Origin of the sequence: Stenotrophomonas lacuserhaii, from assembly GCF_014836545.1 — a bacterium.
Classification (GTDB): domain Bacteria; phylum Pseudomonadota; class Gammaproteobacteria; order Xanthomonadales; family Xanthomonadaceae; genus Stenotrophomonas; species Stenotrophomonas lacuserhaii.
On record NZ_JACSQS010000020.1, the window covers coordinates 1 to 56937 of the forward strand.

A 56937-nucleotide genomic window follows, 5' to 3' on the forward strand; every position below is an offset into this window, starting at 1 on the left:
GGTCAGAGTCCTTTCGCTACGCGAAAGGACTCTGACCCCTGCCTTTATTTTTTTCATACGCGGGTGGCGGCGACCGGAACCTGTCAGGGGGCCGGGCGGGGGGGCTGGGCGGGGGCGTTGAGCGCCATGGATGGCGCGAAACGAGCGCTACATGGACGTACTTGTGCGCGTCCCCCGCGCAGCCCCACCGCCCGGCCCGGCCCGAGCTCCGGCTTCGCAGCAGCCAGCCGCGAGGGGGTTTCCACCCGTTCGACCACCCAGACCAACAGGAAAAGTTGAGCAGGGGTTGCGCAGCGCAGCAGAATGCTGCATAATTCCGCTTCTGGTGCGGGGTGGAGCAGTCTGGCAGCTCGTCGGGCTCATAACCCGAAGGTCGCAGGTTCAAATCCTGCCCCCGCTACCAACTAAGCATCAGACGAGAGCGATTCCGGAAACGGAGTCGCTTTTCTCGTTTCAGGGGCTTCAAAGGTGCGCGCAGCTTGCACCAACCCGGTGCAAGGTCTATCATCGGCGGGCTGGCGGTATATCTGATGGTTGGCTCTGCATCGAGCGCGATCATCCCGCCACCGGCTTCGACCAGAAGCTGGGCTTCGCAGGGGATCGCGTCAGCGCGCCCTGCGGCCGGAATCCAATGACCGGATTTCACCGGACAAAGGGCCCAGCGGGCCCTTTTGCATTTCCGGAACGGGCCCACTGCGGTCCGGATATCTTCCACATTCAACAACAAGGCAGGCTGTGAGCGACAAGGCAACCGAAATCGCGAATCTGCTCGGCCCCACCGTCGATGCGCTGGGCCTGGAACTGCTGGGCGTCGAGTATCTGCCCGCACCCGGCGGCGCTACGCTGCGTCTGTACATCGACGTGCTGATCGCCGAGCAGGACGAGCGCACCATCAACGTCGAGGACTGCGAGCGCGTCAGTCGCGAAGTGTCCGCGCAGATGGACGTCGAAGACCCGATCAGCGGCAATTACACGCTGGAAGTGTCTTCGCCGGGCGTGGACCGCCCGCTGTTCAACCTGGCGCAGTTCGGCCAGCACCTGGGCCAGAACGCCAAGGTGCAGCTGAAGCTGCCGCAGGACAACCGTCGCCGCCTGCAGGGCCGGATCGATTCGGTCGATGCCGAGCAGGGCACGATCAGCTTCACCGTCGACAAAACCACCCTGGTGGTGTCGGCCGACAACATCGACAAGGCACGCATCATGCCCGACTGGGTGGCGCTGGGGCTGGCCCCGAGCAAGCCGACCGGTCCGGCCAAGCGTCCGAAGCCGACCAAAAATCCATCCAACGAGCCTGCGGCCAAGAAGCCGCGCGCGGAGTGAGCCAATGAGCAAGGAACTTCTGCTGGTAGTTGACGCGGTCGCCAATGAAAAAGGCGTGCCGCGTGAAGTGATCTTCGACGCGATCGAGGCCGCCCTGGCTTCGGCGGCGAAGAAGCGCTACCCCGATGAGGAAGTGCTGGCGCGCGTGGTCATCGACCACAAGGACGGCACCTACCAGACCTTCCGCCGCTGGGAAGTGGTGGCAGACGACGTGGTCATGGAGTCCCCGGACCGCCAGATCCGCCTGATGGACGCCATCGACGAAGCCGAAGGCGTCGACGTTGGTGACTACGTCGAAGAACAGATTGAAAACCCGGACTTCGGCCGTATCGCCGCCCAGGCCGCCAAGCAGGTCATCGTGCAGCGTGTGCGCGAAGCCGAGCGGCAGCAGGTCGTCGATGCCTGGAAGGATCGCGTTGGCGAGCTGATCACCGGTGTGGTCAAGCGCGCCGAGCGCGGCAACATCTTCGTCGACCTGGGCGGCAACGCCGAGGGCTTCATCCCGAAGGACAAGGGCATCCCGCGCGACGTGCTGCGTGCCGGTGACCGCGTGCGCGGCTACCTGGCCGAAGTGCGCTCCGAACCGCGTGGCCCGCAGCTGTTCATCAGCCGCGCTGCGCCGGAGTTCATGATCGAGCTGTTCAAGCTGGAAGTGCCGGAAGTCGGCCAGGGCCTGGTGGAAATCATGGCCTGCGCACGTGATCCGGGCGACCGCGCCAAGATCGCCGTGCTGGCCCACGACACCCGTACCGATCCGATCGGTGCGTGCATCGGCATGCGCGGTTCGCGCGTGCAGGCGGTGTCCAACGAGCTCAATGGCGAGCGCGTGGACATCGTGCTGTGGAACGAGAACCCGGCCAACTTCGTCATCAATGCGATGGCGCCGGCCGAAGTGCAGTCGATCATCGTCGATGAAGACAAGCACTCGATGGACCTGGCTGTCGCCGAAGACCGGCTGGCCCAGGCGATCGGCAAGGGCGGGCAGAACGTGCGCCTGGCCAGCCGCCTGACCGGTTGGCAGTTGAACGTGATGACCCAGGACCAGGTCACCGCCAAGTCCGAAGCCGAGCAGACCTCGGCCCGCCAGCTGTTCATGGACAAGCTGGAAGTGGACGAGGAAATCGCTGGCATCCTGGTCAGCGAAGGCTTCGGTACCGTGGAAGAAATCGCTTATGTACCCGTCGGCGAACTGCTGGCGGTGGAAGGCTTCGACGAGGACATCGTCGAAGAACTGCGCGCACGTGCCCGTGACGCGCTGCTCAACGAGGCGCTGGCCGTTGAAGAAGGCCTGGAAGACGGCGTTCCTGCCGACGACCTGCTCGCCCTGGAAGGCATGGACGAGGTTACCGCCTACGCCCTGGCCAGCCATGGCGTGCGCACCGGTGAGGACCTGTCGGACCTGGCTGCCGACGAGGTGGTTGAATTCGGCATCGAGGGGCTGGACCAGGAGCGCGCCGCGGCGCTGATCCTGTCCGCCCGTGCCGAGGAGATCGCCCGACTGGAACGCGGCGAATGAGCCGGCAATGAACAGGGCCCTGAGCCGATCAGGGCGTAGAATCCGCGCTACCTCCACAAACGGGGGGGCGCCCTCAAGATCATAGGATCCGAATGTCGCAGCAAACCACCATCCGCAAGCTTGCCGAACTGGTCAATACACCGGTTGAAAAACTGCTGGAACAGCTGGCGGGTGCCGGCATGAAGTTCAGCGGTCCCGAACAGGTCGTGACCAGCACCGAGAAAGTGAAGCTCCTGGGCTTCCTTCGTCGTGCCCACGGCAAGCCCGAGCAGGCCGTCGAAGAAGCCACCGAGGCTTCCAAGAAGATCACCCTGAACCGCCGCAAGCACCAGGAAGTGACGGTGAACGCGGGTCGCAGCAAGACCACCGTGAACGTGGAAGTGCGCCAGAAGCGCACCTACGACAAGGCGGCCGCGCGCATGACCCCGGATGAGGAGCGCGCCGACATCCTGCGCAAGCTGGAGGAATCCCGCCAGCGCAATCTTGATGAACAGGCAGCGTTGGCGGAGAAGGACCGCCTGCGCGATGAAGCCATCGTGCGCAAGCGCGAGGAAGAAGTTGCCGCCAAGGAACGTGCCGAGGCCGAGAAGAAGGCGGCTGAAGAAGCTGCCATCGCCGCCAAGGCCGCCGAAGCCGCTGCCGCCAGCCGTCCGGCTGCTGCGCGCCCGGCTGCCGATGCCGCGCCGGCCGCCCCGCGCGCCGCACGTCCGCCGGCCGGTGGCCCGTCCGCGCCGCCGCGTGGTGCCGCACCGCCGCGTTCGGATGACCGCAACAACCGCGGCCCGGCCCGTACCGATCGCCCGGGTGGTGATCGTTTCGCCGGCCAGATGCATCTGTCCGCCGCCGACCGTGCGCGCCGTGGCAACAGCAACAGCAACAACCGTGGCCGTCCGGGCAGCCGCCCGCAGCCGGGCCGTCGCGACATGCGCGGCAGCCAGAACAGTGGTCCGCACGCGTTCGAGCGGCCGACGGCTCCGGTCGTGCGTGAAGTGGCGATTGGCGACAGCATCACCGTCGCCGACCTGGCGCAGAAGCTGGCCCTGAAGGGCGGCGAAGTGGTCAAGGCCCTGTTCAAGATGGGCGTCATGGCGACCATCACCATGAGCATCGACCACGACACCGCGGCACTGGTGACCGAAGAACTCGGCCACGTGGTGGTCCGCGCCGGCAATGACGACGTCGAAGAGGCACTGCTGGCCGCTACCGGTGAAGAGCGCGGCGAAGCCGTCTCGCGTCCGCCGGTGGTCACCATCATGGGCCACGTCGACCACGGCAAGACCTCGCTGCTGGATTACATCCGCCGCACCAAGGTCGCCACCGGCGAAGCGGGTGGCATCACCCAGCATATCGGTGCGTACCACGTGGAAACGCCGAAGGGCGTGATCAGCTTCCTGGATACCCCGGGCCATGCCGCCTTCACCTCCATGCGTGCCCGCGGCGCCAAGCTGACCGACATCGTGGTGCTGGTGGTGGCTGCCGATGACGGCGTCATGCCGCAGACCAAGGAAGCGATCCAGCACGCGCGTTCGGCGAACGTGCCGCTGATCGTGGCGATCAACAAGATCGACAAGTCCGGTGCCGACCCGATGCGCGTGAAGAACGAGCTGCTCACCGAGCAGGTCGTATCCGAAGACTTCGGTGGTGACATCCAGATGGTGGAGATCTCGGCCAAGGCCGGTCTCGGCATCGACGACCTGCTGGAAGCCATTTCCGTGCAGGCCGAACTGCTGGAACTGAAGGCCGTGGCCGACGGCCGCGCCAGCGGCGTGGTCATCGAATCCTCGCTGGACAAGGGCCGTGGCCCGGTCGCGACGGTGCTGGTGCAGCAGGGTTCGCTGAAGAAGGGCGACTACCTGGTGTGCGGCATCCAGTACGGCCGCGTGCGTGCCCTGTTCGACGAAACCGGCAAGCAGCCTGACCAGGCCGGTCCGTCGATCCCGGTGCAGGTGCTGGGTCTGTCCGGCGTGCCGGAAGCGGGCGATGATTTCGTGGTGGTCGAAGACGAGCGTCTGGCCAAGGACGTGGCGCAGCAGCGCGAAACCAAGCGCCGTGAATCGCGCCTGGTGCAGTCCGCCGGCAGCCGCATGGAAGACATCATGGCCACGCTCGGCAAGGGCGAGGGCCAGCAGGTGCTCAACCTGGTCATCAAGGCCGACGTGCAGGGTTCGGTGCAGGCACTCAGCCAGGCGCTGGTGGGTCTGTCCAACGACGACATCCGCATCAACGTGATCCACTCCGGCGTGGGCGGCATCACCGAATCGGACGCCAACTCGGCGGTCGCTTCGAAGGCTACCGTGATCGGCTTCAACGTGCGTGCGGATGCTTCGGCCCGTCGCATCATTGAATCCAACGGCGTCGACCTGCGTTACTTCTCGATCATCTATGACGTGATCGACCAGGTGAAGCAGGTGGCTTCCGGTCTGCTGGGCGTGGAGATCCGCGAAGAGATCATCGGTATCGCCGATGTCCGCGACGTCTTCCGCAGCTCGAAGTTCGGCGCTGTCGCCGGCTGCATGATCGTGGAAGGCATCGTCAAGCGGAACAAGCCGATCCGCGTGCTCCGCGACAGTGTCGTGGTGTTCGAGGGCGAGCTGGAATCGCTGCGTCGCTTCAAGGAAAACGTCGACGAAGTCCGCAATGGTACCGAGTGCGGTATCGGCGTGAAGGCGTACAACGACGTCAAGCCGGGTGACCAGATCGAGTGCTTCGAGCGTATCGAAGTGCCGCGCACCCTGTAATGCTGCAAGGGACCGGGCCGAAAGGCCCGGTCCTGCTTCAAGGCATCACCGTTCATCGTGTCACCCCCCAAATAAAAGAGCCCTGCCGCGTGCCCAAGACTTTCCATCGAACCGACCGTGTTTCCGCCCAGATCCGCCGCGAACTTGGCACCCTGGTGCACAACGCCGTGCGCGAACACGGGCTGCCCTCGGTCAGCGTGTCCGATGTGGAAATCACCCGCGACATGTCCCATGCCAAGATCTTCGTGACCGCGCTGATGGCCGAGCGCTCCGAAGAGGCGATGAAGGGCCTGAAGGAACTGGCCTGGCACCTGCGCATGGAACTGGCGCGTGCGATGAAGCTGCGCCACGTGCCCGAGCTGCATTTCCATTACGACGATTCGGTCGATCGCGGCGAGCGCATCGACAACCTGCTGCGTGAGCTGCCCGACACGGTCGCGGCGGAAAAGAAGCGCGAAGGCAACGAAGAGTAAGGATCCGCTGACGCCGGATGAAGCCCGGCGACTGCCTGCATCACGGATCCTGCCCGCCGGGGAGTGCCCGGCGCTACGATGAACATCCATGACACGTATCCAATTCCGTCGCCTGGACGGCATCCTGCTGCTCGACAAGTCCAGCGGCATGAGCTCCAACGCGGCCCTGCAGGTCGCCCGGCGCCTGTTCCGTGCAGAGAAGGGCGGCCACACCGGCAGCCTGGATCCGCTGGCCACCGGCCTGCTGCCGCTGTGCTTCGGCGAGGCCACCAAGATCGCCGGCCTGCTGCTCGGCTCGGCCAAGGCCTACGATGCGGAAGTCGTGCTCGGCCAGACCACCGATACCGATGATGCCGAAGGGCAGGTGCTGCTGCAGCGCCCGGTGCCGGAGATCAGTGCCGATGCCCTGCAGGCTGCACTTGCGGCGCTGACCGGCCACATCCGCCAGCGTGCCCCGATCTATTCCGCGCTCAAGCAGGGTGGGGAACCGCTGTATGTGAAGGCCCGTCGTGGCGATGCCATCGAGGCGCCCGAACGCGACGTCGAAGTGCGCTCCATCGAGGTGCTCGAGCAGCAGCCGGACCGCCTGCGCCTGCGCGTCACCTGCGGCTCGGGCACCTATATCCGCAGCATCGCCCGCGACCTTGGTGAGGCGCTGGGGTGCGGGGCGCACATCAGCGCGCTGCGCCGCTTGTGGGTGGAGCCGTTCGCCGAACCGGCGATGGTCACCCTCGACCAGCTGCGCAGCATGGCCGATTCCGGTGATGAAACCGGCATGGAAGCCCTGTTGTTGCCGCTTTCGGCCGGGCTGGTGGATTACCCCCGGGTCGACCTGGATGAACAGCAGGCGGCCCGCTTCTGCCTGGGCCAGCGTCAACGCGACACCCGCTGGCCGCAAGGCCTAGTGGTGGTCCATGGCGCTGACGGCGCTGCCTGCGGGCTGGGGCAGGTCGATGAAAGCGGGCTGCTGGCGTCCCAGCGGCGCTTCAATCGGTGACATCCGCCGGGGCCATTCAGCCCCGGACCTTGTTCCGGGAGGGCGCTCCCGTTACAATTTTGCGGCCCTTTCACGGGCACCCTGCGTCGTGCAGGATCATCATCAGCCTACGGCGAGCCAAGCGGTGCGTGAACACGTTCCTGCTGGCCCCGCATCAGAAGAGAAAAGAAAATGTCGATCGACACCCAGAAGGTTATTGAAGACAACAAGCGCAGCGCCGCCGACACCGGTTCCCCGGAAGTCCAGGTTGCCCTGCTGACCGCCCGCATCGAACTGCTGACCGGCCACTTCAAGACCCACAAGAAGGATCACCACAGCCGTCGTGGCCTGCTGCAGATGGTCAACCGCCGCCGCAGCCTGCTCGACTACCTGAAGAAGAAAGACGTGACCCGTTACAAGGGTCTGATCGAAAAGCTTGGCCTGCGTCGCTAAGCAACGAATCCTCCGCGGCGCAGCGATGCGCCGCGGTTTTGTTTTGTAGCACCGTAATACCCATCGCATTCAGACCGGAACGACCGGTCACCCGCAGGCGGCACGGGTCGCCGACGGTCCATTCGCAGACAGCATCCCAAGGACACCCTCCGTGGCAAAAATCACCAAAACCTTCCAGTACGGCAAACACACCGTCACGCTTGAGACCGGCGAAATCGCCCGCCAGGCCGGCGGTGCCGTCATCGTCAAGTTCGACGATACCGTGCTGCTGGTCTCCGCCGTTGCCGCAAAGAGCGCGCGTGAGGGCCAGGACTTCTTCCCCCTGACCTGTGACTATCAGGAGAAGTTCTACGCCGGTGGCCGTATCCCGGGCGGCTTCTTCAAGCGTGAAGGCCGTGCGACCGAGAAAGAGACGCTGATTTCGCGCCTGATCGATCGCCCGATCCGTCCGCTGTTCCCGGAAGACTACAAGAACGAAGTGCAGATCATCGCCACGGTGATGTCGCTGAACCCGGACATCGACGGCGACATCGCCGCGCTGATCGGTGCCTCGGCCGCGCTGTCGCTGGCCGGCACCCCGTTCAAGGGTCCGATCGCCGCTGCCAAGGTCGGCTACAAGAACGGTGAGTACATCCTCAACCCGACCGTGACCGAGCTGAAGGACTCGGAGCTGGAACTGGTTGTCGCCGGTACCTCCAACGCCGTGCTGATGGTCGAATCCGAAGCCGCGCTGCTGTCCGAAGACGTGATGCTGGGCGCCGTGACCTTCGGTCACCGCGAAATGCAGAAGGTCATCAACGCGATCAACGAGCTGACCGTGGAAGCCGGCACCAAGCCGTCGACCTGGACCGCCCCGGCCAAGAACGACGTGCTGATCAGCGCCCTGCAGGAAGCCATCGGCCCGCGCCTGGGCGAAGCCTTCCAGGTGCGCGACAAGCTGCAGCGCCGTGACGCCATCTCGGCGATCAAGAAGGACGTGTTCGAGTCGCTGGCTGGCCGCGTGGCCGCGGAAGGCTGGAATCCGGCCGAGCTGTCCAAGGAGTTCGGCGAGCTGGAATACAGCACCATGCGCAACTCGGTGCTGGACACCAAGGTCCGCATCGATGGCCGTGCGCTGGACACCGTCCGCCCGATCGCCGTGAAGACCGGCATCCTGCCGCGTACCCATGGCTCCTCGCTGTTCACCCGCGGTGAAACGCAGGCCATCGTGACCATCACGCTGGGCACCGCCCGCGACGGTCAGGTGATCGACGCTGTGTCCGGTGAGTACAAGGACAACTTCCTGTTCCATTACAACTTCCCCCCGTACTCGGTGGGTGAGACCGGCCGCATGATGGGCCCGAAGCGTCGCGAAATCGGCCACGGCCGCCTCGCCAAGCGCGGCGTACTCGCCGTGATGCCGTCGCTGGAAGCCTTCCCGTACACCATCCGCGTGGTGTCGGAAATCACCGAATCCAACGGCTCCTCGTCGATGGCCTCGGTGTGCGGTTCCTCGCTGGCCCTGATGGACGCCGGCGTGCCGGTCAAGTCGCCGGTGGCCGGTATCGCCATGGGTCTGGTCAAGGAAGGCGAGCGTTTCGTCGTCCTGTCCGACATCCTGGGTGACGAAGATCACCTGGGCGACATGGACTTCAAGGTGGCCGGTACCGCTGAGGGCATCTCCGCCCTGCAGATGGACATCAAGATCGAAGGCATCACCGAAGAGATCATGAAGCAGGCACTGCAGCAGGCCAAGGCTGGCCGTCTGCACATCCTGGGCGAGATGGCCCACGGCCTGACGGCACCGCGCCAGGAGCTGTCGGACTACGCGCCGCGCCTGCTGACCATCAAGATCCATCCGGACAAGATCCGCGAAGTGATCGGCAAGGGCGGTTCCACCATCCAGGCCATCACCAAGGAAACCGGCACCCAGATCGACATCCAGGATGACGGCACCATCATCATCGCGTCGGTCAATGCCATCGCTGCGCAGGCCGCAAAGGCCCGCATCGAGCAGATCACCTCGGACGTCGAGCCGGGTCGCATCTACGAAGGCAAGGTCGCCAAGATCATGGACTTCGGTGCCTTCGTCACCATCCTGCCGGGCAAGGATGGTCTGGTGCACGTGTCGCAGATCTCCAGCGACCGCGTCGAGAAGGTCGGCGACGTGCTGAAGGAAGGCGATGTGGTCAAGGTCAAGGTGCTGGAAGTCGACAAGCAGGGCCGTATCCGCCTGTCGATGAAGGCCGTCGAAGAAGGCGAGGGTGTGTCTGCCGAGTAATCGGTCGCCGCACCTCTGCTGGAATGAAAAAGCGGGCTTCGGCCCGCTTTTTCTTTGCCTGTGGTTCCCGCACGGAACGGGGCACCGAAGGCACGCCGAGGCGCGCCATCGGCATAGACGGCTGCGTCCCGGACAGCCGGATGAGGGGCAGCTGCGATGCAGGGTGCTGTACGTGGCAGGCGATGCACCGGGGATGTGCGGGGTCGACCCTGGCTGACCAACAGTGGGCACGCCGGCACCATCGTGATTCTTCCGGGCAAGGACCTGGTCCGCGTCGTGGAGAATCCCTCTGGTGTTGGCGCATCCACGCAGAAGTCAGAGAGGTCCACGCCGATGTCGTCAGAATTCCGTAATTCCCATCTCCGTAACTCGGTCGCTCCGATCGAGGATCCCGGCAGGCGCCGCCTGATGCAGTCCGCGCTGGCCGGTTCAGCCTGCCTGGTAGCGGCACCGTTGCTGGCCCACCAAGGCTTGGTGGATTCATGGGGTGAACCCATTGGCAGGGTTGGCAATGCCAGCGCCGATGACGATGCGCTCACGGTCCTGCGCGAGTCACTGCTGGCAGGGCTGAATCTGGTGCCGGTAGTGGGCGGCTTCCTTTCCTACCTGGGCGCGCTGTTCATTCCTGCCGTCGGAAACTCCGCCGAGCAGCTGTGGCGTGAGGTTGTCGACGCGCGGATTTCCGAGGCGCTGTTGCAATTGGTGAAGGCTGATCTCTTTGGCCTCACCGGAGTAGTACAGCTGTACGCCGATGCGGTGCGCTCCGGGGACATGGTCGCGATCAGCACGCAGAGCATTGCCGCCAATACCCAGTTCGTGGGCGCTGTGCCCCGCTTCGCCCAGGCGGGACAGGAAGTATCCTTGCTTCCCCTTTATGTCATTGCCGCCTCGCTGCATCTTGCTTTGCTGCGCGACATGGCATTGAAGGCGATCGACCTGGGTTACACCCCGGCCTATCGCAGCACGCTGGAAGCACAGGCCAAGGACTGCATTGCCCGTTACACCGCGCATGTTGACCGATACGTCGCCGCCGCCATCCAGGCGGCCAGGGTGAACAATCCCTACGACTGGCGCAAGGAGGATTATTACGAGAGCAACAAGCCGTTGACGCAGATGCTGCAGGTAAAGGCGGCACTGCAGATCGCCGTCATCGACATGCGCGATACCTGGTATGCGTTCGATCCGGTACGCTTCCCCGCGCCGGTCACGGTCCGGCTGAATCGTGAAGTTTTCTCTCCAATCATCGGCAAGTGGGACAGGAGGAATATTTCGCCAGACGCCCTGCCGACATGGCAGCCGCCGGCGTCTCGGATAAGCGAGCTGGGATTGAGCAGAGTCGGCTCACCCGGAGGTGCGTTCTGGCTCCAGGGAATCCATGTCGTGTACCAGGATGGATCCGAGCTGGAAACCGGATTTCGCGGGGGCCAAGGCAAGCGATTGCTCCTGCGGAACACGTCGTACCATTTGAGCGAGGTCAGGGCGAGATACCTGCAGGGCATTGCGCGTCTGGAAGTCGACCATAACAACGGAACGTTCTGGCAGGGTGGCGGTCCCAACTCCGGCGCCAAGACGGCCTCCATCAGCTACACGGGGCATCGCGTGTCATCCATCAGGTCGGAGGGTCATGGCCGGGCGCCCGCACTGCTTTCAGTGGGCAGCCTAATCGTGGGCTTTCAGTTGCTCAACCAGGAGGCCGTCCCGATCAGTCTGAAAACCTACGACCGGCTGGCGCCCAACATGGCGCCGCAGTTGCTCAGGTGGATCGCGGACTGAACCCTTGTGGTCTCGCCTGTCGGGCAAGGATGTCTGCTTGAGCAACGGCCACTGAAGACCCCTTCATCGCAAGCAGCCGATGCGCCAGCAGTGGGCTGCTGGAAGAGAAAGTGGGCGTAACGCCCGCTTTCTCCCGGCGGACCATGCTGTGGAGTTCGCTGTCAGTCCACCGGTCTGCGTATCCAATCGATCAGGTGGGGGGCAATGACGGGGACAATCCGTGCGTCGGTTTCCGGGTGGATGCGCATGACGCTGGGTTGTTCCAAGCCAAAGCCGTAGACGAGGCCGCTGATCGCGTCATGCGCTGCACCACTGGCGCGGCCCTTGCCAACGCTGCGGATTGATTGAAGCCTGTGCCTCGCGTATCCGCTGCTCACCTTCGACTCGTTGCCCTGAAGCTCGCGACCCACGGCCACGAACCCGCCACGATTCGTGGTTAGGCCGATCTGGGCGACTCCGGCAGTGTACGACGTCTCTACGTGTTTAATCCAAGTTTCATTGATTACAAAGTCACGACGATCCCCAATGATTTCGCCGGTCTGCAATGTCTCGTCCGTCTGGTCGTAGTACAGCTTTACTGCAGACAACCACCGGGTGTTCCACTGCGCACGAACCCAGAATTCCATCCGGTTGATGCGTGTCCCAGGGGTCTTCCAGTCCGGAATTTCGTCGGGTGCGCGTGAATCCAGGTCCCACCATCCCGCGATAGGGGAAAATATCTCACGCAGCAGCGTTACGCGTTTCTTGTCCGGATACTTTGTCGCGTCAAAGGCAAACCAGGTGTCACGCTGATCAATTGCTTCAAGCTGCAGCCGCGCCTTCTCGGCCAGCATCGCGGATAGTGGCTGGTTGCGTCGGGCGGGCGTGCCGTCGTTTGGGTTATCCCCGCGTGCCTTGGCGATGGCCGCCTCCACTGTATCGTCCACGTGACGCGTGTAGGCCTCGATCCGGTTGGTGAGCTCGTTTTTGTAGTTCTGCACCGATTCGGCGTTGAAATCGATCTCCAGTCCGGTCAGGGCGATATCCCTCAGCAGCGCCAGGTGCAGGGTCGCAGCGACGACGAAGAGAGGTAGCAACTCTATCCGCTCAGCCTGCAGCTGGAAGCGTGGAATGAGCGTTGAGAATTGGGCATTGCTCGCTATGCTCTGCGAATGGATTGTCCGACGGTCCTGCGCAGTTACTGCATCCCGGTAACTTCTTGAGACGCTGGTCAATCCTTCAAGATCGGCCTTCACCAGATTGAACACGGTTTCAGAAATGCGCTTGTCGGTGTATTCGCGCCACATCACCTCAGGCTTTTCGCCTTGTTTGGGAAGAAACAGAGCTCCCACGTAGGAGAGCAGCCCACCCACCACGGGCGTTTGATTAAGGGCGCCAAGCGTTGACGCGCGCATCAGGTCGTAGAGCTCGCCGGTTGGCTCGTTGGGCGCGGTGATGGTGGGTAGCCGGGAATCGATCTGGAGCGTCGTCTGCCGGGTTGGCGAGGCCTGCAGGGAGCCGGCTGCTAGAGACGTGCATCCAAGTGCAGCGGCGGCCATCAGTCTTCTGCGGACGGGGTCGCGGGGGACCGCCTGAGCCGTGTCGGTGGTGGGAAAATCATGAAGCTTCATTGGCTGACCTCGCTTTGACGGACCGGTTGGTGCGTCAAGCTTCAGCTCACGAGCTCGCTGGCGGCAGCGGAAAATGCACCAGGAAAGGGCGGGGTGAAAGCGCAATGATGGCTAGGGCATTACCGGTAGCGCGTGGGCAATGTCGATAGCACGCGACGGGTCCATCCGTGCCTGGCGCCTGCGCTTGCAGTGGATGATCCCGCGCATGCGTTGATCGTCAGTCCGCCCACACGCTGTGCGGATCGCCATGCCGGGCCCGTCGCGTCGTCGCACGCGCCAGCACCGCAAACCCCACCGCCATGGCCAGCGCCACCGCATCCACCCAGAACAACGCCCAGTGGCCATGGCCTGCGCTGGTCCACCACCACCATCCACTCAGCGCGCCGTGCGCCAGCGGTACCAGTGCGGTTACCACGGCGGCGGCCCACAGCAGTTCACGCGCGGCTTGGGCCGGGCGACGCAGTGCGGCCCACAGTGCGCACGCGCCCCAGGTCAGGAAACATACCCAGCCAATACCGGCATCCACCGCATGCGGTGCCACGCGCTCCAGCACTTGCGCGGCGACGAAGGCGGCCGAGATCGCCACCACCAGCCCAATGCAGACCCCGACCGTGGCGCGCGCCATGTTGACCTGCGCGCGGCCTTGCTCGACCTGTCGCCGCTTGCGCCGCGACTCGATCCACAGCAGGTTGCCGGAGTAGAACAGGAAGGCGCCGCCCAGGCCCAGCAGGAAATACAGCCAGGCCACCACGCCATTGCCGAACTCGCCGAAGTGCAGGGCATATGCCGCACTCAGGGTGGCATGGTTGGCATCGCGGCGGCCCGGCAACTGGCTGGCCAGCAGGCGCCCGCTGGCGACGTCGAAGGCGACCGCGCCGGCCGGACCGAGCGTGCCTTCGGACTCGCCGGTGATCTCGATGGTGGCGGCGGCGTCGCCAGCGTTGGCCAGCTTCAGGTAGGCCGGTTCGAAGCCCTGCACGCCCTGATCGCGGGCTACCTGCAGCGAACGCGCATGCAGGTCGGCCAGGTTGACCGCCTCGCCGGCGGTGCCGCTGGCTGCCCGGACCGGCGCGGTATCCATCGCCGACGGTACCGCCTGCATCAGCTTGCCGTCGTAGATCAGTGGGTTGAGCAGGGCCATCTGCAGGAACACCAGGCACAGCAGTGCCCCGGTGACGGCGAACATCAGGTGGAAGGGCAGGCTGAGCACGCCGATGATGTTGTGCGCGTCCTGCCAGAACTGTTTCAGGTTGCGGCCCGGGCGCAGCGCGAACAGGTCGCCGGCCAGCTTCGGCAGGTGGATCACCAGCCCGCTGAGCACCGCCACGCCGTACAGCAGGCTGACGATGCCCATCAGGTAGATGCCGGCCACCGGCAGGCCCAGCGTGTAGTGCAGTTCATTGACCAGTTCGGCCAGGCCGGTCTGCGGCGGGGTGAGGCTGCCGTCGTAGTGGTCCAGCCAGGCGTATTGCCAGGTTCCCTTGGCATCCTGCCAGTAGGCGATTGGCTGCGGATGGTCGCCGCCAGGGAAGGTCATGCCCATGTGCGCGCGCGCGGCCGGGTGGCGTTCCAGCACGCTGTCCAACAGGCGTTGCGCGTCGGCCAGGGTGGCGGCGGGCTGGTCCACCGATGCCGGCGTCTGCCACAGCGGGATGTCATGGTGGAACACCGTCAGCGCGCCGGCGTAGAACGCCACGAACAGCGCGAAGCCGGCCACCAGGCCGACCCAGGTATGCAGCGTGGTGAAGGTGCGCAGGGTCTGCGAGCTGAACTTCATTGGATCATTCTCATTGCACTACGCCGGACAGGCGCAGCAGCCACAGCAGGAGGAAGCCACCGATAGCACAGGCGCCCATTACGCCCCATGCGCGCGCCCCGCTGCGGAAGCTGAAGGCCCACACCGCCGCCAGCATCCACAGCGGGATGAAGGCGATCAGGCTGGGCACCAACGCGAAGGCCCAGGGGCCGGGCGGCAACCATGCGGCCAGTCCGGTGATCGCGGCGGCCACGAACAGGCCCGCAATGAGGCCAGCAAAGGCGCGCGGCCACATCAGCGCGGCTTCCTGGCCGGCAGCGCGGCCGGACGGTGCCAGGCTGCCAGCGTGGGCAGCAGCATGGCGATCGCCATCCACACGCACAGGGCGATCACCAGGCCGGCGCCGACACCCAGGTCGGCCATCCACAGCCACAGGCCGGCAACGGCGGCCACGGTGCCGATCTCCCGGCCCAGCCGGCCGGCGCGATGAAGCCGTGGCCAGCGGCAGTGAGGCGAAGCGGCATAGAACGCCAGTGCGGACAGTGCGGTGGCCAGCATCGCCAGCGAGCAGAAGCCCAGCGAGGACAATCCGATGGTGGGCACCTGCATCAGCGTGGAAGTCCCGCCAGGTACAACGAGGGGCGACGATCAGGAAGCGGGGTCATCGGGGATCCGGAGGGTAGAAGGTGCAGCGACACACGCGTATGGTAATCATTGACTTTTGCGCGATCCAGTATCCGCTATTCAGGCGACTGCGGCCGATGCGCTTGGGCTTTGTGCCGCGCTGGTTTAAGATCAACCACAGCCCTCCCACTGGATCCAGGTGGCCCGCGCCAAGCGCCGGCCGAGCGTGTGACATGAGCACTACCATCGCCCACTGCTGACCTGCACCCGAAGGCTCCCATCCAGGCGCCCTCGCGGCGCTTTTTTATTGCCCGGGCCTTGCCCGGATCCGCATGCCAGCCCGCCGCGCGGGCACAGCAAGAAGCCATTTCGATGATCACGATCACTCTTCCCGACGGCAGCCGCCGCGAATTCGAACATCCCGTCAGCGTCATGGAGGTGGCCCAGTCGATCGGTGCCGGCCTGGCCAAGGCCACCATCGCCGGTTCGGTCGATGGCGTGCTGGTCGATGCCAGCGATATGATCGCCAAGGACGCGACCCTGCGCATCATCACCGCCAAGGACGAGGAGGGCGTGGAGATCATCCGCCACTCCAGCGCGCACCTGGTCGGTCATGCAGTCAAGCAGCTGTACCCGGACGCCAAGATGGTGATCGGTCCGGTCATCGCCGAAGGGTTCTACTACGACATCCAGTCCGAGCGTCCGTTCACCCCGGATGACCTGGCGGCGATCGAAAAGCGCATGGGCGAGTTGATCGCCCAGGACTACGACGTGGTCAAGAAGGTGACCCCGCGCGCTGAAGTCGTGGAAATTTTCAGGGCGCGTGGCGAGGACTACAAGCTGCGCCTGATCGAGGACATGTCGCCGGACATCCAGGCCATGGGCATGTATTACCACCAGGAATACGTGGACATGTGCCGCGGCCCGCACGTGCCCAACACGCGCTTCCTGAAGGCCTTCAAGCTGACCCGCATTTCCGGTGCGTACTGGCGCGGTGATGCGCAGAACGAGCAGCTGCAGCGCATCTACGGTACCGCCTGGGCCGACAAGAAGCAGCTCGATGCCTACATCAAGCGCATCGAAGAAGCAGAAATGCGCGACCACCGTCGCATCGGCAAGCAGCAGGACCTGTTCCACCTGCAGGAGGAGGCGCCGGGCCTGGTGTTCTGGCACCCCAAGGGCTGGGCGCTGTGGCAGGTGGTGGAGCAGTACATGCGCCGCGTCTACCGCAACAGCGGCTATGGCGAAGTGCGCTGCCCGCAGATCCTGGATGTGTCGCTGTGGAAGCAGTCCGGCCACTGGGACAACTACAAGGAGAACATGTTCTTCACCGAATCGGAGAAGCGCACCTATGCGGTGAAGCCGATGAACTGCCCGGGCCACATCCAGGTGTTCAACCAGGGCCTGCACAGCTATCGCGACCTGCCGATCCGCTACGGTGAGTTCGGTTCATGCCATCGCAACGAGCCGTCCGGCGCGCTGCACGGCATCCTGCGCGTGCGTGGCTTCACCCAGGACGACGGCCATGTGTTCTGCACCGAATCGCAGATCGAAGGCGAAGTGACCGCGTTCCACCAGCAGGCGCTGGCGGTGTACCAGCACTTCGGCTTCGAGGACATCCAGATCAAGATCGCGCTGCGTCCGGAATCGCGTCTGGGCGACGACGCGACCTGGGACAAGGCCGAGGGCGCGCTGCGCTCGGCGCTGTCCAGCTGCGGCGTGGAATGGCAGGAACTGCCGGGCGAGGGCGCCTTCTACGGTCCGAAGATCGAATACCACCTGAAGGACGCGATCGGCCGTACCTGGCAGCTGGGCACCATGCAGGTCGATTTCATGATGCCCGGCCGCCTCGGCGCCGAGTACGTGGATGAGAACAGCCAGAAGAAGCATCCGGTCATGCTGCACCGGGCGATCGTCGGTTCGATGGAGCGCTTCATCGGCATCCTGATCGAGCACCACGCCGGCCAGTTCCCGGCCTGGCTGGCGCCGACGCAGGTGGTGGTGGCCAACATTACCGATGCCCAGGCTGAATACGTGAGCGAGGTGCGCAAATCCCTTGCGGATCAAGGCTTCCGCGTGGTCGCCGATTTGCGTAATGAGAAGATCGGTTATAAGATTCGCGAGCACACGCTTCAGCGCGTGCCGTACCTGCTGGTCATTGGTGACCGGGAAAAGGAAAACGGCGCCGTGGCGGTGCGTACGCGTTCCGGCGAGGACCTGGGCAGCATGAGTCTCCAGGCCTTCATTGAACGGCTGCAGGCCGAGGGCGCGTAATCAAAGGTCCGGTCCGTGTGCAATGGCGCGCGGACCGGTTCGATACCCTTGGGAGATTGCAATATCAGTACCCCGGACAACAAACAGAACCGCAAGAATCAGGAAATCCGCGTGCCGCGCGTACGCGTGATCGGCAGCGATGGCGAAATGATCGGCGTGCTGACGCGCGACGAAGCCTTGGCGATGGCCGAGGAAGAAGGCCTGGACCTGGTTGAAATCCAGCCGCAGGCCGATCCGCCGGTGTGCAAGGTGATGGACTTCGGCAAGTTCAAGTTCGAAGCCCAGAAGAAAGCCAGCGAAGCCAAGAAGAAGAGCAAGCAGGTCGAGATCAAGGAAGTGAAGTTCCGTCCGGTCACGGACGAGGGCGACTACCAGATCAAGCTGCGCAAGATGCGCGGTTTCCTCGAAGAGGGCGACAAGATCAAGGTCAACATCCGCTTCCGTGGCCGTGAAATGAGCCATCAGGAACTGGGTCGCGAGATGGCCAACCGGATCGAGACCGATCTGGGCGAGGACATCGTGATCGAGTCCCGTCCGCGCCTGGAAGGCCGCCAGATGGTGATGATGATTGCTCCGAAGAAGAAGACATAAGGCGGCACGGGCTGCCCTTCGCGGGCGCCTGGCGGCTGAATGCAACGGGAGGAGGGCGCCATTGGCGCCTTTCTGCTTTTTGGCTCCGGTCTTCGTCATGGCGTTGCCCGAGGCCCATTTCCCCTGTATGATTGCCGGCTCGACCCATCAGGAGGGGTCGTACGCGGATCATGGCAGGACGGAAAGAGTGGCCCAGGCCACCGCCAGATCAGTCAGAAACCAGGGTCAAATCCCATCAAGGACATAGCAATGCCCAAGATCAAGACCAACCGGGCGGCGGCCAAGCGTTTCCGCAAGACCGCCTCGGGCAAGTACAAGTGCGGCCACGCCAACCGTAGCCATATCCTCACGAAGAAAGCGACCAAGCGTAAGCGTAACCTGCGTCAGACGAATCACGTCCGCGCAGAAGACGCCGGCCGTCTGGACCGCATGCTCCCTTACCTCTGAGGAACTGACACATGGCACGAGTAAAGCGTGGCGTACAGGCGCGTCGCCGCCACAAGAAAATCCTGACTCTGGCGAAGGGCTACTACAATGCCCGTCGCAAGGTCTTCCGCGTTGCCAAGCAGGCCGTCATCAAGGCCCAGCAGTACGCGTACATCGGTCGTAAGCAGAAGAAGCGTAATTTCCGCTCGCTGTGGATCACCCGTATCAATGCCGCGGCCCGCATCAATGGCCTGAGCTACAGCCGTTTCATGAACGGCCTGCTGAAGGCTGGCATCACCCTGGACCGCAAGGTGCTGGCAGACATCGCCGTGCACGACGCGGCCGGTTTTGCCGCGCTGGCTGAAAAAGCCAAGGGCGCTCTGGCGGCATAAGTCCTCCTCGGTCGTTGCCGTTGACGCAACGCCCGCAGGTAAGGCAATGCATGGGGAAGGGCGCAAGTCCTTCCCCATTCTTTTTTGTGCGGTGGCCAGCGCAACGCGCGGCGGCCGGACAGCGGTGGCGACGGGGGTCGGCCCTTCGCGCATCGCGAGGGCATATCCGACCCGAGGTTCCGGCACCCCATGAGTGACATCCAATCCCTGACCGCCCAGGCACTGGCCGATGTGGCTGCCGCCCAGAGCCCCGATGCGCTGGAACAGCTGCGCGTGGCCCTGCTGGGCAAGAGTGGCAGCATCACCTCGCAGCTGAAGCAGCTTGGCGCCTTGCCGGCCGACGAGCGCAAGGCCGCCGGCGAAGCGATCAACCGCGCACGCGACACGCTGACCACGGCGCTGGCCGAGCGCAAGGCGGTACTCGAAGACGCCGCTCTGGATGCGCGCCTGTCCGCTGAAGCCATCGACATCACCCTGCCGGGCCGTCGCGGCGGCCGGGGTGGGTTGCACCCGGTGACCCGCACGCTGGAGCGCATCACCGAGATCTTCGGCCGCCTGGGCTACGAGTTGTCCGAAGGCCCGGAAATCGAGGACGACTGGCACAACTTCGAAGCGCTGAACTTCCCGCCGCACCATCCGGCGCGTGCGATGCACGACACCTTCTACTTTGGCGATGGCCGCCTGCTGCGCACGCATACCTCCGGGGTGCAGGTGCGCTACATGGGCGAGCACGCGCCGCCGCTGCGCATGATTGCCGCCGGCAAGGTCTACCGCAGCGACAGCGATCAGACCCATTCGCCGATGTTCCACCAGGTCGAAGGCCTGCTGGTGGACGAGCACTCCAACTTCGCCGATCTCAAGGGCACGTTGTCCGAGTTCGTGCGCGCGTTCTTCGAGCGCGATTTCGAGATGCGTTTCCGTCCCAGCTACTTCCCCTTCGTTGAACCGGGTGCGGAAGTGGACATCGCCTGGCAGCAGCCCGATGGCAGCACCCGCTGGCTGGAAGTGCTGGGCTGCGGCATGGTGCACCCGAACGTGCTGCGCAGCGTTGGCATCGATCCGGAGCGTTACACCGGCTTCGCCTTCGGCCTGGGCGTGGAGCGGTTCGCGATGCTGCGCTACGGCGTGAACGACCTGCGCGCGTTCTTCGAGAACGACGTGCGCTTTCTGAAGCAGTTCGCGTAATCCCGATCCGTAGCGCCGAGCCATGCTCGGCGGCTGTTGCTCGGTTGCTCCATTCAACCAGGTTGAACCTCATGAAATTCTCTGAAAACTGGCTGCGCAGCCATGTCCCCACCACCGCCTCGCGCGATGAGCTCAGCGCCGTGCTGACCGCCATCGGCCTGGAAGTGGAAGAGGTCGACGCGCTCGGCGGTGGCCTGGATCACGTGGTCGTCGCGCGTATCGTGGAGGCCGTGCGCCACCCCGAAGCCGACCGCCTGCAGATCTGCCAGGTCGATGCCGGCCGCGGCGAACTGCTGCAGATCGTCTGCGGCGCGCCGAACGCGCGTCCGGGCCTGGTCGCGCCGCTGGCGATGGTCGGTGCACAGATCGGCGCGTTGAAGATCAGTGCCGCCAAACTGCGTGGCGTGGACTCCAACGGCATGCTGTGTTCGGCCAAGGAACTGGGACTGGACAGCGACGCGTCGGGCCTGTTCGAACTGCCCGATGACGCACCGGTGGGGCAGGGGCTGGTCGAGTATCTCGGCCTGCCCGACAGCAGCATCGAGATCAAGCTGACCCCCAACCGCGCCGACTGCTTCAGCGTGCGCGGTATTGCGTTCGACGTGGCCGCGGCCACCCGCAGCGAGGTGGTGCCGTTCGCCGCCGATGCGGTGCCGGCCACCGGCTCGCGTGAGCTGGCGATCGAACTCAATGCCGGCGCCGAAGCGCCGCGCTATCTGGGCCGGGTCATCGAAGGGGTCAATGCCGCCGCCAGGACCCCGCTGTGGATGGCCGAGCGGCTGCGCCGCAGTGGCGTGCGTCCGGTGTCGCTGCTGGTGGACATCACCCAATACGTGATGCTGGACCTTGGCCAGCCGATGCATGCCTACGACCTCGGCACGCTGAGCGGGCCGATCGGCGTGCGCCGCTCGCGCGCGGGCGAAGCCCTGAAGCTGCTCGATGGCCGCGACGCCGCGCTGGACGACAGCTTCCTGGTGGTCACCGATGCGGACCGTCCGGTCGGCCTGGCCGGCCTGATGGGCGGCTTCGACACCCGCGTGACGGACGCCACCACCGATGTCTTCCTGGAAGCGGCCCACTTCGCGCCGGCGGCGATCATGGGCCGCGGCCGCAAGCTGGGCCTGCACACCGATGCCGGCCATCGCTTCGAACGTGGCGTGGACCCGGCGCTGCCGCGTGCGGCCATCGAGCACGCCACCGCGCTGGTGCTGGAACTGGCTGGCGGCACCGCTTCTGCAGTGACCGAAGCGCTGCGCGCAGACGACCTGCCGTCGCCGACGCCGATCACGCTGCGCCGCGCACGCATCACCCGCGTGCTGGGCATCACCATCGAAGACGCCGAAGTGGAGCGCATCCTGCGCGCGCTGGGCATGGAGGTGGTGGGCGCCGGCGAGGGGTGGCAGGTCACCGCACCGAGCCGTCGTTTCGACATCGCCATTGAAGAAGACCTGATCGAAGAACTGGCCCGTATCCACGGTTACGAGCAGATCCCGACCACGCTGCCCGGCGGTGCTTCGCGCGTGGCGATGCCCAGCGAAACCCGCCTGGAAGAACTCAGCGTGCGTCGCCAACTGCTGGCGCGCGAGCTGCAGGAAACCATCAACTTCGCCTTCGTCGATGCGCAGCTGCTGCAGCAGTGGCAGCTGGTCGACAACCTGGTGCCGCTGGCCAATCCGCTGTCGGCCGAACTGGCGGTGATGCGTCCGGCGCTGCTGCCGGGCCTGGTCGCCACGCTGGGCCGCAACGTGGCCCGCCAGGCCGGCCGCGTGCGCCTGTTCGAGATCGGCCGCGCGTTTGCCGCGCAGGCCGGTGAAGGCGCGCCGGCGCCGCTGGAAACCCAGCGCGTGGCCGCCGCGGTATGTGGTGACGCCGACGCCGAGCAGTGGGGCCTGGCCGCACGCAAGGTCGACTTCCACGACCTGAAGGGCGACCTGGAAGCATTGGCCGCCGCCAGTGGCGCCGAGCTGAGCTTCAAACCCTCGGCCCAGCCCTACGGGCATCCGGCGCGTTCGGCCGATGTCTACCGCGGCGATGTCCGCCTGGGCTGGATCGGGCAGATCCACCCGCGCCTGGCCAAGGCGATGGACATCGATGTGGACGTCTACGCCCTGGAGCTGGACCTGGCGCCGTTGGCCGTCCGCGAACTGCCGCGTGCCAGCGAGCTTTCGCGTTTCCCGGCGGTGCGTCGCGACCTGGCCGTGCTGGCCCCCGATGCGGTCGCCTGGACCGATCTGGCCGCTACGGTCCGACTGGCCGCCGGGCCCCTGCTGCGCGAGCTGAACCTGTTCGACCGATATGTCGGGCAGGGGGTCGAGCCGGGCTTCAAGAGTCTCGCTATGGGCTTGATTTTGCAGGACAAGTCGCGCACTCTGACGGACCGCGACGTGGACGCGGTGGTGACCGAGGTGGTCGCTGCCATCGAGCGTGAACACCACGCCCGGATCCGCGGTTGAGCGGGCAGCACCCAGGGGTAAGCAGGCGATGGCACTGACCAAGGCTGAAATGGCCGAAAAACTGTTCGACGAAGTCGGCTTGAACAAGCGTGAGGCCAAGGAATTCGTCGATGCGTTCTTCGATGTGCTGCGTGAAGCGTTGCAACATGGACGTCAGGTAAAGCTGTCCGGCTTTGGCAACTTCGACCTGCGGCGCAAGAACCAGCGCCCGGGTCGCAACCCGAAGACCGGTGAGGAAATTCCGATTTCCGCCCGCACGGTGGTCACCTTCCGTCCGGGCCAGAAGCTCAAGGAAAGGGTGGAAGCGTATGCTGGATCCGGGCAGTAACAGAGAGCTTCCGCCGATACCGGCCAAGCGCTACTTCACCATCGGTGAGGTCAGTGAGCTGTGCGACGTCAAGCCGCACGTGCTGCGCTACTGGGAGACCGAGTTTCCCAGCCTGGAGCCGGCCAAACGTCGCGGCAACCGTCGCTATTACCAGCGCCATGACGTGCTGATGATCCGGCAGATCCGCAGCCTGCTGTACGAACAGGGCTACACCATCGGCGGGGCGCGGTTGCGGCTGGATGGCGCCGATGCGCGTGGCGAGGCCGCGCTCAGCCAGCAGATCATCAAGCAGGTCCGCGTGGAACTGGAAGAAGTGCTGCAACTGCTTCGCCGCTGATTCTTTTTTCGCGTTGATCCGCTATACTTCACGGCCCGCTTCAACGGCGGGGCAACATCGCAGATATTCGGGGCGTAGCGCAGCCTGGTAGCGCATCTGCCTGGGGGGCAGAGGGTCGTCGGTTCGAATCCGGCCGTCCCGACCACTGTGATGAAGAAGAGGCTCGTGCAGCAATGCGCGGGCCTTTTTCGTTTTATTGGTAGCGCGAGCCGTGCTCGCCGAGCGCAGCGGCAGGCCGAGAGCGTGACGACCAATGGTCGTCACCCACCGAAGGTGGCCGTCACGACCGGGCCATCATCGACGCCAGTTCGTGCGCCGCCAGGGGTTCGGCGAACAGGTACCCCTGCAGCTGGTCACAGCCCAGTTCGGTCAGCACCTGCTGCTGCTCCAGGCTTTCCACGCCTTCGGCCACGGTGGTGTAGCCCAGGCCCTTGGCCAGCTCGATGATGGCCTTCGCCTTCAGCCGTGCGCCCGGGTCATCGGCCAGGTGGTCCACCAGTGATTTGTCCATCTTGATGGTGGAAATCGGCAGCCGTGAGAGATAGCCGAAGTTGCTGTAGCCGCTGCCGAAGTCATCGATCGCCACGCGTACGCCCACCCCGGCCAGGCACGCCAGCTGGTCGCCGGCGACCGTATTGGCACGCAGCCATTCGCCTTCGGTGATCTCGATTTCCAGCAGGTTCGGGGGCAGGCCACGCGCAGCCAGCTTCTGCAGCAGACGCTCGGCCATACCTTCGGTGGACAGATCGGACGCGGCCAGGTTGATCGACATGCCCAACGAAAGAGCCTCGCGCTGCCACGCCGCCAGCTGATCCAGCGCCGCGTCCACCACCCAGTCGCTGACCGCCGGCATCAGCGCAGTGCGTTCGAACACCGGAATGAACTCGGCCGGGCCGACGGGACCCAGCCGCGGATGGTTCCAGCGGATCAGCGCTTCGGCCGACACCACCGCGCCGGTCAGCGTATCCACGCGCGGCTGGAACAGCAGATAGAACTCTTCACGGCGAAGGCCGCGTTCGGCATCGGCGGCCAGCCGGTAGCCACGCCGCAGCAGCTCGTCGCGGCGCTCGGAATACCAGCAGAAATCGTGGCGGCTGCTGATCGCCGCCTGCACGCCCACCAGCAGCTTGCGCAGCACGTCATTACTGCTGTCGGTGCTGGGATCGAAGGCGCAGATGCCGGCATGGAACTGTGGCGACATCGGCACCGCGGCGGCCATTACCGGGCGGATAACCCGCTGCTTCAATTCCAGCAACAGCGCCTCCACGTCGTCGGGCGTGAGCAGGTCGATCAGGAACGCAAAGCGGCTCACGCCGACGTGATAGATGTCGGTGATGTCTTCCAACGCCACGCGCAGGCGCACACCGGAGCGGTGGATCATCGCCTCCAGCGGCGGCAGGCCGAGTGCCTGGCCGGCTTCGTCCAGACGCGGCACGTCCAGCACGTCCAGCATGACGGCGTACATCGTTCCGGAGGTTGCGCGCGCTACCAGCCCGTCATAGTCGATATGGAACTGGTGGCGGTTGGACAGGCCGCTGACCGGATCCTGGCGGCCGGACAGGCGCCGCAGTTCCAACTGGCTCATCGCCATGGCGGCCAGCGTTTTCAGGTGCTGGCGTTCGTCTTCGCTGAGCTCGCGCGGTTCGGCGCCCATGACGCAGATGGCGCCGATTGCCACGCCATTCTTGGCGATCAACGGCGCGCCCGCATAGAAGCGAAGATGCGGTGGACCGCAGACCAGGCCGTTTTCCACGAATCGCGGATCGGCACGCAGGTCGCTGACCACCATCACGTCAGGTGAGGTGATGGTATAGGAGCAGACGGAGGAGCGGATGTCGGTTCCGCTGATCTCCAGCCCGACCCGTGAGATGAAGCGCTGGTTATCCACGCCGACGATGGAAACGAAGGCCACCGGTGTATCGAATGCGAAGGCCGCCAAGCGGGTGATGCGGTCCAATGACGCGCCCGCTGCCGCATCCAGCACCTGGAGGGCGCCTACGGCGGTCATCCTTTCCTGGACTTTCAATTCCTCTGACAGCTGCGGCATGGGAAGAGGTGCTCGGCGCACTCACGCGCTGGTAACGAATGACAGGATGCGCCCGGCCGCATCAACGTGGTGTCCACGATCTGCACCTTCGCGCATTCAGCGAAAATCGACCGGTCGCGGGCGCAGCCGACCGGTAAATGCCATAGCCCGAAGGTGTAACGGTGTTTCACGTCGTCCTCAGGTAAGGTACTTGCCTCGGCAACCCAGCTGGCGGCGCCATTGCGCGTCGCCGGCAGCGCCGGATCCAATGCCCCCCTCCCGAGGGGGCTCAACCTGAGGGCCGTTTTCCCCCATGAGCATTTCCCAATCCACTGCGGCATCGCCCGTTTCGGAGCGCGCCGCGCTGAAACGTTCGGTGTCCAATACGCTGAAAGGCTCGGCCGGCAACCTGGTCGAGTGGTACGACGTCTACGTCTATTCGGTGTTCGCCAAGTACTTCGAATCGCAGTTCTTCTCGGCCGACGACAAGAACTCCACCATGTACATCTGGGGCATCTTCGCCGCCACCTTCCTCATGCGTCCCATCGGTGCGTGGTACTTCGGACGGTTCGCCGACCGTTACGGCCGCCGCCTTGCGCTTACCGTATCGGTCAGCGTGATGGCTGCCTGTTCCTTCCTGATCGCCATCGCGCCCACTGCGGCGTCCATCGGCATCTGGGCGGCGGTGATCCTGCTGTTCGCACGCCTGCTGCAGGGCTTCGCCACCGGCGGTGAGTATGGCGCCAGTGCCACCTACATGTCCGAAGCGGCCGTGCCCGGCTGGCGCGGTTTCCTGTCCTCCTTCCATTACGTCACCCTGGTGGGTGGGCACGTGCTGGCGCAGGCCGTGCTGCTGGTGATGCTGCTGTCCTGGGACACCTCGCACGTTTCCGAATGGGGCTGGCGCGTGGCCTTCGGCATCGGTGGCATCGGGGCGCTGGTGGTGTTCTGGCTGCGTCGTACGATGGATGAATCGCTGAGCGCGGAATCGATCGAAGCAGCGAAGGATGGCAAGGCCAAGGCCAGTGGTTCGATGCGCGAACTGTTCGTCAACCAGTGGCGTCCGCTGCTGCTGTGCTTCCTGATCACCGCCGGTGGTACGGTCGCGTTCTACACCTACACCATCAACGGCCCTAAGATGATCCAGACCGCCTTCGCCGGCGACGATGTGATCACCGGCACGCTGATCAACCTGGGTGTATTGACCTTCCTGATGCTGCTGCAGCCGCTGGGTGGCCTGTTGTCCGACCGCATCGGTCGCAAGAGCCTGCTGGTGTTCTTCGGTGTCGGTGGCGTGCTGTACACCTGGTACCTGGTCACCGCACTGCCGCAGCAGACCTCGGCGCTGTCGGCGTTCCTGATCCTGGCCACCGGTTTCGTGATCCTCACCGGTTACACGTCGATCAACGCGGTGGTGAAGGCTGAACTGTTCCCGGCGCACATCCGCGCACTGGGCGTCGGCCTGGGCTACGCGCTTGCCAACTCGCTGTTTGGCGGCACCGCGCCGCTGCTGTACCAGGGCGCGCTGAAGGCCGGTCGGGTAAATGAGTTCGTCATCTACATCACCGCAGTGATCGCGGTGTCGCTGGTGGTCTACATCTTCTTCCTGAAGAACAAGGGACCGAACTGGCTGGACGGCACCCGCAGATAAAGCCGCACTGAGGCAGGAACGAGAGGCCCGCGCGTGAAGCGCGGGCCTTTTTCGTGCAGGCAGGCAAGGCATGATGCTGACGCGGCCTGCACGCGGCGTGCACTTCGTCGATGCCGGCCGTAACGCACTCTGTGGGGGTAAGCCAACGCATTGGAGCACTACCCATGAATACCCCTGGAAAACCGAAACCGTCCTGGCGCCAGAGCCATTACCTGATGATTGCGTTGGCCGTGGTGCTGGTCATCGTAGGGGTCACCATGTTCGCACCGTGGTAAAGCCTGGCTGACGTGCTGACCGTCGTCGGTACGCTTAATCGAAGTAAGCGGAGATCCCGAGCCCGGCCTGCAGGTCCGGGCTGTGGGCATCCAGTCCGGCATCAAGCGATGCATCCAACTGGACCCGATCGGTCCACATCCAGGTAACCCCGCCACCGGCCACCGTCTCCCGTGGCTCGCCGTGTGACCTGGTCACCCCAGCCTCCACGAATGCAGACAGCCGGGGCGTAAGGGCCAGCGATACGCTGGGCGACCACACCGTGCTGCGCTCGCCGTCACCGCGGCTGTGGCTGGCATACAGTGCACCGGTCCAGTGGTCGCTGAAGTCATGCTCATAACTGCCTGCCAGCGCGTACTGGCGCCCCTCGCTGAACGCCGCATCGCCGCGTGCCACCGTGGCCGACCCCAGCAGTGCCCAGCGGTCGGTCTCGCTACCGGTCGGCGGTGCCCACTTCAGGGCGAGCTGTGCATCGCCGCCGCCTTGTGTGCGCGTGCTGGCCATGCCGGGTAAACGGCTGCGCTGGCGCTGCCAAGGCGATCCGGAAAACTGCAGTTCCCAGCGTTCAAACAGGCCGGTGCGCAGCGTCACCTCGCCGGAGAGCTGTTCGGTGCGAAGACCATCGGCATCGCGATCGCGTTCATGGGAGGGAAGTCCAAGCTCCAGTGCCAGCGCGCCGCGCGGCACGATACCGGTGCCCAGGCCGATGCCGGGGCGATCAAACGACGGCGGTTCGTCGGCCTGTTGTGCCTGCACGGCACCACTGACGAAGAGGATGGAACAAACCATCACGGCCAGGCACGCGCTACGCATCGGGACATCCGCCAGGAGATGCGCCGATCATGCGGCGGTGTCGGCCTGACGGTCAATCGTCGAGGCGGGCGAAACGCGGCTGGTTGCCACCGGCGAGGTTCACCTGTTCCACGAACATCGCATAGGGGCGCACCCATAGGCCACCTTCGCCGTACAGTGCGCGGTAAAGCACCATCGGCTGCAGGGTCTCGCTGCTGCGGACCACGTCCACGACTTCGTACAGGCCGCCTTTGAAATGGCGGTAGCGGCCGGGTTGCAGGACGGGCAGGGCAGGCAGGTCGGACATGGAACACTCACGCAGGCATTGGAGCAAGGGATTGTTCAATGCGCCGGGCGCGGCGTCCACCGCCGTGTCAGAACAACGATGCTCGGATCAGCTCCTCGACGAGGATCACATAGCTGGCGCCGAAGTAGAACTTGAGCAGGGAAGGACGCTGGTACAGAAAGGTGCGCATGTGGAAGGGGCCCCCTAAGGTGTACGTAGTGTGAAATGGTTAAAGCGCCGTGACAAGCATCACGGAATCGGGCTCGTGAACAGCGTCAGCCATGTGAGGGCAGGGCAATTCGGACCGGAACGATGGGTCGCCCAGGGGCGGCGACCTAGGCTGCATGCATGGCGCTGTCGCTTATGGCGCCCCCTGCACTCCGGAGCCCCGTCCATGGTCATCGTCGTCCAGAACATCAGCCGCCACTGGCGTGTCGTGCATCCCAGCTGGGAGCGCTCGCGGAATTTCATCTGCGGAAAAGAGGCATTCGATGCCGCCGCAGCGCTGGCCCTGGACCATCACGGCCGGACCGGCACAGCGGTGACGGTGCAGGTGGCTGCCTTTGGCACGGTCGTGGAGGCACTCCGCTTCGAGTGAAATTTCAGAAAACCCTGATGCCGTGCGACTCGAATATGCCCTAGCCTCCGTAACTGGCGGGGGCCATTGGTGTCATGGGTCAGGCGAAGAACCGGGGTGGCAAGGCCGCTACCCGCGATCGTCGACCTGGTTGGCACCCCGTCCGATCATGGAGAGAGAGACCTTATGTTGATCCGCGTCCAGAACGAGCAGCGCCATTGGCGCGTGCTGCATCCGCAGAAGCCGGAAGCCATTTCCTTCCACGAAGGCAGTGCGGCGTTTGATTTCGCCGATGCGCTGGCCCGTGAGCTGCACACCCGTACCGGGCAGGCCTGCTCGGTGCGCGTGGAGGTCAGCGACGCCTTCGTCGATACCGTCAGCTACGGTTGACGCCGGGGGCGCCGAGTGCCGGAGCGCAGACCGGGTGAACCCGTTCAGCTTCCGCTCGCCTACTTGAATGGGCAGCGACCGAGGGTATGCGGGCTATCTTTGCGCGGCCCTCCGGTTGCGCCATGCTCGGCTCATCCGCCACACCAGGACGCACCACGATGACCCAGGAACTGTCTGTTTCGCGCCGCCCTTCGATGCTGTGGGCCGTCTGTCTCCCCTTGCTGGTTGGCGCGGGCCTTGCCGGCTCCGCGCAGGCGCAGTATCGCGACAGCGATCGCCAAGGCTACAACGGGGGCAATACCATCCGCTGTGAGTCGGTCAAGAACCGCAACCAGGAATGCCGTCTGGACGGCCGCGCACGGCTGGTCCGCCAGCTGTCCGGTGCCGCCTGCGTGGAAGGCCGCAGCTGGGGTCAGTCGCGCGATGGCGTGTGGGTCAGCAATGGCTGCCGCGCGGAGTTCGTCGGTGAACGTGGGCGTCCGTCGCGACCCGGCCACGGCGGGGGCAATTGGGGCGGTGGCCATGGCAACGGCAATGGCTGGGGTTCGTCCGGCCAGGTGATCGACTGCGATTCCAATGATCGTCGCCAGCGCCGCTGCAACGTGACCATCCGCCAGGATGCGCGGCTGGTGAAGCAGAAGTCCGGCACGGCCTGCATCGAAGGCCAGAGCTGGGGCTGGGATCGCAACGGCGTATGGGTCAGCAATGGCTGCCGCGGGCAGTTCATGGTGCGTTGACCGCACGGGTTATCTGGCCGCGCAGCGGCCAGAGCGTGACGACCGACGGTCGTCACCCACCCCGGCAACAGCTGACGGCCAGTGGCCGTCAGTAACGTGGTCAGCCCGCCGCGCTCAGCGGCGCGCTGCCGGCCTGCAAGGTCGGCCAGCGCTTCAGTACGGCTGCACGGATACCCGCCGCATCGATGCCTGCTTCGCCCAGCAGGTCTTCGCGGCTGGCGTGATGCTGGAAGCTGTCGGGCAGGCCCAGGTGCAGGATCGGCTTCAGCACGTCCTCGGCGCTCAGCAGTTCGGCCACGGCCGAGCCGGCACCGCCGGCCACCACGTTGTCTTCGATGGTGACGAAGCCCTCGTGGCGTGCGGCCAGCTGCAGCACCAGCTCGCGATCCAGCGGCTTGATGAAGCGCATGTTGACCACGGTCAGGCCGAGTGCACGGCCCACTTCCTCGGCCGCCGGCACGGTGCTGCCGAAGGCCAGCAGGGCCACGCGGCTGCCTTCCACGCGGATCTCGCCCTTGCCGATCGGCAGGGTGGACAGATCGCTGCCAGCGTCCACGCCGGTGCCGCTGCCGCGCGGGTAGCGCACCGCGGCCGGCCCGGCGTACTGCAGGCCGGTGCTCAGCATCTGCCGGCATTCGGCTTCGTTGGACGGGGCCATCACCACCATGTTCGGCACGCAGCGCAGGAAGCTCAGGTCCAGGTTGCCGGCATGGGTGGCGCCGTCCGGGCCAACCACGCCGGCACGGTCGATGGCGAGCAGCACGTCCAGTTTCTGGATCGCCACATCGTGCACCAGCTGGTCGTAGGCGCGCTGCAGGAAGGTGGAGTAGATCGCCACCACCGGCTTTGCACCCTGGGTCGCCATGCCGGCGGCCAGCGTCACTGCGTGTTGTTCGGCAATGGCCACATCGAAGTAGCGTTCTGGATACTCGCGGCTGAAGCGCACCAGGCCGGAGCCTTCGCGCATTGCCGGGGTGATGGCGTGCATGCGCGGGTCGGCGGCAGCGGCGTCGCACAGCCAGTCACTGAACACATCGGTGTAGGTCGGCTTCTTCGCCCCGCCCTTGGCCACCAGGCCCTTCACCGGGTCGAACGGACCCACCGCGTGGTAGCCGATCTGGTCGCCTTCGGCCGGCTCGTAGCCCTTGCCCTTGGTGGTCAGCACGTGCAGCAGCTTCGGGCCTTTCAGCGTCCGCAGCGTCTTCAGCGTGGACAGCAGGGCCGGCATGTCATGGCCGTCGATCGGGCCGGTGTAGTGGAAGCCCATCTCTTCGAACATGGTGGAGGGCACGAACATGCCCTTCCAGTGTTCTTCCCAGCGCTTGACGAAGCGCGCCGGGTTGTTGCGCTTGTCACCGAGGATCTTCTTGCCGCCTTCGCGCAGCGCATTGAGCGTGCGGCTGCCGGTGGCGCGGCCGAGCACCTTGGTCAGCCCGCCGACGGCCTCGGAGATCGACATGTTGTTGTCGTTGAGGATCACCAGCAGGTTCGGCTCCGGCTCCATGCCGCCGGCGTGCATCAGCGCTTCGAACGCCATGCCGGCGGTCATCGCGCCATCGCCGATCACCGCCACCACGCGACGGTCATCGCCCTCGCGCTGGCGTGCGATCGCCATGCCCAGCGCGGCGGAAATGGAGGTCGACGAATGGCCGACGCCAAAGGTGTCGAACTCGCTTTCCTCGCGCTTCGGGAACGGCGCCACGCCGTCCTTCTGCTTGACCGTGTGGATCTGGTCGCGGCGGCCGGTGAGGATCTTGTGCGGGTAGGTCTGGTGGCCTACATCCCAGACCAGCTGGTCATGCGGCGTCTGGTACAGGTAGTGCAGCGCCACGGTGAGTTCGATGACGCCCAGGCCGGCAGCAAAGTGCCCCCCGCTGCGGCCGACCGATTCGATCAGGTAGGCGCGCAATTCGTCGGCGATGGCCCTCAGTTCGGATTCGTCGAACGTGCGCAGTTCTTCCGGTGTCTGGATGCGCGAGAGGCGGGGATAGCGGGCAGAGTCGATCATCATGTTCGTACTTGTGCTGACCGGCTATTTTCGCGCTCAAACCGGGGTGGAGCAAGCAGACCCCGAGACGCGTGATCGCGCAGTGAGTTTGGGCGCGCGCGGATTCACGCGGAAAGCTTCGACTTCTTCGGCAGCTGTGCCTTCAGGAACGTCATCTGATCGGCCAGGATATTGCGGTTGGAGAGGATCAGGTGTTCGATCCAGCTCGGCCGGAAAGGCACGGCCAGCAAGGGCATGCCCGCTTGCTGCGGGGTCCGGTTGCTCTTGCGCGAGTTGCAGTGGAAGCAGGCGGTGACCACGTTTTCCCAGACGTCCAGGCCGCCCTTGGACAGCGGCATCACGTGGTCGCGGGTGAGAACCGGTCGCGAATGCTGTTGGCCGCAGTACAGGCAAAGATGCGCATCGCGCGCGAACAGCGCGGCGTTGGTGAGGTTGGGGGTGGGGTCGGGGGCGCGGGAACGCGCATGGCCACGAGTGGCGATGATCGGATGCAGGTCCAGGCCGCTGCGCAGCCCGCTCAGCCGGTTGGTCCCGCCATGAATGTGCAGGCAGGGGTCGCCCAGGGTCCAGGCCACTGCGCCACGCGCATACAGGCAGGAGGCATCCTGCCAGTTGATCCAATCAAGGACCCGGCCATGGGCATCGAGGGAAAGCAGGCGGACGCTGCCGGGGCGGTGCAGGGGGCTGGGCTCGGGCGATGACCCGGCGTCCGGAGCGGGAAAGGCAGCTCCGGTAGTGATCAGACCCAAGCGTGTAGTGTCTGTCTCCATCGGGATAACAGCTTATACCCTAATGTTTGCATTTTGTGTATTCCCGGCGCCGAACTCGGCAGTGACGGCCGCTGGCCGTCACGCCTTTCCCCGGCTCAGGCGCCGAAGCGCGCGTCGTCCATCGCCATCAGCGAATCGGCACCGGCCTGGATGGCGGCGGCGTGGCCCAGCGTGCGCGGCAGCACGCGCGCGAAGTAGAACCGCGCGGTCTCCCGCTTGGCCTGTTTGAACGCGGCCGTCTGGCTGCTGGCATCGGCTGCGGCCACGCTGCGGGCCCACCAGTATGCCAGCACCACATACCCGGAATAGAACAGGTAATCGTGGCTGGCGGCACCCAGCTCATCCGGGTTGGCAGCCGCGCGCTTCAGCACGTCCATCGTCAGCCCACCCCATTCGGCAGCCTTCGTCCGCAGCGGTGCGATGAACTCCGCCAGCGTCTCATCACTCTCATGCGCCTTGGCGAACGTTTCGATCTCGGCCAGGAACAGCTTCAGGCCCGCGCCCTGGCTGGAGGCGGTCTTGCGGCCGATCAGGTCCAGCGCCTGGATGCCGGTGGTGCCTTCATACAACGTGGTGATGCGCGCATCGCGGGCCAGCTGCTCCATGCCGTGTTCGCGGATGTAGCCATGGCCACCAAAGCACTGCAGTGCGTTGTAGGTGTTCTCGATGCCCCATTCGGTCTGGCATGCCTTGGAAATCGGCGTCAGGAAGCTCACCAGGGTGTCTGCGCGTTCGCGCTCGGCCGGGTCCTGGGCGCTGTGCGCCACGTCGATCAGGGTCGCCGCGTGCAGTGCCAGCAGGCGGCTGCCTTCCACCAGGGATTTGATCGTCAGAAGCATGCGGCGCACGTCCGGGTGCACCAGGATCGGGTCGGCCGGCTTGTCCGGGAACTTGGCCCCACTCAGCGAACGCGACTGCAGACGCTCGCGCGAATATTTAAGCGCGTTCTGGTAGGCGCGCTCGGACAGGCCGATGCCCTGCAGGCCCACCCCCAGGCGTGCGGTGTTCATCATGGTGAACATCGCCTGCAGGCCTTTGTGCGGCTGGCCGACCAGGTAACCTTCGGCGCCGTCGAAGTTCATCACGCAGGTGACGGATCCCTTGATGCCCATCTTGTGTTCGATCGAACCGCAGCGCAGTGCGTTGCGCTCGCCGACGTTCCCTTCGCGGTCGACCTTGAACTTCGGGGTGACGAACAGCGAAATGCCCTTCGCACCCGGGGGCGCATCGGGCAGCTTGGCCAGCACCAGGTGCACGATGTTGTCGGTCAGGTCGTGCTCGCCGGCGGTGATGAAGATCTTGGTGCCGGTGATGCGGTAGCTGCCGTCCGGATTCGGCTCGGCCTTGGTCTTCAACAGGCCCAGGTCCGTGCCGCAGTGCGGTTCGGTCAGGCACATGGTGCCGGTCCAGCGGCCTTCGATCAGCGGCTTCAGGAAGGCGTCGTGCTGCCACGCTTCGCCATGCTGTTTCAGCGCCTCGATCGCACCATGCGAGAGCAGCGGGAAGTTGCCCCAGGCCAGGTTGGCGCCGTTGATCATCTCGTTGAGCGGCACGCCCAGAGTGTGCGGCAGGCCCTGTCCACCGACTTCCGGCGAGGCGGTCAGGCCGGTCCAGCCGCCTTCCACGAACTGGTCATAGGCCGCCTTGAAGCCCGGCGGGGTGGTGACCTCGCCGCTGGCCTGGTCGAGCACGCAGCCCACTTCATCGCCCACGCTGTTCAGCGGTGCCAGCACCGAGGCGCTTAAGCGGCCGGCTTCTTCCAGCACGGCATCCACTACGTCGGCAGTGGCGTCGGTGAAGCCCAGGCGGGCGAACAGCGGCTCGACCTTGAGCACGTCGTGCAGGGCGAAACGCAGGTCGGAAAGCGGGGCGGTATAGCTGCTCATCGTTGAAGCATCTCGATCAGGGGGCGGGGGCGTGGCGCGGCGATGACGGTGCTCGCCTCAGCGCAACACGCCGGGCAGGCCCGGGGCGTGGTTGAGGGTGCTGCGGTTGTTGATCTGGAACGTGCGTTGCTTCTTTTCTTCCGGCGTGGCCGACACCGAACCTTCCAGCCTATAGGCCAGGGTGTGGTTGCTGGCCAGTGCGTCGGCCACGATCAGGCGGGCCTGGGCGGCTGGCTGCAGCTGCAGTTCGATCACATCGGCCGATGTGCCGCCGATCGATACGCCGGGCTTGGCGCTCAGCGTGCCGGCCTCGGCATCGCCGACCGAGAGCTTCAGGGCGATGTCATCGAAGCGCATCGGCATGGAACTGAAGTTCTGCAGGCGCAGGGCCACCTTCCAGCTGCCATCGGCGTTGACGGTCAATTGCTGCAGGCTGCTGGCCGGTTCGGAAACGCGTTTGACCACCTTTTCGCCACAGGCGGCAAGGGCGAGGACGGACAGGACGATCAGGATGGAACGGAAGCGGCGGAGCATGGCGCAGGTCCTCGCGGAAGGGGTGCGTGGAGAGAAAGATACTACGGCGTATGGTGGCGTGCACAGGCCTTCACCTGAACGGCAGAGATTAACGCGCGCCGCTGCCAGTGGCAGCGTGCGGGCACGGGGGCGTCAGGCGGGCTTGGGCAGCGCGCGGCGCGGCCGGCGGGTCAGCGCAGTGGCGCGAGCACCTTCAACGGGGCCAGGTCGTAGCCCATCGCTTCGGCGCGCGCCTTGAGCGCTTCGAACTGCCCGCGTTGCATGCTCGGCGAGCGCGACAGGATCCACAGGTACTTGCGGTCCGGCTCGCCGACCACCGCCCATTGGTAGTCCGGGTCCAGTGCGATCACCCAGTAATCGGCCCATACCAGCGGCAACCAGGACAGCCAATCCGGGGCGAAGCGGACCTCCAGCTGACCCGGTTCGCCCTTTACCGGGCGGGCGACGCCTTCGGCCTGGATGCGTGTGCCGTCTTCCACGCGGCAGCCGTTGAGCACCGAGATGCGGCCATCGCTGCGCAGCCCATAGGTGGCGGTGATGTCGCCGACGCATTTCTTCTGGAACGACACCGGCAGATGGGCGATTTCGTGCCACTGCCCGGCGTAGCGGTCGATATCCAGCGCGGCCACCGCGCGCACCGGTTCGGCGCCGTGGGCGAGGCTGGCCAGTGGCAGCAGCAGGGCAAGGGCACAGGCGCGGCGAAGGGTAGGCAGGGTTGGCATCGGCATGGCTCGTGTGGCGACCGCTCGAGCTTAGCGGTTGCCGCGCCGAGGGTGACGTGAAGCACGTCGCGAAAGGCGTCCCGGCGCCTTGGCAGCTGGCAGATGTGGCATGCTCGCGCCGTCGCTACCGACAAAAGGAATGCCGCAATGAGCAAGGGTCTGGACAAGAAGAAAGAGCAGAAGAAGAAACCTGCCAAGACCGCCAAGGAAAAGAAGGCGGACAAGAACGAAAAGAAGACCACCCGCGGGTTCGGTCCGGCCTGATCCAGGCTGCTGCGTGTCGTCGCCCGGGGCGGGGACACGCGGGAACCGGTGCGGCGGGGCTGTCTCTTGAAGCAGTTACTTCGGCGCGCGCTCGCCCTTGCGCAACGTCAGCACGCGCACCCCGGTGGATGTAACCGCCACGGTGTGTTCGAACTGGGCGGAGCGTTTGCCGTCGCGCGTGTGCACCGGCCACGCGTCGGGCTGGTGGCGGATCGCCGCCTTGCCCTGGTTCAGCATCGGTTCGATGGTGAACACCATGCCTTCCTGCAGCTCCACCCCGGTACCGCGGTGGCCGTAATGCAGGATCTGCGGTTCTTCGTGCATTTCACGGCCAATCCCATGGCCGCAGTATTCCTTGACCACGGTATAGCCCTGTTCGCGCGCGAAACGGGCGATGGCATGGCCGATGTCTCCGGTATGTGCGCCGGGACGTACTGCGGCGATGCCTTTCCACATGGCCTGGTACGTCGCCTGCACCAGCCGCCGGGCCGGGTAGGGCACCTCGCCGACCAGATAGGTGGTGCTGGAATCGGTGATGAACCCGTTCTTTTCCAGTGTGATGTCCAGATTGACGATCTGCCCTTCGCGCAGCACGTCGTCGGCAGAGGGCACGCCATGGCAGACCACGTCGTCGATGGAGGTGTTGAGCACGAACGGGAAGTCGTACTGGCCCTTGCTGGCCGGACGCGCCTGCAGGTCGTCGACGATCATCCGCTCGACCAGGTCGTTGATGTCCATCGTGCTGCGGCCGCGCAGGTCCAGCGTATCGAGGTGATCGAACACCTGGGCCAGCAGCGCGCCGGATTGCGCCATCCGTTCGATGTCCTGCGCGGACTTGATCATGTGTGTCGCTCGGCCAGCCGCGGTGTCTGCACGCCGGCGCTGCGCAGCTGCTCGGCGGCGATCTGCTGGTAGCTCAGTTCCGGGTGCAGTTCGCAGAGCATGCCGATCTTGATCCAGAAGTTGGCCTGGGCATTGATCGAACGATGGCTGACGGTGCAGGCGCGGCGGAGCTGGTCGTGCAGTTCGTCGTCGATGTTGACGATGCCCATGGGCGGGACTCTTTTGGATATATACGAATCGTATATGCTGCGTATATGGCTTGCAAGGCGAAGCCTGCAGGCTCAAAAGGCCGCTTGCGTGCTCGCATCACGACGCTTCCAACGACTAGAACGGCGGCTGAGATATTCGAAAGCCCGCGCACCAACAATGCCCGGTGGTGCAGCTGCCGCTTACCTGCAGGGTCGATCCACTACGATGACGAACGCGCACTGAGCGAGGACGCCATGTGCGGCATTTGAATGCAGGCCGCACTGCCCATCCGTGCAGAGCCGGCGCAACAGGCGAAAAAAAAAGGGCCTGCATTTCTGCAGACCCTTTGAAAACTATGGTGGCCGAGGACGGAATCGAACCGCCGACACGGGGATTTTCAATCCCCTGCTCTACCAACTGAGCTACTCGGCCACTTGTTTCGTTGGCAGCGATGTCGCTGCCGAGGAGGCGCATATTACGGAGCTCACGCGGTTTGGGCAAGCTTTTTGAATAAAAAACTTCACAATGGTGTCTCCGCATCGCGGCTGCGCGCGCAAGTGCTTGATCCTTCGTTGTTGGCAGCATGCATGGGTGCAGCCGTTCTGGCAGACATCTCTGGCAGACATCGACGTCTCGAAAACGTGGGGCGGCAAGGTCTTCGATGCGGTGCTGCCGCTGCTGGCCGTGACCAGCAATGACGGCCAGCGGCCGTCACTACCCTGAGGCGTTGGCGATGCGGGGACGCAACTTCGGCAAGCGGGTGGTCAAGCTGGAAAGAGCAGTTTCAGGGCGCGAAGCGGACCTGGCGCGGGTCGTTCAGGCGCAGCTGGGTCTGGTAGTAATACTTGTCGCTGGGGATGCCATCCGTGCTGAAGACGATCTTCGCGCGGCGCGCCGTGCCCTGCACCAGCAGGCGGCGGTTGACCAAGCGTTCCAGTGGCAGGTTGTCCAGCTGTGCCCGCAGCGCATCGGCCTGGTCGGCTGCCAGCCACACGGTGAGGTTGGCCTGGTGGCGATAGTCGGTTTCGCTGTTGAGGTACAGCCCGTGCCCGGTGAGGTCGATATTGCGCACGGTGACCAGGAAGGTGCCACTGATACCGTTGCGCGGATCATCGTTGGCGGCATGCACGGCTTCGGCCGGGGTGATCAGGCCAGCGGCCGTCATCGGCGGGGCGGTGACGCTGCGGTGGGCACAGCCCGCGCTGAGCAGCAGGACAGGGAGCAGCAGGGCGAAGCGCATGGGACATCCTTGTTCCAGTGTGGACCGCCATTGTGCCGCGCGCAGGTGACCGCGCCAACCACGCTGAACGGGTGGCCACGGCCTCGTGATCTGCACATCACGGCGGCGCCGATAGCGTTGAGTGCCACGACACACCACAACGAGCAGGCACGCAGAATGGGTACCGAAAAGAACGAGCAGGAAGACCGCGCAGGCGTACAGGAAAGCCAGCAGGACCAGCGCCAGGACGACGTGGCGAAGCAGCGCCAGGGACAGCAGGACCAGAAGGTCCGTGATGACCACACCAAGAAGCCTGACCGCAAGGACGGCAGCGGCGAGCCGGCCTGAACGAGAAAAGCCCCGGGAGCGATCCCGGGGCTTTTCGTTTCAATTCGTGGTGGAGCCAAGGAGGATCGAACTCCTGACCTCGTCGATGCGAACGACGCGCTCTCCCAGCTGAGCTATGGCCCCACAGTGGAACTGAGTCTATCCAACTGCCAGAGGCTTGCCAAGCCCGCACGTGCGGACAGAAAGTGGGGCATCGACGCGCCTGCGCAGCCAAAGCTGGAAAAAACGATGGAACCTTACCGCCCGATTTCCTGCGACCTGCACGACCATCTGGAGATCGCCTGCCTGCGCCGGCTTCGCCTGCGGGTGGAGCTGGCCGATGGCACGCAAGTGGAGGGCCGTGCGCTGACCACCGTCAGCACAGCGGCGAAGGAAGAATTCCTGCGCCTGGAATGCACCGATGGCCTGCGTGAGCTGCGGCTGGATCAGCTGCATGCGATCAGCGCCTTGGACGATGGGAGTGGTTTTGGGCGGATCGTACTGTCGGAGTGATCTCGACGCCATGTAACCGTTTCCAGCGACCTTCTCGCGACAAATCAATCGCTTGGATGCTGAATGATGGCGCAAATTTAGCCAGTCCTGGCTAAAGAGGACCGCTTCGGTGCCGATAAAAGTGTGACGCCCAACGCGTTCCCCCTTCCTATCAAGTGCCTCTCGATGACGACTTCTGCCGCCACCGGTTCCACGCTGTCCATTTCTACCCGTCTGGCGATCCTGCTTGCGGCCATCACTGCCGCGGCCTTCGTGCTGCTGGCCCTGCTGATCTACCGGCAGACCGCCGCCAGCTACCAGACGCGCGTGCAGGCCGGGCTGGACACCTCGGCCAGCCTGATGCGCGATTCGGTGGCGCTGTACGACCGCAGCCTCAGCCAGAGCACCGCGCATATGGCCGCTCTGTTCCGCGCCTCGCTGCCGGCCGGCGATGCCGCCGTGGACACCGCGCGCAGCGTGGAGGTGGCCGGGCAGGTCGCCCCGCAACTGATGTTCGGGGGCAGCCCGCTGGCGCTGGATGACGCGGCGGTGGATCGTTTCGCCGCCTCCACCGGCGGTGTGGCGACGGTGTTCGTGCGCGATGGCGATGACTTCGTGCGGGTGGCGACCTCGCTGCGCAATGCCGCCGGTGAGCGCGTGCTCGGCACCAGGCTGGACCATGCCCACCTGGCGTATTCGAAGATCATCGCCGGCGAAGCCTTCAGTGGCCCGGCGCACCTGTTCGGCACCGATTACATGACCCACTACATGCCGCTGAAGGATGCGGCCGGTGCGGTGGTCGGCATCGCCTTCGTCGGCCAGGACCAGTCGGCCGGGCTGGCCGCGCTGAAGGCCAGCCTGCGTGATTCCACGCTGGGCAAGGACGGCTACTTCATGGCCATCGATACGCGCCCGGGCGAGGGCTTCGGCAAGGTGATCGCCGCGCCCGCCGGTGAAGGCGGCAGGATCAGCGAGCGCGTGGTGGCCGAAGACCTGCCGCTGCTGCAGGCGCTGCTGGAAGGGCGCCAGGCATCGGCCACGCTGCAGGTGCGCAGCGCCGATGGCAAGGACACCCGCGGCTATTTCGTTTCCGCGCAGGCGCATGCGCCGTGGCGCTGGATGGTGCTGGGCATGGAGCCGGTGTCGGTGCTGCAGGACGTGCTGCGCACGCTGCTGCTGCAGATCGCCGGCATTTCCGCACTGGCCCTGCTGGCGGTGATCGGCGCGACCGTGCTGGCCATGCGCCGGTTGCTGGCCCGTCCGCTGCAGCAGGCCGAACAGGTGGCCCTGGACGTGGCAGCGGGCCGGCTGGACCGCGAGATCCCGCAGCGTCGCCCCGATGAAGTGGGGCGCCTGCTTTCGTCCATGCGGCAGATGCAGTCCACCCTGCGCAGCGTCACCGCCGCACAGGACCGGATGGCCCAGCACCACGCCGAGGGCACCATCAGCCACCGCATCGATGCCGACGCGTTCCAGGGTGCATTCCGCAGCATGGTGGAAGGCACCAACGCGCTGGTGGATGCCCACGTGCGCACCACGCTGGAGATGGTCGAGCTGGTACAGGAATACGCCACCGGTGACCTGTCGGCGTCGATGCAGGAACTGCCCGGTGAGAAGGCCCGCATCAGTGCGTCGGTCAACGGCGTGCGCGCCCGCCTGCAGGCCATCAACGGTGAGATCAGGCGTCTGGTCGCGGCTGCTGCAGCCGGTGATTTCGGCGCGCGCGGTGACGCTGAAGCGTTCGACAACGATTTCCGGCTCATGGTGGAAGGACTGAACACCCTGATGACCACGGCCGACCACAACCTGGCGGCGCTGTCCGACCTGCTGCGCAACCTGGCGCGGGGCGACCTGCGCAGCCGTATCGAAGGGGATTTCCAGGGCGTGTTCGCCGAAATGCGCGATGACGCCAACCAGACCGTGACCAGCCTGGGCACGATCATCGCCGGCATCCAGCGCTCGGCCGATGGTGTGTCGGCGGCGGCGGCGGAAATCGCCTCGGCCAGCGAAGACCTGTCACGCCGGACCGAACAGCAGGCAGCGAACCTGGAAGAGTCGGCCGCATCGATGGAAGAAATGACCGCAGCGGTGCGCCAGAGCGCGGACCACGCGGTACGCGCAGACAAGCTGGCGGTGCAGGCCACCGGCGTGGCATCCCAGGGCGGTGAAGCGGTGGCCGAGGTGGAGCGCACCATGCGCCTGATCGAAGCGTCCTCGCGGCGCATCGCCGACATCACCACGGTGATCGATGGCATCGCCTTCCAGACGAATATCCTTGCGCTGAACGCGGCGGTGGAAGCGGCCCGTGCCGGTGAAGAAGGGCGTGGTTTTGCCGTGGTCGCCAGTGAAGTCCGCACGCTGGCGCAGCGCTCGGCGCAGGCGGCGCGCGAGATCAAGGGGCTGATCGACGAATCGGTGGAGCAGGTCGGCACCGGCAGTGCGCTGGCAGCGCAGGCCGGCGAGACCATCCAGCAGGTGGTGACCGCGGTGGGCGAACTGGGTGCGGCGATCGGCGGCATTGCGTCGGCATCGCGCGAGCAGGCCGCCGGCATCGAACTGGTCAACCAGAGCATCGTGCAGATGGACGGAGTCACCCAGCAGAACGCGGCGCTGGTGGAGGAAACCTCGGCCTCGGCGCAGTCGATGACCGCCCAGGCCGCGTCGCTGCGCGAAGCCGCAGCGCGCTTCGTGCTGGCGCGTGGGACGGTGGTGGCGACGTAACCAGGGCGGTACGCGGGAGGGGCTGCCACGGGATTGAAACGTGGCCGCCATACTGTGCGCCTGCGCGCTTTGATTTCCTCATCCGCCCGGCTCGCGCAGGCCGCACGGACGCTCCTTCGAGTCCCGTACATGCATCTGAACCACCGAATCTTCCGTCGTCATCCGTTGGCGCTGGCATGCGCCGCATTGTCCGTGGGCCTGGTCGCCCCGGCCTTCGCGCAGCAGGCCGCCACCCCGACCAGCGCCACTGCGCTGGATGCCATCACCGTGACCGCCGAACGCCGCGAGCAGAACCTGCAGGACGTGCCGGTGTCGGTCGGCGTGGTGCAGGGCGAGCAGCTGCGCGACTACACCGCCGGCGGCGATGACACCCTGTTGGCGCTGTCCGGCCGAGTGCCGGGCTTCTATGCCGAGACCACCACCGGGCGCATCTTCCCGCGCTTCTACATCCGTGGCCTGGGCAACATCGATTTCTACCTGGGTGCCTCCCAGCCGGTGTCCATCATCCAGGACGACGTGGTGCTGGAACACGTGGTGCTGAAGTCAAACCCGGTCTTCGACGTGGACCAGATCGAGGTGCTGCGTGGACCGCAGGGCACGCTGTTCGGTCGCAACACCACCGCCGGCATCGTCAAGTTCGACAGCATCAAGCCGAGCCAGGACGCCAGCGGCCGGGTCAATGCCAGCTACGGAACCAACAACAGCGTCGCCGTGGATGCCGGCCTGGGCGGCCCGATCAACGAGGTGGCGGCGTTCCGCGTGTCTGCGCTGTACCAGCATCGCGATGATTACGTGGATAACACCTACGCCGGCGCCAGCGCCGATGGCACGATGGCGCCGCGCAAGGATGCGATGGGTGGCTTCGACGATCGCAACGTGCGCGCGCAGCTGCTGCTGGCCCCCACCGAAAACCTCTCGGTGCTGGCCTCGGCGCATGCGCGGGACTACGAAGGAACCTCCACGCTGTTCCTGCGCGGCGGCATGGTCAAGGGCTCCAACCAGCCGATCGCCGCGCGCGACCGCGTAGCCTACGACGAGGCCGCCAACAACCCGCAGGCCTACAAGACCTACGGTGGCTCGCTCAAGGCGACCTATGATTTCGGCGCGGTGGAACTGACCTCGATCACTGCTTACGAGACCACGTCCGGCTACAGCCGCGGCGACACCGATGGCGGCGCGGCCGCCAATTTCCCGGTCAATGGCGTGCCCAATGGGTTCGGCCAGTCGATGGGCCAGGTGCGCGATCTCGACCAGTGGACCCAGGAAGTCCGCCTGGCCAGCGTGGGCGATGATCGCTTGAGCTGGCAGGCCGGCCTGTTCTACTTCGACGGCCGCGATATCACCGACTTCTACCAGCGCGGCTGGTTCCTGCAGGGCGCCGCGCGCAATCCCAACAACTGGGTGCGGCTGCGCAATACCAATACCTCTGTCGCCGGCTTCGGCCAGCTGAGCTACAAGGCCACCGACCAGCTGACGCTGACCGCGGGTCTTCGCCAGACCCGCGACGAGAAGCGCACCCGCCTGCTGAAGACCGCCGACACCGCAGCCGGTGCGGTGACCTACCGCGGCCGTACTGACGTGGAGATGAGCGACACCACGCCGAGCTGGGACCTGAGCGCGATGTACCAGATCAACGACCAGGTGGGCGTGTATGCCAAGGTCGCGCGCGGCTTCCGCGGACCGACCATCCAGGGCCGCTCGGCGGTGTTCAACTCAGACTTCACCACGGCCGATTCGGAGACGATCCTGTCCTGGGAAGCCGGCGTAAAAAGCACGCTGTGGGACAATCGCCTGCGCTTGAACGCGACTGCCTTCACCTACCAGGTCAACGACATCCAGCTCAACGGCAACGATTCGGATGGCAATGGGGTGCTGTTCAATGCGGACAAGGCACGCGCCTACGGCCTGGAGGCGGACATGGAACTGCGCCCGGTTCCGAACCTGACCCTGAGTGCGGGCGTGAGCCTGCTGCACAGCGAAATCCAGGATGACCGGGTGTACGCACAGGTGTGTGCGCTGAACGGCGTGGTGGTGTGCAGCGTGAACGACCCGACCATCAAGGTTGGTGCCAACACCTTCGCGCAGATCGACGGCAATCCGCTGCCGAACGCGCCGAAGTACGGCATCAACCTGGCGGCCCGCTACGATTTCCCGGTGAGCGATGCTGGCACGGTATTTGTGTCCACTGACTGGAACAAGCAGGGCTATACCAGCTTCGTGCTGTACGACACGGCCGAATTCAACTCCAAGGGTGATTTCGAAGGCGGCCTGAAGCTGGGCTACTCCGGCGGCTACGGCGCCTACGAAGTGGCGCTGTTCGCGCGCAACATCACCAATGAGAAGAACCTCAAGGGCGTGATCGAGAACTACATGGCAGCGGTGTACAACGAACCGCGCACCGTGGGTGTTTCGCTGAACATGAACTGGTAATGCGGAACGGGCAATGACGGCCGCTGGCCGTCATTGCCTCCCGGTGGGTGGCGCTCGCTCGGTGGGTGCCGCCCCGTGGTCGGCACCGCTTGGGATCCGGCGCGGAGAGCGTGACGACCAACGGTCGTCACCCACCAGTGGGGTAGTCGTCACCCACCGGGGATCGTCCGTCAGGGCAGCAGCGGCTGCAGCTTCGGCTCCAGCACCTGCTGCCGCCAGCCGGCCAGCGGGGCCGGCCAGGTGCGGCTTCCCAGATAGCTTTCCAGATGCTTGCGCGAAGCCAGCACGCCATCGGGCAGGCCCAGTGACTGGCTCACCTGCGCTACCGCTTCCTGCAGTTTCTTCAACGCCTGCTTGTTGGCATCGGTAGCCTGCAGCAGCTGCGGCGCATCGGCTTCGTCGTCCAACGGCGTGGTCAACGCCTGCCACACCGCACCTGCCAGCTTGCGCGGCGCCTTCGGGAACTGGTCGAACACCTTGCCCAGCGCCGCTTCGTCCACCGGTGGGACGCGGGCGAGGGTAGCGGCCAGTTCGTTGTCGAGGATCCAGCTGCGCGGGCGGTCGCTGGCACGTGCCTGCTGGTCTCGCCAGCGCAGCAGGCGCAGCAGCCGGCGCTGCGCCGGTGCATCCAGGAACTGCGCCGAGCGCATGCCCAGGTGGGGCCAGCGCTCTTCGTCATGCTCCACGCTGGCCAGCAGGCGCTCGCCATCGTCGGCCAGCCACTGCTGGCGATCCTGCGCTTCCAGCTTCGCCACGATGGCATCGTGCAGTGCGAACAGGTGCTCGACGTCGTCGGCGGCATACTGCAGCTGCGCATCCGACAGCGGCCTGCGCATCCAGTCCGAGCGCGTTTCACCCTTCGCCAGTGCCACGCCGGTGATTTCCTGCACCAGCTTCTGGTAGCCCATGCCGCCGCCGATTCCCGCCAGCGAAGCGCCGATCTGGGTATCGAACAGTGGCCGCGGCAGCACGCCGCAGGTGTGTTTGAACGCCACCAGGTCTTCGCTGGCGCTGTGCATCACCTTGATGATGGAGGTATCGGTCAGCCACGGCGCCAGTGCCTCGGGCATGCCCGGGATCAGCGGATCGATCAGCAGGACTTCGTCGCCGACGGCCATCTGCACCAGGGCCAGTTGCGGCCAGAAGGTGCGCTCGCGGATGAACTCGGTGTCCAGGCCGATGCGGGAGGGACGCAGCTGTTGCCGCGCCTGCAGTTCTGCGGGGGTGTTGATCCAGATTGCCACGGGGCGTTCGACTTCTCGCGTTTGCTCAGGAAGGGGAGAATAGCCTAACGTCGGCCCGCACCCCCGGCCTGAAGGAGTTGGTTTTGCGTCTGCCGCGCCCGTACCTGCTGTTGCCCGCCCTGTGCCTGCTGGGGCTGACCGGCTGCGGTGAGCCGTCGCCGGCGCCACGCGCGCCTGCTGCCACAGCGGCCGAGCCGGCGCCACGCGCGCGCGATGCCCAGGCAGGCGGCGAAGCCACGGTGACCATCGGCGGCCAGGACGAAGCCGAAACGGTGCAGCGCTGGACGCCGCCGCCGGTGACCATCGACCCTGCTGAGCGCGCCGTTGCGCGCCGCCGGGCCGAGCAGGCCCAGCGTGAGGGCCAGCTGTTCGAAACCAGCGAGTCGGCCATTCCGCTGTGGCTGGCCCTGCTGGAGCAGGATCCGCAGGATCGTCGCGCCCGCGATGGCCTGCAGCGCGCGCAGCGGCAACTGCTGGTGCAGGCCAGGACATTGCTGGCACAACCGCAGCAGCAGCGCATGGCACTGGCCGAAGCGGCCCAGATCGCACTGGTACTGCTGACCATTGCCCCGGACAACGAGCAGGCGCGTGCGTTGCAGCGGCAGGTGGAAGTGGCCCAGCGCACGGTGGCGTTCAACCGCGCCGGCGAAGACGACCTGCGCGCCGGGCGGATCGGCGAGGATGGCGACGGCGCTCTGGTCAACTTCCGCGATGCGCTCGCCCTGGACCCCGACAACATGCGTGCGCGACAGGGCCTGGCAGCAGCCGAAAGTGGACTGATCGGGCGGGCTGAGATCGCCGCACGGGCCGGGGATTTCGCCGCCGCAGGCACCTGGCTGGCCGAAGCCAGCAAGGTGCGCGATGCCGCCACGACCATCGCCGATGCCTTCGAGCGGATCGAGGCGATCCGTGCAGCCACCCTGGCCACCCTGCGTGCGCGGGGACTGCGGGATCTGGCCACCCCACAGGGCCTGAAGGCGGCCGGCGAGAAGCTGGAGCAGGCCATGCGCATCGCCCTGCCGGGCAATGCGGACGTGGCGCTGTTGCGCGAGCGCATCGAGCTGGCCACGCATTACGGCAGCTTCCGCCCCGGCCAGGTGTTCAGTGATCCGCTGCGTGATGGCGGACGCGGACCCCGGATGAAGGTGGTGCCGCATGGTGGCTTCCAGATGGGCGCCGGGCTGCACGAACCCGGTGCCAGCGACGCCGAGCGACCGTCCCATTACGTGCGCTTCGAGCGCGGCTTCGCGATGGCGATGACCGAGGTGACCGTGGCCGATTTCGCCCGCTTCGTGAAGGCCGCCAATGCCCGCCCGCGGGCTACCCGGCGAGGCCATTCCATTGTCTATGACGAGCGCAGCGGCAACTTCATCCGCCGCAGCGGGGTCGACTGGCAATCGGACTACGACGGCGGCCGTGCGCTGGCCAACCAGCCGGTGATGCATGTCAGCGTGCGTGACGCCGAAGCCTATGCGAACTGGCTGTCAGAGCAGACCGGGCGCTCCTACCGGCTGCCGAGCGAGGCCGAGTTCGAATACGCGGCGCGCGCGGGGGCGTCGGGCCGTTATCCGTGGGGCGATGCCGGGGTGCCGCCACCGGACTCGGGCAACTTCACCGGCAGCCTGGACGTTTCGCCCACCGGGCGGCGCTGGGCCAATGCCTTCATCGGCTATGGCGACGGCTACTGGGGCGCCGCGCCGGTGGGGATGTTCAAGCCCAATGCCTGGGGCCTGCATGACATGGGCGGCAACCTCAGTGAATGGGTCGCCGACTGCTGGCACGCGAGCTATCGGCGTGCGCCTTCCGATGGCGCGGCCTGGTTCAATCCGGGCTGCCGCGCGCGGGTGATCCGCGGCGGCAACTGGGCCAATGCCCCCGAACAGACCCGCGCGGCATGGCGGCAATCGCAGGATTCGGACACCACCAGCGGGCGGATCGGCTTCCGGCTGGTGCGCGGCATCTGAGCTGCACGCCATCTGGGCTAGGATGAGCCGTTACCCGCCGGCCCCGGCGGGCCTGGCCAGGACGCATGTCGATGCGCAACGATCCGTTCTCCCGTTCTTCGCAGCAGGGCCCGCGCCGCGGCGGCCTGTTCGGCAATGTCCGGTGGCTGGTGCTGCTGGCCTTTGCCGGCTACGCCGCGTTCTACTGGTTTTCCAACCGGGCGGTGGATCCGTACACCGGCGAGTCTGTGCTGATCGACAGCACCCTGGACGTGGACCAGGAAAAGGCGCTGGGCCTGCAGGCCTACCAGGAGATACTGGCGCAGGAGCGGCCGCTGGATCCGAATGCACAGGTGTCGCGCGACGTGCGTGAGATCGCCCAGCGGCTGATTGCCAAGGTCGACGTGGTGGAAACCGCGCTGGCTGAAGAACATGGGCTGAAGCCGGGACATTTCTCGCGCGGGTTCGATTGGGAAGTCAACGTGATCCAGTCCGACCAGGCCAATGCGTTCTGCCTGCCGGGCGGCAAGATGGCGGTGTATACCGGGCTGGTGCCGGTAGCGCAGACGCGCGATGCGATGGCCGTGGTAATGGGGCATGAAATCGCCCATGCGTTGTTGCGCCATGGTGCGCAGCGCATGGCGCAGCAGAAGCTGACCCAGATCGGCCAGATGGCCGGTGCGGCCAGTGGCATGGACCCACAACAGCAGCAGATGGTGATGGCGGCGATGGGCTACGGCTACCTGCTGCCGTATGCGCGCGGCCATGAAACGCAGGCCGACGAAGTGGGCCTGATGCTGGCTGCGGCGGCGTGTTTTGATCCGCGCGAGGCGGTGCCGCTGTGGGAGCGCATGGGCCAGGCCAGCGGCGGGCAGTCGCAGCCGGAGTTCTCTTCAACCCATCCCAATCCGGGCACGCGCATCCAGAACCTGCAGGCGTTGATGCCCAAGGCGATGCAATACCGCCAGCGGTTCTGCGAGCAGGCGCGGCAGTAGGGCGGAGGACGGCCAGCGGCCGTCAGGACCGGGTGCGGGTGACCTGCAGGTCGATGACCCCATCGCCGACCTTGGCCTGCACGGCGTCGCCGGGCTGGACCTGGCTCACGCTGCGGACCAGCTGGCCATCGTCGGTGCGGGTCAGGATGCTGTAGCCACGGGCCACCGTCGCCAGCGGGCTGACCGCTTCCATGGAACGGGCCAGTCCACGCAGGCGCAGCGCGTCGTTCTGCAGTCGGCGCTGCATTGCGGCCTGCGGGCGGCCGCGCAGGGCCAGCAGGCGGCGCTGCAGGCCTTCCAGCTGGCGCTGCGGATGGAACCCGCGCAGCACCGCCGCCGCATGCCGCAGGCGCGCCGTACGTTGCTGCCCCTGCTGCTGGCGTACCGCCTGCAGGCGCCGGCCGAGGTCGGCATGGCGCCGTTGCAGCAGCTGCAGCCGGGCCTGTGGGCTGCAGGCATTGAGCCGCAGCAGCAGGCGGTCCGCGCGCTGCATCGCCTGGCCCAGCGCATGCCGGTGAAGCTGCTGCAGGCGCGCTGCGTCACGGCGCAGGCGGCGGGCCAGGTCCTGCTGGTCGGGCACCAGCAGTTCGGCGGCCACCGACGGGGTCGGCGCGCGCAGGTCTGCTGCGAAGTCAGTGAGGCTGAAGTCGGTTTCGTGACCCACCGCGGACACCACCGGCGTGCGGCTGCCGGCCACCGCGCGGGTCAGCGCTTCATCGTTGAACGCCCACAGGTCTTCCAGCGAGCCGCCGCCGCGGGTCAGCAGGATCACGTCGTAGCGGCCGCTGGCGTCGGCGGCCTGCAGCAGGCGGGTGATCTGCGGCGCCGCCGAATCGCCCTGTACCAGCGACGGCAGCAGGTCGACCTCGAGCAGCGGGAAGCGCCGGGCCAGCACGCTCAATACGTCGCGCACCGCCGCGCCGGTGGGCGAGGTGATCACCGCCAGGCGCTGAACGTGGGCGGGCAGCGGGCGCTTGCGCGCCGGGTCGAACAGGCCTTCGGCTTCCAGCCGTGCCTTCAGCTCCTCGAAGGCGCGGCGCAGGGCCCCTTCGCCGGCTTCTTCCATGTGGTCGATCACCATCTGGTACTCGCCACGTGCGTCGTACAGCGTGACCCGGCCGCGCACCAGCACGCGCATGCCTTCGCGGGGCACGAAGCGCAGCGTGGAGGCCTTCATCCGGAACATCGCCGCGCGCAGCTGTGCGCGTGCGTCCTTCAGGGTGAAGTACATATGGCCTGACGAGGGACGCGCCACGCTGCCGAGTTCGGCCTCCACCCAGATGGCCGGGAAACTGCCTTCCAGCAGGTCACGCGCCAGCGTGTTGAGCTGGCTGGGAGTGAGGACATCGATGCTGCGCTGCTGCATGGGCACTCAACGGTCTTTCTGGATCAGGCCACCATGGTCGCACGTCGGACGCGGGCGATCACGCCGCGCCGTGCTGCCCCAGCGCCCATTGCACGTGTTCGCGCACCAGCGCTGAATCGTGCGTGCTGCGGCTGGTCAGCGCCTCCATCACCTGCGGTGAGGTCGGTGCGTTGCCCAGTGCCACGGCGATGTTGCGCAGCCAGCGCTCGTGGCCGCTGCGGCGGATCGGACTGCCTTCGGTGCGCTGCAGGAACTCCGCTTCGTCCCAGCTGAACAACGCGTCCAGGCGCGCGCGGTCCAGGTCGTTGCGTGCGCGGAAATCGGCTTCGTCGGTGCGCTTTGCAAACTTGTTCCACGGGCACACCAGCTGGCAGTCATCGCAGCCGTAGATGCGGTTGCCGATCAGCGCACGCATCGGCTCGGGGATGGCACCTTCGTGTTCGATGGTCAGGTAGGAAATGCAGCGCCGCGCATCCAGCCGCTGTGGGGCGATGATGGCCTGGGTGGGGCAGACCTCGATGCAGCGGGTGCAGGTGCCGCAGTGCGCGCTGGCAGGCTGGTCGATCGGTAGCGGCAGGTCGATGTAGATCTCGCCAAGGAAAAACCAGGAGCCGCCGTTGCGATCGATCAGGCAGGTGTGCTTGCCGATCCAGCCCAGGCCGGCATCGCGGCCGAGCGCGCGTTCCAGCACCGGCGCGGAGTCGACGAACACGCGGAAACCCAGCGGCGTCACTTCATCGCTGATCTGCGCGGCCAGCTTCTGCAGCCGGTTGCGCATCAGCTTGTGGTAATCGCGGCCCAGCGCGTAGCGCGCGACGTAGGCACGGCCCGGATCGGCCAGCGTGGCCCAGGCTTCGGTGTCGTCCTTGTGGCTGTAGTCCATGCCCAGCGAGATCACCCGCACGGTGCCGGGCAGCAGTTCGGCCGGCCGCGCGCGCAGCGTGCCGTGGCGCGCCATCCAGTCCATCGTGCCGTACAGGCCCTGGCCCAGCCAGTCCGCCAGGTGCGCCTCGTCTTCGGCCAGGTCCACCCCGGCGATGCCGCAGCGCTGGAAGCCATGCGCACGCGCCAGCGCGCGGATGCGCTGGACGGCGAGCGCCGGATCCAGGCCGGCGGGCAGGGGGGGGGAATCGGGATGCATGCCCGCAAGTATAGAATCCCTGCATGCTGGACCCCTCCGCTCTGTTCGATTCCGCTGCCGCCCGTTCATTGGATGCGCGCGCTTCCGCGCTGGCCGGTGATGGCGGCTGGTCGTTGATGGCTGCCGCCGGCAAGGCCGCGTGGCAGTGCCTGCTGCAGCATTGGCCCGATGCCCGGCACATCGCGGTGGTGGTGGGGGCGGGCAACAATGGCGGCGATGGCTGCGTGCTGGCCCTGCATGCGCTGCAGGCCGGCCGCCAGGTCAGCGTGCTGACCCTGCCGGGCACATCGCCGTCCACCGCGCTGAGTGCCCGTGCCGCCGCCGAGCTGGCGCGCGCCGGTGGATGCAGCACCCCATTCGATGGGCACCTGCCCGGCGCCGATGTGATTGTCGATGCGCTGTTCGGGCTGGGCCTGCGGCAGGCGCCGCGCGCTTCGGCGCAGGCGGTCATCGAAGCGATCAACGCGCAGGCTGCGCCCGTATTCGCGCTGGATGTGCCCAGTGGCATCGACGCCGACCGCGGCAGTGCGCCGGGTGCGGTGGTGCGCGCCACGCTGACGCTGCAGTTCATCGTGGCCCATCGCGGACTGCATACCGGCGAGGGACTGGAACATGCCGGCCAGTGCGAGCTGGCGACCTTGCCGCTGCCTGCAGATGCATGGGGCGGTGTGCACGTGGCCGCCGACTACTGGCAGCGCGACCGCCTGCCTGGATTGTTGCCGCCGCGTCGCCGCAACGCCCACAAAGGAACCTCCGGACACGTGCTGTGCGTGGGCGGCAACCATGGCAGCGGCGGTGCCCTGCTGATGACCGCGCACGCCGCGCTGCGGGCCGGTACCGGCCTGGCCAGCCTGGCCACGCGCGGCGAACATATCGGCGCGGCGCTGGCACGGCTGCCCGAAGCGATGAGCCACGCGGTGGACTGCAACGCGGACCTGCAGGCGCTGCTGCAGCGGGCCAGCGTCGTCGCCATCGGGCCGGGGCTGGGGCAGGACGACTGGGCGCAGGCACCGTGGCGTGATGCCCGCGACAGCGGCAAGCCGCTGGTGGTGGACGCCGATGCGCTGAACCTGCTGGCGCGCGATCCACAGGCCGTCCCGCAGGCGATCCTCACTCCGCATCCCGGCGAGGCCGCGCGACTGCTGGAGACCACCACCGCTGCGGTGCAGGCCGACCGCTTCGCCGCGGCCACTGCACTGGCCAAGCGCTTCCATGCGGTAGTGGTGTTGAAGGGTGCGGGCAGCCTGGTGGCGGCGCCGGACGGGCATACCGCCGTGGTCGGCGCGGGCAATCCCGGCATGGCGGTCGGCGGCATGGGCGACCTGCTCACGGGCATCATCGCCGCCCTGCGTGCGCAGGGTCTGGCGCCGTTCGAGGCCGCGGCCGGCGGCGCCCTGCTGCACGGGCTGGCCGGCGATGTCGCCGCTGCCGACGGCCAGCGCGGCCTGCTTCCCACCGACCTGCTGGCGCCGTTGCGCCGGCTCTGCAATCCGGATCCTGTCCATGCTTGAACTGCATCTCCCCACTCCCGAGCACACCGACCTGCTGGGCCAGGCGCTGGCGGCGACCCGCCCGGCGCAGGCATTGCTTGAACTGCAGGGTGACCTGGGCGCGGGTAAATCGACCACCGCACGCGCGCTGTTGCGTGCGCTGGGCGTGACCGGTGCCATCCGCAGCCCCACCTATACGCTGGTGGAACGCTACCCGCTGGCCGACGGCAGCGAGGCCTGGCACATGGACCTGTACCGGATTGGTGGAGCGGCCGAACTGGACTTCCTGGGCCTGGACGAGGGCACTGCCTCGCTCTGGCTGGTGGAATGGCCGGAGCGCGGTGCAGGCGCATTACCGCCGACGGATCTGCGGCTCGAGCTGGAAATGGCGGGCACGGGTCGACGCGCCAGTCTCATTCCATTGAGCGATTCCGGTGAAGCCTGGGTGAAGCGACTGCATGAAGCAGGCGAGTTAGCTTCGCTTTCTGTATATCGACCATAACAAACTGATGAAAGTTACGGATTATTAAGGGAAAAGGTTTGCAATCTGTTCAGCGCAGTGATTGAATCCTGAGCCATGCGCTTACCCTTCCGAACCCTTGCTCTCTGTGCCGCTGCCGGACTCGCCCTGGCGGGTGCCGACGCGTGGGCGGGTGAGATCAACCAGGTGCGCCTGGATACCGGCGCGACCGGCACCCGCGCCGAGATTTCGCTGGCTGGTTCCGGTGGCTACAAGACCATCGCACTGTCCGGTCCGAACCGCCTGGTGGTGGATTTTCCGGAGTCCTCGGCAGTGCGCGGACTGAAGCTGCCGGCCGCGCAGGGCGTGGTCACGGCGGTGCGTACCGGCCAGCCGGTGCCGGGCACCTTCCGCGTCGTGTTCGACCTTGCCGACAACGTGGCCCCGTTCAAGCCGCAGATGCAGCAGCAGGGCGGGCAGTCCAAGCTGGTCATTGAATGGCCCGGCGATGCGCCGGCCACGGCAGCCCGCATGTCACCACCTGCGAGCGCGCCGATCCCTGCGGCAGCTACGGCAGCGGCCACCCCGCCGCCGGCCACGGCAGTCAACGCCGCGCAGACCCGCAGCGATGCCGCGCGGGCCACCGCGCTGCTCACCGCACAGGTCCAGCAGCAGGCCACGGCTGTCGCCGTTGCGCCGGCCGCACCGGCAACGCTGCCCAGCACCACCACGGCCACCGTTGCCGGAACCGGCGCCGGTACCGACGCCGCTACGCCGTCGCCGGCCGCCATCCTGGCCGGCCAGCCGACCCAGGCGCCGGTGCGTACCACCATCGCCGGCACCATGCCGACCCGTACCGGCGCTGCGGCCGCGCCTTCAGGCGCTACCTCGCAGCCGCCGGAAACCGCGCCGATCGCGCCGCGTCCGAGCATGCCCAGCGACGTGGCGCGTGTGAGCATGAAGCCGGGCATGCGTCCGCTGGTGGTGGCCATCGATCCCGGCCATGGCGGTCAGGATCCGGGTGCCGTGGGCCCCAGCGGCAAGCGTGAGAAAGACATCACTCTGGCCGTTGGACGCGAGCTTGCCCGCCAGGTCAATGCGATGCCGGGCCTGAAGGCCTACATGACGCGCGACAGCGACGTGTTCATTCCGCTGCCCATGCGCGCACAGAAAGCGCGTGCGGCGAAGGCGGACATCTTCATTTCGATCCACGCCGATGCTGCGGAAAACCGCGCTGCGCGAGGCTCGTCGGTGTACGTGCTGTCCACCAAGGGCGCCTCATCGCAGCGCGCCCGCTGGCTGGCGGACAAGGAAAACGCGGCCGACCTGATCGGCGGCGTCAGCCTGCAGCGCACCGAGGGCACGCTGGCCAACGTGCTGTTGGACCTGGCGCAGAGCGGCTACATGAAGGCCTCCGAAGATGCTGCCAGCCATGTGCTGGGCGGACTGAAGCGGATCGGCAACAACCACAAGCCGAACATCGAACGCGCGAACTTCGCGGTGCTGCGCACCTCGGACATGCCGGCGATGCTGGTGGAAACCGCCTTCATCTCCAATCCGGATGAGGAGCGCCGCCTGATGGATCCGGCGTACCAGCGCAAGATCGCCGCCGCCGTGCTGGATGGCGTCAATGTGTTCTTTACCCGCCAGCCGCCCCCGGGAACCCTGTACGCCGCACGTGCGCAGGCGGAGATGGAAGCGGCCAGCACCGTGGCCGGCGGCAGCAAGTAGCCGCGGTAGCGCCGAGCCATGCTCGGCGAGCGCAGCGGCGAAGCGCTGACGACCAACGGTCGTCAGCCACAGCGGCCGTCACTACCGGCGCGCGGCGCGGCCGAAGCCGCCCATCCGCTATCATCGGCGGATGAAGTCAGCCTCTGTTTCCCACTCCATCCGCACTGTGCTCCACGCCTGCAGGCGGGCCCGCGCATGAGCGCAACCATCCGTCCGCTGCCGGAGATCCTGATCAACCAGATCGCCGCCGGCGAAGTCGTCGAGCGGCCGGCGTCGGTGGTCAAGGAACTGGTCGAGAACGCGATCGATGCCGGTGCCACCCGCGTCGATATCGAACTGGAAGAAGGCGGCGTGCGCCTGATCCGGATCCGTGACAACGGCAGTGGCATCGCCGCCGAGCAGTTGCCGCTGGCGGTGTCCCGCCACGCCACCAGCAAGATCGCCAGCCTGGACGACCTTGAAGCGGTGGCCACGCTTGGCTTCCGTGGTGAGGCCCTGCCGTCCATTGCCTCCGTCAGCCGCTTCACGCTCGCCTCCCGGCGCGCGCAGGACGAGCACGGCTCGGCGCTGCAGATCGAAGGCGGAAAGCTGGGCGAAGTGCTGCCGCGCGCGCATGCGCCGGGCACCACCGTTGAAGTCCGCGAACTGTTCTACAACGTGCCGGCGCGGCGCAAGTTCCTGCGCGCCGAGCGTACCGAACTGGGGCACATCGAAGAGTGGCTGCGCTCGTTGGCGCTGGCTCGCCCGGACGTGGAACTGCGCGTTTCGCACAATGGCAAAGCCTCGCGCCGCTACAAACCCGGCGACCTCTACTCCGATGCGCGCCTGGGGGAAACGCTGGGCGAGGATTTCGCCAACCAGGCCGTGCGCGTGGACCACAGCGGTGCCGGGCTGCGCCTGCACGGCTGGATCGCACAGCCGCACTATTCGCGCGCCAGCACCGATCAGCAGTACCTGTACGTCAACGGCCGCTCGGTGCGTGATCGCAGCGTGGCGCACGCAGTGAAGATGGCTTACGGCGACGTGTTGTTCCATGGCCGGCAGCCGGCGTATGTGCTGTTCCTGGAACTGGATCCAACACGGGTGGATGTCAACGTGCACCCGGCCAAACACGAGGTGCGCTTCCGCGACTCGCGCCTCGTGCATGACTTCGTCTACCGCACCCTGAAGGACGCACTGGCCGATACCCGCGCCGGGATGGCCGCACATGAGATCGGCGCCGGGGTCGAAGCGCAGGCCCTTCCGCAGGCGGCGACGCCATGGTCAAGCGGCCAGCCCGTCGGCGGAGGCGGTGGTGGAGGCTACGGTAACTGGGGCGCGCAGCAATCGCCGCTGGGCCTGCAGGTGGCCGATGCCCCAGCGGCCTACGCCGCGCTGTACGCCGGGCCTGCCGGCAGCCAGCAATCGCTGCCGCCGATGCCGTCCGAACGTGGGTTGCCGGTGACCAGTGCCGATGCCGGGGTGCCACCGTTGGGCTACGCGGTGGCACAGCTGCATGGCATCTACATCCTGGCCGAAAATGCCGAAGGCCTGATCGTGGTGGACATGCACGCCGCGCATGAGCGCATCGGCTACGAACGGCTGAAGCATGCCCACGATGGCATCGGCCTGCACGCCCAGCCGCTGCTGGTACCGATCACCCTGGCAGTGGGCGAACGCGAGGCCGACACCGCCGAACGCGAAGCGGAGACCTTGATCGCACTGGGCTTCGACGTGACCCGTGCCGGCCCCGGCGCCCTGCATGTGCGCAGCATCCCGGCGCTGCTCGCCAACGCCGAGCCGGAAGGCCTGCTGCGTGATGTACTGGGCGACCTGCGCGAACACGGCCAGTCGCGGCGCGTGGCGACCGCGCGCGATGAACTGCTGTCCACCATGGCCTGCCACGGCGCGGTGCGCGCCAACCGGCGATTGACGGTGCCCGAAATGAACGCGCTGCTGCGCGACA

Annotated in this window: 49 protein-coding genes and 4 tRNA genes (1 of these 53 only partly in view); 33 read left to right on the forward strand and 20 right to left on the reverse strand. The window is 66.1% G+C overall.

All coding sequences use genetic code 11. The features are described from left to right. Positions 1-326 precede the first annotated feature (326 nt). The 9 genes from H9654_RS15475 (at position 327) to H9654_RS15515 (ending at position 11509) form a co-directional block, all read left to right on the forward strand. A tRNA-Met gene (locus tag H9654_RS15475) sits at positions 327-403 on the forward strand. Between the two features lie 332 nt (positions 404-735). Then, positions 736-1320, forward strand: coding sequence for a ribosome maturation factor RimP (rimP, locus tag H9654_RS15480; protein ID WP_042613003.1), 585 nt, complete (start codon positions 736-738; stop codon positions 1318-1320). 4 nt (positions 1321-1324) lie between these two features. Continuing rightward, on the forward strand, positions 1325-2836 hold the full coding sequence (gene nusA, locus H9654_RS15485; RefSeq protein ID WP_042613002.1) for a transcription termination factor NusA: 1512 nt from the start codon (positions 1325-1327) through the stop codon (positions 2834-2836). A 92-nt stretch (positions 2837-2928) separates the two neighbouring features. Further along, the gene (gene infB, locus H9654_RS15490; RefSeq protein WP_182656637.1) at positions 2929-5574 is read left to right on the forward strand and encodes a translation initiation factor IF-2; all 2646 of its coding nucleotides are present in this window, start codon (positions 2929-2931) and stop codon (positions 5572-5574) included. 89 nt (positions 5575-5663) lie between these two features. Then, positions 5664-6047 carry a 30S ribosome-binding factor RbfA gene (gene rbfA / locus H9654_RS15495; protein WP_042613000.1) on the forward strand — a complete coding sequence of 128 codons (384 nt, stop codon included), beginning with the start codon at positions 5664-5666 and terminating at the stop codon, positions 6045-6047. Positions 6048-6135: 88 nt separating this feature from the next. Beyond that, complete coding sequence (gene truB / locus H9654_RS15500) at positions 6136-7044, forward strand: tRNA pseudouridine(55) synthase TruB (protein ID WP_191771692.1); 909 nt, start codon at positions 6136-6138, stop codon at positions 7042-7044. 171 nt (positions 7045-7215) lie between these two features. Beyond that, positions 7216-7476, forward strand: coding sequence for a 30S ribosomal protein S15 (gene rpsO, locus H9654_RS15505; RefSeq protein ID WP_057507957.1), 261 nt, complete (start codon positions 7216-7218; stop codon positions 7474-7476). 151 nt (positions 7477-7627) lie between these two features. Then, positions 7628-9736, forward strand: coding sequence for a polyribonucleotide nucleotidyltransferase (gene pnp / locus H9654_RS15510; protein ID WP_101100737.1), 2109 nt, complete (start codon positions 7628-7630; stop codon positions 9734-9736). 408 nt (positions 9737-10144) lie between these two features. After that, positions 10145-11509 (forward strand): insecticidal delta-endotoxin Cry8Ea1 family protein, encoded by a 1365-nt coding sequence (locus H9654_RS15515; RefSeq protein ID WP_191771693.1) that lies wholly within the window; start codon positions 10145-10147, stop codon positions 11507-11509. A gap of 161 nt (positions 11510-11670) precedes the next feature. On the opposite strand, the gene H9654_RS15520 is transcribed toward H9654_RS15515, so the two are convergent. From H9654_RS15520 to H9654_RS15535, 4 genes are all read right to left on the reverse strand, one after another. Beyond that, positions 11671-13119 carry an insecticidal delta-endotoxin Cry8Ea1 family protein gene (locus H9654_RS15520; protein ID WP_191771694.1) on the reverse strand — a complete coding sequence of 483 codons (1449 nt, stop codon included), beginning with the start codon at positions 13117-13119 and terminating at the stop codon, positions 11671-11673. Between the two features lie 217 nt (positions 13120-13336). Further along, positions 13337-14896, reverse strand: a complete 1560-nt coding sequence (locus H9654_RS15525; protein WP_191771695.1) for a PepSY-associated TM helix domain-containing protein — start codon at positions 14894-14896, stop codon at positions 13337-13339. 10 nt (positions 14897-14906) lie between these two features. Then, positions 14907-15170: a hypothetical protein gene (locus tag H9654_RS15530; protein ID WP_191771696.1), complete on the reverse strand. Its 264-nt coding sequence runs from the start codon at positions 15168-15170 to the stop codon at positions 14907-14909. Next, complete coding sequence (locus H9654_RS15535) at positions 15170-15484, reverse strand: hypothetical protein (protein WP_220550369.1); 315 nt, start codon at positions 15482-15484, stop codon at positions 15170-15172. Before H9654_RS15535 ends, H9654_RS15530 begins: the two co-directional genes overlap by 1 nt. A 387-nt stretch (positions 15485-15871) precedes the next feature. Here H9654_RS15535 and thrS point away from each other — a divergent pair, with 387 nt between their 5' ends. The 9 genes from thrS (at position 15872) to H9654_RS15580 (ending at position 23630) form a co-directional block, all read left to right on the forward strand. After that, positions 15872-17773 (forward strand): threonine--tRNA ligase, encoded by a 1902-nt coding sequence (gene thrS / locus H9654_RS15540; protein ID WP_191771697.1) that lies wholly within the window; start codon positions 15872-15874, stop codon positions 17771-17773. Between the two features lie 48 nt (positions 17774-17821). Beyond that, positions 17822-18364 carry a translation initiation factor IF-3 gene (gene infC, locus H9654_RS15545; protein ID WP_080335080.1) on the forward strand — a complete coding sequence of 181 codons (543 nt, stop codon included), beginning with the start codon at positions 17822-17824 and terminating at the stop codon, positions 18362-18364. Between the two features lie 249 nt (positions 18365-18613). Then, positions 18614-18811 carry a 50S ribosomal protein L35 gene (gene rpmI / locus H9654_RS15550; protein WP_002811096.1) on the forward strand — a complete coding sequence of 66 codons (198 nt, stop codon included), beginning with the start codon at positions 18614-18616 and terminating at the stop codon, positions 18809-18811. A gap of 11 nt (positions 18812-18822) precedes the next feature. Beyond that, a complete protein-coding gene (gene rplT / locus H9654_RS15555) occupies positions 18823-19182 on the forward strand; it encodes a 50S ribosomal protein L20 (protein WP_003484828.1) in 360 nt (119 codons plus the stop codon). A 189-nt stretch (positions 19183-19371) separates the two neighbouring features. Continuing rightward, the gene (locus H9654_RS15560; protein WP_042612989.1) at positions 19372-20367 is read left to right on the forward strand and encodes a phenylalanine--tRNA ligase subunit alpha; all 996 of its coding nucleotides are present in this window, start codon (positions 19372-19374) and stop codon (positions 20365-20367) included. A 71-nt stretch (positions 20368-20438) separates the two neighbouring features. Further along, positions 20439-22820, forward strand: a complete 2382-nt coding sequence (gene pheT, locus H9654_RS15565; protein ID WP_191771698.1) for a phenylalanine--tRNA ligase subunit beta — start codon at positions 20439-20441, stop codon at positions 22818-22820. 28 nt (positions 22821-22848) lie between these two features. Next, positions 22849-23148, forward strand: a complete 300-nt coding sequence (locus tag H9654_RS15570; protein ID WP_042612988.1) for an integration host factor subunit alpha — start codon at positions 22849-22851, stop codon at positions 23146-23148. Beyond that, positions 23129-23485, forward strand: coding sequence for a MerR family transcriptional regulator (locus H9654_RS15575; protein ID WP_042612987.1), 357 nt, complete (start codon positions 23129-23131; stop codon positions 23483-23485). Before H9654_RS15570 ends, H9654_RS15575 begins: the two co-directional genes overlap by 20 nt. A 68-nt stretch (positions 23486-23553) precedes the next feature. Then, a tRNA-Pro gene (locus H9654_RS15580) sits at positions 23554-23630 on the forward strand. Positions 23631-23765: 135 nt separating this feature from the next. On the opposite strand, the gene H9654_RS15585 is transcribed toward H9654_RS15580, so the two are convergent. Next, positions 23766-25493, reverse strand: coding sequence for a putative bifunctional diguanylate cyclase/phosphodiesterase (locus H9654_RS15585; protein ID WP_225212107.1), 1728 nt, complete (start codon positions 25491-25493; stop codon positions 23766-23768). 331 nt (positions 25494-25824) lie between these two features. Between H9654_RS15585 and H9654_RS15590 the strand changes: the two genes are divergently transcribed. Beyond that, a complete protein-coding gene (locus H9654_RS15590; RefSeq protein WP_101100744.1) occupies positions 25825-27162 on the forward strand; it encodes an MFS transporter in 1338 nt (445 codons plus the stop codon). A gap of 309 nt (positions 27163-27471) precedes the next feature. On the opposite strand, the gene H9654_RS15595 is transcribed toward H9654_RS15590, so the two are convergent. Both H9654_RS15595 and H9654_RS15600 read right to left on the reverse strand, forming a co-directional pair. Then, entirely contained in the window at positions 27472-28248 is a 777-nt protein-coding gene (locus H9654_RS15595) for a transporter (RefSeq protein WP_191771699.1), read from the reverse strand. Positions 28249-28300: 52 nt separating this feature from the next. Beyond that, positions 28301-28534 (reverse strand): DUF1653 domain-containing protein, encoded by a 234-nt coding sequence (locus H9654_RS15600; RefSeq protein WP_191771700.1) that lies wholly within the window; start codon positions 28532-28534, stop codon positions 28301-28303. A gap of 373 nt (positions 28535-28907) precedes the next feature. Between H9654_RS15600 and H9654_RS15605 the strand changes: the two genes are divergently transcribed. The 3 genes from H9654_RS15605 to H9654_RS15615 all read left to right on the forward strand — a co-directional run bounded on the left by H9654_RS15605 (position 28908) and on the right by H9654_RS15615 (position 30217). Continuing rightward, the gene (locus H9654_RS15605; RefSeq protein WP_191771701.1) at positions 28908-29111 is read left to right on the forward strand and encodes a hypothetical protein; all 204 of its coding nucleotides are present in this window, start codon (positions 28908-28910) and stop codon (positions 29109-29111) included. Positions 29112-29276: 165 nt separating this feature from the next. Beyond that, a complete protein-coding gene (locus tag H9654_RS15610) occupies positions 29277-29480 on the forward strand; it encodes a hypothetical protein (RefSeq protein ID WP_042612980.1) in 204 nt (67 codons plus the stop codon). Positions 29481-29638: 158 nt separating this feature from the next. Further along, the gene (locus tag H9654_RS15615; protein ID WP_225212108.1) at positions 29639-30217 is read left to right on the forward strand and encodes a DUF3011 domain-containing protein; all 579 of its coding nucleotides are present in this window, start codon (positions 29639-29641) and stop codon (positions 30215-30217) included. Between the two features lie 100 nt (positions 30218-30317). Here H9654_RS15615 and dxs read toward each other — a convergent pair whose 3' ends face one another. From dxs to H9654_RS15655, 8 genes are all read right to left on the reverse strand, one after another. Beyond that, positions 30318-32225: a 1-deoxy-D-xylulose-5-phosphate synthase gene (gene dxs / locus H9654_RS15620; RefSeq protein WP_191771726.1), complete on the reverse strand. Its 1908-nt coding sequence runs from the start codon at positions 32223-32225 to the stop codon at positions 30318-30320. Between the two features lie 104 nt (positions 32226-32329). Further along, the gene (locus tag H9654_RS15625) at positions 32330-32995 is read right to left on the reverse strand and encodes an HNH endonuclease (RefSeq protein WP_057507973.1); all 666 of its coding nucleotides are present in this window, start codon (positions 32993-32995) and stop codon (positions 32330-32332) included. Positions 32996-33090: 95 nt separating this feature from the next. Continuing rightward, on the reverse strand, positions 33091-34881 hold the full coding sequence (locus H9654_RS15630; protein WP_191771702.1) for an acyl-CoA dehydrogenase C-terminal domain-containing protein: 1791 nt from the start codon (positions 34879-34881) through the stop codon (positions 33091-33093). Positions 34882-34938: 57 nt separating this feature from the next. Further along, positions 34939-35415, reverse strand: a complete 477-nt coding sequence (locus H9654_RS15635) for an LEA/WHy family protein (protein ID WP_191771703.1) — start codon at positions 35413-35415, stop codon at positions 34939-34941. A gap of 170 nt (positions 35416-35585) precedes the next feature. Further along, positions 35586-36137: a lipocalin family protein gene (locus H9654_RS15640; RefSeq protein WP_191771704.1), complete on the reverse strand. Its 552-nt coding sequence runs from the start codon at positions 36135-36137 to the stop codon at positions 35586-35588. A gap of 339 nt (positions 36138-36476) precedes the next feature. After that, a complete protein-coding gene (map, locus tag H9654_RS15645; protein ID WP_191771705.1) occupies positions 36477-37244 on the reverse strand; it encodes a type I methionyl aminopeptidase in 768 nt (255 codons plus the stop codon). Continuing rightward, positions 37241-37453 carry a ParD-like family protein gene (locus tag H9654_RS15650; protein WP_191771706.1) on the reverse strand — a complete coding sequence of 71 codons (213 nt, stop codon included), beginning with the start codon at positions 37451-37453 and terminating at the stop codon, positions 37241-37243. The genes map and H9654_RS15650 overlap by 4 nt, the downstream gene beginning before the upstream one ends. 336 nt (positions 37454-37789) lie before the next feature. Continuing rightward, positions 37790-37865: transfer RNA gene (locus H9654_RS15655), tRNA-Phe, on the reverse strand. A 159-nt stretch (positions 37866-38024) separates the two neighbouring features. Between H9654_RS15655 and H9654_RS17910 the strand changes: the two genes are divergently transcribed. After that, the gene (locus H9654_RS17910; protein WP_263615091.1) at positions 38025-38156 is read left to right on the forward strand and encodes a hypothetical protein; all 132 of its coding nucleotides are present in this window, start codon (positions 38025-38027) and stop codon (positions 38154-38156) included. A gap of 61 nt (positions 38157-38217) precedes the next feature. Here H9654_RS17910 and H9654_RS15660 read toward each other — a convergent pair whose 3' ends face one another. Further along, the gene (locus H9654_RS15660) at positions 38218-38673 is read right to left on the reverse strand and encodes a hypothetical protein (protein WP_182656705.1); all 456 of its coding nucleotides are present in this window, start codon (positions 38671-38673) and stop codon (positions 38218-38220) included. A gap of 156 nt (positions 38674-38829) precedes the next feature. Here H9654_RS15660 and H9654_RS15665 point away from each other — a divergent pair, with 156 nt between their 5' ends. Continuing rightward, positions 38830-39000, forward strand: coding sequence for a hypothetical protein (locus H9654_RS15665; protein WP_191771707.1), 171 nt, complete (start codon positions 38830-38832; stop codon positions 38998-39000). Between the two features lie 47 nt (positions 39001-39047). On the opposite strand, the gene H9654_RS15670 is transcribed toward H9654_RS15665, so the two are convergent. Next, positions 39048-39123, reverse strand: a tRNA-Ala gene (locus H9654_RS15670). Positions 39124-39228: 105 nt separating this feature from the next. Between H9654_RS15670 and H9654_RS15675 the strand changes: the two genes are divergently transcribed. The 3 genes from H9654_RS15675 to H9654_RS15685 all read left to right on the forward strand — a co-directional run bounded on the left by H9654_RS15675 (position 39229) and on the right by H9654_RS15685 (position 44622). Beyond that, a complete protein-coding gene (locus H9654_RS15675) occupies positions 39229-39492 on the forward strand; it encodes a Rho-binding antiterminator (RefSeq protein WP_191771708.1) in 264 nt (87 codons plus the stop codon). 165 nt (positions 39493-39657) lie between these two features. Continuing rightward, the gene (locus H9654_RS15680) at positions 39658-42192 is read left to right on the forward strand and encodes a Cache 3/Cache 2 fusion domain-containing protein (RefSeq protein WP_191771709.1); all 2535 of its coding nucleotides are present in this window, start codon (positions 39658-39660) and stop codon (positions 42190-42192) included. A gap of 129 nt (positions 42193-42321) precedes the next feature. Beyond that, positions 42322-44622 (forward strand): TonB-dependent receptor, encoded by a 2301-nt coding sequence (locus H9654_RS15685; protein ID WP_191771710.1) that lies wholly within the window; start codon positions 42322-42324, stop codon positions 44620-44622. Between the two features lie 170 nt (positions 44623-44792). On the opposite strand, the gene rnd is transcribed toward H9654_RS15685, so the two are convergent. Further along, on the reverse strand, positions 44793-45866 hold the full coding sequence (gene rnd, locus H9654_RS15690) for a ribonuclease D (RefSeq protein WP_191771711.1): 1074 nt from the start codon (positions 45864-45866) through the stop codon (positions 44793-44795). 83 nt (positions 45867-45949) lie between these two features. Between rnd and H9654_RS15695 the strand changes: the two genes are divergently transcribed. Next, a complete protein-coding gene (locus tag H9654_RS15695) occupies positions 45950-47830 on the forward strand; it encodes a formylglycine-generating enzyme family protein (RefSeq protein WP_225212109.1) in 1881 nt (626 codons plus the stop codon). Between the two features lie 71 nt (positions 47831-47901). Continuing rightward, positions 47902-48804 carry a M48 family metallopeptidase gene (locus H9654_RS15700; protein ID WP_191771728.1) on the forward strand — a complete coding sequence of 301 codons (903 nt, stop codon included), beginning with the start codon at positions 47902-47904 and terminating at the stop codon, positions 48802-48804. A 22-nt stretch (positions 48805-48826) separates the two neighbouring features. On the opposite strand, the gene xseA is transcribed toward H9654_RS15700, so the two are convergent. Both xseA and queG read right to left on the reverse strand, forming a co-directional pair. Continuing rightward, complete coding sequence (gene xseA, locus H9654_RS15705; protein ID WP_191771712.1) at positions 48827-50170, reverse strand: exodeoxyribonuclease VII large subunit; 1344 nt, start codon at positions 50168-50170, stop codon at positions 48827-48829. 58 nt (positions 50171-50228) lie between these two features. Further along, positions 50229-51311, reverse strand: coding sequence for a tRNA epoxyqueuosine(34) reductase QueG (gene queG / locus H9654_RS15710; RefSeq protein WP_191771713.1), 1083 nt, complete (start codon positions 51309-51311; stop codon positions 50229-50231). A 23-nt stretch (positions 51312-51334) separates the two neighbouring features. Between queG and H9654_RS15715 the strand changes: the two genes are divergently transcribed. The 4 genes from H9654_RS15715 to mutL form a co-directional block, all read left to right on the forward strand. Next, entirely contained in the window at positions 51335-52822 is a 1488-nt protein-coding gene (locus tag H9654_RS15715; RefSeq protein WP_191771714.1) for an NAD(P)H-hydrate dehydratase, read from the forward strand. Then, complete coding sequence (gene tsaE / locus H9654_RS15720) at positions 52815-53303, forward strand: tRNA (adenosine(37)-N6)-threonylcarbamoyltransferase complex ATPase subunit type 1 TsaE (RefSeq protein ID WP_191771715.1); 489 nt, start codon at positions 52815-52817, stop codon at positions 53301-53303. Before H9654_RS15715 ends, tsaE begins: the two co-directional genes overlap by 8 nt. Positions 53304-53378: 75 nt before the next feature. Then, positions 53379-54992 (forward strand): N-acetylmuramoyl-L-alanine amidase, encoded by a 1614-nt coding sequence (locus H9654_RS15725; RefSeq protein WP_191771716.1) that lies wholly within the window; start codon positions 53379-53381, stop codon positions 54990-54992. Between the two features lie 195 nt (positions 54993-55187). Continuing rightward, on the forward strand, positions 55188-56937 hold the 5' portion of the coding sequence (mutL, locus tag H9654_RS15730; RefSeq protein ID WP_191771717.1) for a DNA mismatch repair endonuclease MutL. Its footprint extends 101 nt past the window's final position; 1750 of the gene's 1851 nt are visible here — the first part of the coding sequence; the start codon lies at positions 55188-55190; its stop codon lies beyond the right edge, outside the window.

Excerpts from the sequence above, each read along its gene's own strand:
- nusA (WP_042613002.1), top strand. The coding sequence starts at position 1,325 with ATGAGCAAGGAACTTCTGCTGGTAGTTGACGCGGTCGCCAATGAAAAA.
- infB (WP_182656637.1), top strand. The coding sequence starts at position 2,929 with ATGTCGCAGCAAACCACCATCCGCAAGCTTGCCGAACTGGTCAATACA.
- truB (WP_191771692.1), top strand. The coding sequence starts at position 6,136 with ATGACACGTATCCAATTCCGTCGCCTGGACGGCATCCTGCTGCTCGAC.
- rpsO (WP_057507957.1), top strand. The coding sequence starts at position 7,216 with ATGTCGATCGACACCCAGAAGGTTATTGAAGACAACAAGCGCAGCGCC.
- H9654_RS15515 (WP_191771693.1), top strand. The coding sequence starts at position 10,145 with ATGCAGTCCGCGCTGGCCGGTTCAGCCTGCCTGGTAGCGGCACCGTTG.
- H9654_RS15520 (WP_191771694.1), bottom strand. The coding sequence starts at position 13,119 with ATGAAGCTTCATGATTTTCCCACCACCGACACGGCTCAGGCGGTCCCC.
- H9654_RS15525 (WP_191771695.1), bottom strand. The coding sequence starts at position 14,896 with ATGAAGTTCAGCTCGCAGACCCTGCGCACCTTCACCACGCTGCATACC.
- H9654_RS15530 (WP_191771696.1), bottom strand. The coding sequence starts at position 15,170 with ATGTGGCCGCGCGCCTTTGCTGGCCTCATTGCGGGCCTGTTCGTGGCC.
- H9654_RS15535 (WP_220550369.1), bottom strand. The coding sequence starts at position 15,484 with ATGCAGGTGCCCACCATCGGATTGTCCTCGCTGGGCTTCTGCTCGCTG.
- thrS (WP_191771697.1), top strand. The coding sequence starts at position 15,872 with ATGATCACGATCACTCTTCCCGACGGCAGCCGCCGCGAATTCGAACAT.
- rpmI (WP_002811096.1), top strand. The coding sequence starts at position 18,614 with ATGCCCAAGATCAAGACCAACCGGGCGGCGGCCAAGCGTTTCCGCAAG.
- rplT (WP_003484828.1), top strand. The coding sequence starts at position 18,823 with ATGGCACGAGTAAAGCGTGGCGTACAGGCGCGTCGCCGCCACAAGAAA.
- H9654_RS15560 (WP_042612989.1), top strand. The coding sequence starts at position 19,372 with ATGAGTGACATCCAATCCCTGACCGCCCAGGCACTGGCCGATGTGGCT.
- pheT (WP_191771698.1), top strand. The coding sequence starts at position 20,439 with ATGAAATTCTCTGAAAACTGGCTGCGCAGCCATGTCCCCACCACCGCC.
- H9654_RS15570 (WP_042612988.1), top strand. The coding sequence starts at position 22,849 with ATGGCACTGACCAAGGCTGAAATGGCCGAAAAACTGTTCGACGAAGTC.
- H9654_RS15575 (WP_042612987.1), top strand. The coding sequence starts at position 23,129 with ATGCTGGATCCGGGCAGTAACAGAGAGCTTCCGCCGATACCGGCCAAG.
- H9654_RS15585 (WP_225212107.1), bottom strand. The coding sequence starts at position 25,493 with ATGACCGCCGTAGGCGCCCTCCAGGTGCTGGATGCGGCAGCGGGCGCG.
- H9654_RS15590 (WP_101100744.1), top strand. The coding sequence starts at position 25,825 with ATGAGCATTTCCCAATCCACTGCGGCATCGCCCGTTTCGGAGCGCGCC.
- H9654_RS15595 (WP_191771699.1), bottom strand. The coding sequence starts at position 28,248 with ATGCGTAGCGCGTGCCTGGCCGTGATGGTTTGTTCCATCCTCTTCGTC.
- H9654_RS15600 (WP_191771700.1), bottom strand. The coding sequence starts at position 28,534 with ATGTCCGACCTGCCTGCCCTGCCCGTCCTGCAACCCGGCCGCTACCGC.
- H9654_RS15605 (WP_191771701.1), top strand. The coding sequence starts at position 28,908 with ATGGTCATCGTCGTCCAGAACATCAGCCGCCACTGGCGTGTCGTGCAT.
- H9654_RS15610 (WP_042612980.1), top strand. The coding sequence starts at position 29,277 with ATGTTGATCCGCGTCCAGAACGAGCAGCGCCATTGGCGCGTGCTGCAT.
- H9654_RS15615 (WP_225212108.1), top strand. The coding sequence starts at position 29,639 with ATGACCCAGGAACTGTCTGTTTCGCGCCGCCCTTCGATGCTGTGGGCC.
- dxs (WP_191771726.1), bottom strand. The coding sequence starts at position 32,225 with ATGATCGACTCTGCCCGCTATCCCCGCCTCTCGCGCATCCAGACACCG.
- H9654_RS15625 (WP_057507973.1), bottom strand. The coding sequence starts at position 32,995 with ATGGAGACAGACACTACACGCTTGGGTCTGATCACTACCGGAGCTGCC.
- H9654_RS15630 (WP_191771702.1), bottom strand. The coding sequence starts at position 34,881 with ATGAGCAGCTATACCGCCCCGCTTTCCGACCTGCGTTTCGCCCTGCAC.
- H9654_RS15635 (WP_191771703.1), bottom strand. The coding sequence starts at position 35,415 with ATGCTCCGCCGCTTCCGTTCCATCCTGATCGTCCTGTCCGTCCTCGCC.
- H9654_RS15640 (WP_191771704.1), bottom strand. The coding sequence starts at position 36,137 with ATGCCAACCCTGCCTACCCTTCGCCGCGCCTGTGCCCTTGCCCTGCTG.
- map (WP_191771705.1), bottom strand. The coding sequence starts at position 37,244 with ATGATCAAGTCCGCGCAGGACATCGAACGGATGGCGCAATCCGGCGCG.
- H9654_RS15650 (WP_191771706.1), bottom strand. The coding sequence starts at position 37,453 with ATGGGCATCGTCAACATCGACGACGAACTGCACGACCAGCTCCGCCGC.
- H9654_RS15660 (WP_182656705.1), bottom strand. The coding sequence starts at position 38,673 with ATGCGCTTCGCCCTGCTGCTCCCTGTCCTGCTGCTCAGCGCGGGCTGT.
- H9654_RS15665 (WP_191771707.1), top strand. The coding sequence starts at position 38,830 with ATGGGTACCGAAAAGAACGAGCAGGAAGACCGCGCAGGCGTACAGGAA.
- H9654_RS15675 (WP_191771708.1), top strand. The coding sequence starts at position 39,229 with ATGGAACCTTACCGCCCGATTTCCTGCGACCTGCACGACCATCTGGAG.
- H9654_RS15680 (WP_191771709.1), top strand. The coding sequence starts at position 39,658 with ATGACGACTTCTGCCGCCACCGGTTCCACGCTGTCCATTTCTACCCGT.
- H9654_RS15685 (WP_191771710.1), top strand. The coding sequence starts at position 42,322 with ATGCATCTGAACCACCGAATCTTCCGTCGTCATCCGTTGGCGCTGGCA.
- H9654_RS15700 (WP_191771728.1), top strand. The coding sequence starts at position 47,902 with ATGCGCAACGATCCGTTCTCCCGTTCTTCGCAGCAGGGCCCGCGCCGC.
- xseA (WP_191771712.1), bottom strand. The coding sequence starts at position 50,170 with ATGCAGCAGCGCAGCATCGATGTCCTCACTCCCAGCCAGCTCAACACG.
- queG (WP_191771713.1), bottom strand. The coding sequence starts at position 51,311 with ATGCATCCCGATTCCCCCCCCCTGCCCGCCGGCCTGGATCCGGCGCTC.
- H9654_RS15715 (WP_191771714.1), top strand. The coding sequence starts at position 51,335 with ATGCTGGACCCCTCCGCTCTGTTCGATTCCGCTGCCGCCCGTTCATTG.
- tsaE (WP_191771715.1), top strand. The coding sequence starts at position 52,815 with ATGCTTGAACTGCATCTCCCCACTCCCGAGCACACCGACCTGCTGGGC.
- H9654_RS15725 (WP_191771716.1), top strand. The coding sequence starts at position 53,379 with ATGCGCTTACCCTTCCGAACCCTTGCTCTCTGTGCCGCTGCCGGACTC.